This window comes from Saprospira grandis DSM 2844 (assembly GCF_000275825.1).
In the GTDB taxonomy this organism is placed as follows: Bacteria; Bacteroidota; Bacteroidia; order Chitinophagales; family Saprospiraceae; genus Saprospira; species Saprospira grandis_A.
In genome coordinates, this window is the sequence record NZ_JH719942.1 from 1,911,038 (window position 1) to 1,968,708 (window position 57,671).

Sequence of the window (57,671 nt, forward strand, 5' to 3'; positions counted from 1 at the left end):
AGAGCGCCATGTTGCGCCTCAATAATTTTGCGGACCTCCTCCAAATGGATTTCGTTAATATTGCTGAGCAAAAAGAGGCGGTGCCCCTTGGCCCGCAACTTTTGTAGCGTATTGATGCGCTGGGCGGGCAGCTCGAGCAGCATGGCGTTCCAGGCTATTTTAGCTTGAGCCTTATCTATGGGCCGCTCGGCCAATGCTACAAAGCGGGCCAAAAAATCATCGGCTGAAATTTGGCCTCTTTCAAAACGCTCAAAATGCGCCTCTTGGGCCAAAAGGCCAAAAATTCGGTTAAACTCGGCCTCGCTACCGGCCAAGCTTTTAAAACAAGCCATCGTTCGGGGAATATCAAGGTTGAGAATTACCCCGCCAAGGTCAAAAAGGATGTTTTTGGGAAAAAGCATAATATTTTGCATCATTTTTTAGGTCCTAAAAAAATTAGTTCTTACTTTTGTCTTCGCAAACTAATGAAAAAACCGAGGTTTGCGAAAAAATGGTCCTATAGCTCAGTCGGTTAGAGCAACTGACTCATAATCAGTGGGTCCTTGGTTCGAGCCCAAGTGGGACCACCCGCCTCAATGTCCTGCCGGATATTGAGGTTTTTTTGTTTTGGGAGCTAGGCAAAAAAAAGAGAAGCCCTAAGGCTTCTCTAGACAGACAAATGAGACAACAATTAAAAGACCTACACTAAAACGATAAGAACTTTTTCTATTGAATTGAAATAGAGCAAAGGTGTGTAAACCCTTTGTCCTATGACTAAAGTTGAGCGGTGAACTTCCCTTTTCCCGCTGTTTCAAAGGTAAAACAAAAAGGAGTAATTGTAAAATTTTTACAGCTTTTTGTTTATGTTTTTTAAAACAAATAGTTGGCAATAGCCGCTTCTATCAGCTAAAAGCTTATGAAAATCATTTGTATAGGGCGTAATTATGCCGAGCATGCCGCAGAGTTAAATAATGCTATACCCAAGCAGCCGCTTATTTTTATGAAGCCCAGTACGGCCTTATTGAAAGACGGCAAAGCCTTTTATTATCCTGAATTTAGCCAAGACATTCATTATGAGCTAGAGTTGGTGGTTAAGATTTGCCGAACGGGCAAATCGGTGGCGCCAAAATTTGCCCATAAATATTATGAGGAAGTGGGTTTGGGCATAGACCTAACGGCCAGAGATTTGCAGGGCAAATGCAAAGAAAATGGGCATCCTTGGGAAATCGCCAAGGCCTTTGATCATTCGGCTATTGTGGGGCGTTTTTTGCCCAAGGCCGAGGCCCAAGAAGCCGAGGGGCATTATTGTTTTGAGTTGCAGCAAAATGGCCAAAGCGTTCAGCAGGGCGATAGCCGCAATATGATTACAGATATAGACAATTTGATTGCTTATGTCTCTAAGTTTTTCAGTTTGCAAAAGGGAGACCTTATATTTACAGGAACGCCAGCTGGCGTGGGGCCCATTGCCCAAGGCCAAGAGTATAAAGGCTTTTTGAAGGGCCAAGAATTACTGAGCTGCGAAATTCGCTAAACTTTTATGAGGGCTTTGGCCCTCTTTAGGCAAGCCTTTTGGCTGTGGGCCTTGGCCCACAGTATCGGCTGAGGGATGGATAAGGGGGCGGCGCAGCCGCAGACCCAGCGGGCGCAGCCCGCGCAGGGCCGAGCAGACCTGCGAGCCCTGACACAGCCCGACCCAAGGCCGAAGGCCGCAGGGGCAGCCCCAAAACAAAGCAATTATGGCAAGAAAAAAACTAAATATCAATATTCGGGCATGGATAGACAAACTGCCCCCCAGCCTCCGCAACAAATATGTGGTGGCCGCTATTGTCTATGGCTTTTGGATGCTGCTTTTTGATCAGCACAGCATCATGAACCAGTATCGGCTCAATAAAACCTTGCAAGAACTGCAAACCAAAAAGGCCTATTTTGAGGATGAAATTGAAAAAGACAGCCGCAAAAGAGAAAACCTGAGCACCGATGACCGCCACCTCGAGCAATTTGCCCGAGAAGAACACCTGATGAAAAAAGATGATGAGGATATCTTTATCATTCAAAAGAAACCTTAGAGGGAAATTGGCAGGCTAAATATAATTTTCTAAATTTGAAGGTAATTGTAAGAGCGGAAAACCCGTTCTGTCTATCACTTGTTTTAAAACCCTTTTTTCATGTCGGTACTCGTTAATAAAGACTCTAAGATTGTCGTTCAAGGTTTTACCGGAAAGGAAGGCTCTTTCCACGGTCAACAGATGATTGAATATGGCACCAATGTGGTAGCCGGTGTAACTCCAGGTAAAGGAGGAACTAGCCATTTGGACCGCCCGGTTTTTAATACTGTAGAAGATGCAGTAAAAGAGACTGGCGCCGATGTTTCTATCATTTTTGTCCCCCCAGCTTTTGCTGCTGATGCCGTTTTGGAAGCTGCCGATGCTGGTGTAGACCTCATCGTTTGCATCACAGAGGGCATTCCCGTGCAAGACATGTTGAAGGTGAAGGCTTATGTTAATGATAAAGGCGTGCGCCTCATTGGCCCCAACTGCCCCGGTATTATTACCCCTGGCGGTGCCAAGGTAGGCATCATGCCCGGCTTTATCCACAACCCCGGCCGCATTGGTATCGTTTCTAAATCTGGTACCCTCACTTATGAGGCCGTAGACCAAGTAACTAAGGCCGGTTTGGGCCAATCTACTTGTATCGGTATTGGTGGTGACCCCGTTTTGGGCACGCCCATGATTGAGGCCGTACAGCTTCTTATGGCTGATCCCGACACCGACGCTATCGTTATGATTGGCGAAATCGGAGGCCAAATGGAGGTAGAAACTGCCCGCTGGATCAAAGCACATGGTACTAAACCCGTAGTGGGCTTTATCGCTGGTAAAACAGCGCCCAAAGGCCGCAAAATGGGCCATGCTGGTGCTATCGTTGGCGGTAAAGATGATACTGCAGAAGCCAAATACGCTATTCTTCGCGAATGTGGCGTAATCACTGTCGATACTCCCGCCCAAATTGGCGTAACTATCGTTAAAGCACTAGAAGCTGTTAAAGCTTAAGCAGCATACATAATGCTCAGACTGACTAAAGGGTCACTTCTTTCTATGAGGGGTGACTCTTTTTTTATGAAGCTTTTTTATTTGGGGCTGCCCCGCCCTGCGGGCGGGTCGGGCTGTTTCAGGGCTCGCTATTCGCTCGGCCCTTCGCTTTTTTCGCTTCGCTCAAAAAGCTCGGTCTGGCCTTCGGCCCCCCTTGTCCATCCCTCAGCCAGATTTAATCGCGCTGCTTTGGCCATGGTTTGCTATGAATTTTTGGCTAGGCCAGCTATTTTTTAAGGGCATAGCCTTCGCTATGGCCGAGGAAAATAGGGCCGACTAGCGGGAAATTGCTGCAAACTATAAAAGTGAGTGCGTTTAAATCTGGCTATTGCCTGCGGCGGCTTCGCCGCCTGCAAAAGGCAGAAGCAAACCAAAATATCAATCATATGAAACCCCTTTTTTCGGCTCTTACCCTTAGCCTATTTTTATTTTCCGCCTGCCAACCTCCAGCCCCCAAATCAATCAAAGCCTATTATTTTCCGATCAAAGCCCTCGAAGAACCCCAAGTCTATGAGTATGTAGATGACAGCACGGGCCAAGTAGATTATTGGCTCTATAATACGGTTTATGATAAAGCGGGCAACCAATTTTTGTTAGGGACCAACTACAACCAAAAAGGAGAACAACAACAGTTTTTCCGCAGCCAAATCCTAGCCGATGGGGCCATCCTCAAAGATTATCGCTTCTTCCAAACCGATAGCAGCGGAAAAAGCCATACGAGCTCGGCCAAAATTAAAGAGCCCGTTCTCTATCCTTTTAAGCCTACCCAAGAAGAGGGGCAGGTGTATCGCTTTTGGGTCAATTTTAGCATAGCCCCCGATACCGCAGTTATTTATGATATTGTTCGCAACAGAAGCTTGTCTAAAGAAGCCCTTACCTTTAGTTGGGAGGGCCAAGAACTGCCCGCCATCCAATTAGATGTAGAAGAGTTTTCAGAAACCAATGATTCGATCAATGGTGGCCACTGGAAAATACAAGGCCAACGCCAAGAAATTTATGCCCAAGGCTTAGGCTTGGTCTACATCAAAAGCATCTCTGATGCGGCCCGCCAACATAGCCGCCTAAAAAGACGGCTGAGTAGCGAGGAATTTCAGGCCCTTTTTCAAAATAAAAACCTTAAGGCCCAATAACTGTTTGTTTTAAAATCAGTTCACGATCAAAATTATAACTATGCGCCAAATGTCTGTCTATCGCCGTGCTCACTTTAATGCCGCCCACCGCCTACATAATCCCGCCTGGACCTCCGAGCAAAATGAAGAGGTTTTTGGCCTTTGCAATAATGAATATTATCATGGCCACAACTATGAACTAGAGGTGAAGGTAACTGGCCCTGTAGACCCCGAAACCGGCTATGTGATTGATCTCAAAATTCTCAATGATATCATTAAACATAAGATTGAGGCCAAATTTGACCACAAAAACCTCAACCTACAGGTAGAAGAGTTTAAAACCCTTAACCCTACGGCAGAAAATATCTGTTGGCTGATCTGGAAAATCCTCAAAGAACATCTAGATCCCAAATTTAAGATTGGGGTTCGCCTCTATGAAACGCCCCGCAATTATGTGGAGTATGAAGAGCAGGCCTAGGCAAAATCTAAATTCTAGCCAAAAGTTTTTATCTTGCTATAAGCTGTTTGAGAAGCCGCTTTTAGAGCAAGTATTTGTGCGACTTCTTTTCTCTATTCCCATCGCAGCTATCCCCCCCCTAGTATGCAGCCCCTTTAGGGCTGTTCCAGATTGAAGTTGCGCTCCTTGAGCAGGACAGCTTCTGGAGTAAATGTCGCCTACATGCTTGTACGAACTGCTTATATTTTTACTATTTGGCTTAGCCTTTTTGCGGCCCCTAAAATAAGTTGGGCCCAGCCCTCTTTTACCCAAAATGGCGCTAGCCAGTTGGTCTCCGAAAACTGCTACCGCCTCACCTCTGATGAGGTCAACCAAGAGGTGGGAAGCATTTGGTGCGAGTACCCTATCCGTATGGAAAATGCCCTAGAATTGCACTTTGCTGTTAATTTTGGCTGCAACCGCTATGCTGGTGAAGGCCTGGCCTTTGTCTTTCATCAAGATAAAACAGGCTTTGATGCCCTTGGCTGCGCAGGCAAAAGCCTAGGTTTTGGCAAAACAAAAGACTGTGAAGGCCTAGCCCCCTCTTTGGCCATTGAGCTAGATAGTAAATATAGCCCTGGCATTGGAGATATGTACTTGCCGCATTTGGCAGTGGTCCAAAATGGCCAACAAGAGTTTCCTATTGGCTCGGCCAAACGGCTGCGCAGCAACGGACAATCTGTGGTGGATTGTGAGTATCATGATGTCACCATCCGCTGGTCGCCCTCCAAACAATTGCTAGAGGTTCTCTTTGATGGGGAAATCCGCCTGAGCTTGCGCAAAGACCTGAGCCAGTTTTTTGGTATGGACCAAGACGTCTATTTCGGCTTTACGGCCAGCACGGGCAAAAAAACCAATATGCAGATGGTCTGCGTGCAGTCGGTCTCGGTTTCTGTAGATGAAGTTTTTGAGCAAAAACGATCTTTCCAAGAAGGAGTAGGCATTTATCCCAATCCCATCCAAGAGAAACTGACCATAGACCTCCAACTGCCCGAAGAGCAGTACATTCAGATGCAGCTTTTTGATGCAACAGGTAAGCTCATTTATGAAATTCCCACCCATTCTGTTCGACAAAATCAATATTACTTTAATCTGCCTGGTCTTCCTTCTGGGATCTATTATATTAGCGTGACCAATGGAGACCATCGGGTAAGCAAAAAAATTGTACATATAGCCACTATTCGGGCTTAAAATTATTTGGGGTTTATGGCGCTAATTAAAACCGTAAGAGGAAAGACACCCAGCTGGGGCAAAAATTGTTTTTTGGCCGAAAATGCCACGCTCACTGGCGATATTGAAATGGGCGACGACTGTAGTATCTGGTTTCAGGCTGTGCTCAGAGGAGATGTCAATAGCATTCGAATTGGCAATAAGGTGAATATTCAGGATGGGGCAGTGGTGCACTGTACCTACCAAAAAACAAAAACAACTATAGGCAATTCAGTTTCTATTGGACATCGGGCATTGGTGCATGGTTGTACGATTGGCAACAAGGTACTGGTGGGCATGGGCGCCATTATTATGGATAATGCCGTAGTGCCCGACAACTGCCTGATTGCTGCTGGGGCCCTGATTTTAGAAAATGCCCAATTAGAATCTAATGCAGTTTATGCGGGAGTGCCCGCCAAAAAAATAAAATCTCTTTCTCCAGAGCTCTTCAAAAATGAGATTGAGCGCATTGCCGAGGCCTATATGATGTATGCCTCCTGGTATGAAGAGGAAGATAAATAGAGAATAAAAGAAGGGCTCCATTGGCCCTTTTTTCTTGCCAACTGATAAAGAATAGCCCTCTTTTTTAGCCCTTAATGCCAAGAGCCGGCTATCGGCTGAGGGATGGAAAGTGGTGCGGCAAAGCCGCAGACCCAAGTTTTTGAGCGCAGCGAAAAAACTGCAGGGCCGAGCAGACTTGCGAGCCACGACAGAGCCCGACCCAAGGCCGAAGGCCGCAGGGGCAGCCCCAAAAAAATACAGAAGTTAATACAAATCATGATGAAATTATATATGCCCCTTTTGGGCCTGATGTTGTTGTTTTTGGCCAGCTGCGGCGGTCCAGAAGAATTGCCCAAAGAAGAACTAAACCTCTCTTTGGAGGATGCCGTTTTGCAGCAAATTTTTGATATTCGTGCCAAGAGAAATGCAGAAGGTAAGGCCAATACGGAGGCGCTAATTACCTATTTGGCGGTGGATAATTTGGACCACCGCTATGCGGCCGCTATGGCCCTAGCCTCGGTACAAGATAGTGCGGCTATTGACCATTTGGCCGATGCTCTTGGCGACCCTAGCGAGGAGCTGCGCATGGCGGCTGCTTTTGCTTTGGGCCAAACCGAAAATGCCAAGGCTGCCGATTATCTGGCCGAGGCGTTTCAGCAAGATAGTAGCCGAGTCGTTTTGGCCAGTATTCTAGAAGCAGTGGGCCGATCGGGAGATGTTAAGGACCTAAAAGACCTTTGTACCTCTAGACCTTATGCCCTGCAAGATTCGCTCTTGCTCAATGGCCTGGCGCTGGGCCTTTATCGCTTTGCTTTGCGGGGCATGGTGCAACCCGAAGGCAGCTCTCGAATGATTAACGATTATTTGGCCAATAGCCTGATGCCCAAAAAAGCCCGCTTTATTGCCGCCAATTATTTGGCCCGAGTGGCGGGCCTAGACCTGAGCCGATACGAGAACTTACTGATCAATAATGTGCAAGAAGAAAAGGACCCCGATATGCGGATGTTTTTGGTTTTGGCGCTGGCCAAGGCCAAGACGCCAGCCGCTTTTTCGGCCCTAAAAACTACTTTTAAAGAAGAGGAGGATTATCGGGTACGGGCCAATATTTTGAGAGGATTGCAGTATTTTCCCTATGACTCTAGCCGAAATCTGGCCTATGGCGCTTTGCGAGATACCAGCCGACAGGTCCAATTATTGGCCGCGCAGTTTTTTAGACAATATGGGGCCGAGGGCGATGCCTTTAATTACATCAAATGGGCCGATGAGCGAAGCGATAGCATAGATTGGGCGATTCGGGCCGAGCTCTATGGGGCTGCTTTGGCCAAATTGCCCGCCTACCGCCGCCCTTCTAAGCAGTTTATTAGTAATAAATTGGCCCAAATGGCCAAGGCCAGCCAAAATCCCTACGAACAACAATTGCTTTTGCAGGCCTTGGGCCGCTATGCGCTCAATCATCGGCTCTTGGGCCAAATGGCCTTTCCCGCCGACAGTCTAGAGGAGGTTTCGCCCATGGTGAAATCTGCTGCGGCCGAGGGACTCGTGAGCATTTGTGGCTTGCCCGATTTTGATTTAGTGCATGGGGGGGGCGGCAAAGAACGCGCCCGAACCGAACTTCATCAATTGCTCCGAAAATTGGTCCAAGATGGAGACCCCGGCGCCCTGGCCGTAGTGGCTACCGCTATTAGTACGCCTAGCCTCAAACTCAAAGAGGCTTTTCCCGATGCAAGTTTTCTCAAAACAGCCCAAAGCCAATTGCAACTGCCCCGAGACCTAGAAACGCATATGCTGCTGCAAAGGGCCATCAATTATATTGAAGGCAGCAATCGCCCCGAGCGGCCCTATGCTAAGCAGAAATTTCCCGAAATCGATTGGGCATTGATCAAGGCCCTACCCGAAAAACCCAAGGTGGAACTCAGCACTAGCCGAGGCAAAATTGTAATTGAAACCTACCTCAAGGAATGTCCCGCCACCGTCATCCAATTCATTCAGCTGGTCAAGGCAGGCTACTATGATGGCAAGGCATTTCACCGTCTAGTGCCCAATTTTGTGGCCCAAACAGGCTGCCCTAGAGGCGACGGTTGGGGCGGACTCAACTTCAATATCGTTTCAGAATTTAGCCAAAGAAGCTATAGCCAAGCCGGGGCCGTGGGCATGGCCTCGGCAGGTAAGGATACCGAATCGGCCCAGTTTTTCATTACACATAGTCCAGCTATTCATTTAGACGGAAAATATACCCTTTTTGGTCAGGTCATCGAAGGCCTAGAACAGTTGCATCAGCTAGAGCTGGGAGATCAAATTATTCGGGCCAAACTGCTGTAGGGGAGGGGCTGCCCACTCGCTTCGCTCGGGTCGGGCTGTGCCGGGCTCGCTGTTCGCTCGGCCCTTCGCTTTTTCGCTTTGCTCAAAAAACTCGGTCTGGCCTTCGGCCCCCCTCTCCATCCCTCAGCCTGCGGGCGCTTCGCGCCCTGCTCACCGCAAAATAACCCAGTTTTAACTAAAAGTTTCGTTATTCTCTTTTTACTTTATATTAACAGTATTTTAAGCTTCGGGTATAAAACAAAGCTTAATTAGGCACCGTTATTGGTGCGAGCTCTCCAGAAAAGTAATAATACAACTAACAATCCTTTAAGGATTGAGTGAATAAAAAAGCTGTTGCTTGGCATAGCTTTTGACGAAAAAAACGAAATCTAATCAAACAGATTTTAAAGGTTTTAATTGGGTGTTCTTATAGTGTGGGTCTCGCTTTCTGAAAAGGAAGCGGGACTTTTTTTATGCGCCGCAGGGAATAAAGCCTTATCTTTGCCCAAAAGAAATAACTATGGATACCCAAGTCGTTTTATCCGAAATACAAATGCGCCGTTTGGCCCTACATCGCCTAGGCAACAAAAGCCGAGATGAGGGCATGAAGGTCGCTAGCAAATTGCTGCCCCTGCCTCAGGCCGAACAAAAAGAACAGTTGCAAGACTTCTTTTTGAGCTCTTTCAAATTTGAAGAGTTTTATCAGTTTAATCATGCTAGTGAGCTAGAGATGAATGAAATCTTTAGCTACTGCAAAGCCATTTTTGCTCAAGCCAATGCCGAGACCTTTTATGAGCAATCGGTTTTGATGTTGCAGCAACTCTACAATTGCTCCAACCACCCCAAAATTAAGGGCGGAGAGTTCTATCTGGTCTATTTTGAAGACATTTTGGTCAATGACGAATTGGTGGAAGCCATTGGTATTTTCAAAACAGAAAATAAGGAGCAGTTTCTCAAGCTTCGGTTAGATGAGGAAGAAGACTGGACCTTTTACTTTGAGGAGGGGGTAGACCTCAAGAAAATGGATAAGGGCTGCTTGGTCTTTAATATAGAAGCCGAAAGTGGGTTTAGAGTAGCTTCTGTAGACCTCAAAAGCTCGGAGGCTAAATATTGGCGAGATGAGTTTTTGCAAATTACCCAACTCCAAGATGAGCTCTTTTATACACAGACCTATCTCAAGATGTGTAAGGACTTTGGCAAGCAACAATTTGAGGCTGAAGAAAAGCAGGAGCAAGTGGCTTTCCTCAATAAGTCTTTAGAATATTTTGAGACCCAAGATAGCTTTGATGCCGAGGAGTTTGTGGAGCAAATCTTTGAGGATAATGAAGAGAAGAAAGAGCAGTTTAATAGCTACAAACAGCAGTATCAAGAAAAGGTAGGCTTAGAGGATGTAGAGGAAGAACCTTTCTTTATTGCTACGCCTGCAGTAAAGAAGGCGGCCCGCTCTTTTAAGCGAGTGATTCAGCTCGATAGCCAAATGGAGATTAAGGTCCAATCGGCCCAAGCCCAAGAGGAGGGCCTCCTCCAAAAGGGCTTTGATGAAGAAAAAGGCATGTACTACTATAAGCTCTACTTTAATGAAGAGAAATAAGCCCAGGGCATAGCAAAGGGGCGGTTGATTAAAATCATCCGCCCCTTTTTGGTCTAGCAGGCGGCGAAGCCGCCGCAAAGGCGCGCAGCGCCTCGGCTGAGGGATGGACAGCAGTGGCCCAAAGGGCCAGACCCAGCCGCCGAAGGCGGCGCAGGGCCGAGCAGACTTGCGAGCTGCGAAACAGCCCGACCCGAGCCGATAATTCATGAGGGTTTTAACCCTCATTTTGTATCGCTTCGCAAAGCGATACCGCTTTGCGCTGGCTTTCAAGCCGGCGGAAGGGGCAGCCCCAAAATACAACCTACTTAATCCAGCTCAAACTGCTGATCGATTTCGGGAAAATGCTCTTTAAAGAAATAGACCCATTTCATTTTTTCGTTGCGGTCAGTTGTGGCAAAGATGAGTGCTTGGCAGCTTTCCGAGACATTATAGGCGCAGCGATCTTCTGATTCGCCAGCCTTTAGGGCCAACAAATAATGCTCAATGGCCTGCTCAAAATTTTCTTGGTAGTAGGCGCAGGCGCCCAGTCCCGTTTGGCATTGCGCCTGATAGCTGGGATACTGTTCTTGAATTTGCCAATAGGCCTGTTTGGCCTCCTCTAGCGCGCCTTTGACCATCAGTTGGGCGGCTAGGTTGAGTAGTTGGCTGAGGTCACTTTCTTGGGCATCTGGAGAGAGCAACTGCTGAAAGCGCTGCATCATGGCTTGGGCCTCTTCTGGGCTGAGGCCATCCTCGGCCATGCGGCCATAGAGCTGCATGCTGCCATCTTCCTGAACCGCAATGATGAGTTTGGGTTCTGTACTTTGGCCCAAGGGCAGATTTTCCATTTTGAGATAATCGGCAGCCCCCTTGAGGTAATGCGTCAGGCGGGCCAATTCGACAATAGCCATACCGAGGTCCTCGGCCTCTGAATCATCGGCGATATAGGCAGATAGCTCGGCCTTCATTTCGGCCAAAACCTCTTGTATATATTCATTCTCTTCAATTTCGGGAAGCTGCACCAACTGCCCAATAAATCGCTGAAGGCGGTCAATGGCCCCAATCAGGGGGGGCTCTACGACTACGGGTTCATCATCGCTATAGAGCAAAATCTCAAAGGCATCTTGGCCGGCAGCAAGTGCGGCATAGTAGTTCTTCTGCTCTGCCAGCTGGTCAAATTTTTTTATTTGGGTATAGAATTTTTCCATAACAGTTATTTTGTGGGCTAAATTAAGGCTTTTCCTTGAAAGGCTGTTAAATCTATAAAATTATGCTGACAACTTTAGACTGGGGCGTCATTATTGGCTTTTTGCTCCTCATTATTGCCCTGGGGCTTTCTTATGGGCGGCAATCGGGCAAGAGCCTAGAGGCTTTTTTCTTGGGCAACAGAAAGCTGCCTTGGTGGCTGGCGGGTTTGTCTATGGTGGCCACTACTTTTGCCGCGGATACGCCCTTGGCGGTGGCCGAATTGGTGGGCCAAAATGGGGTGTCGGGCAACTGGCTTTGGTGGAACTTTTTGGCGGGCGGTATGCTCACGACCTTCTTTTTTGCCCCCCTTTGGCAACGCTCTGGGGTCTTGACGGAGGTGGAGTTTGTTGAGCTCCGCTATAGCGGTCCCGCTGCCCGCTTTTTACGTGGCTTCAAAGCTATCTATCTGGGCTTATTTCTCAATATTATCATCTTGGCTTGGGTCAATTTGGCGATGAGTTCTCTTTTGCAAGGCATTTTTGGTCTGACGGAAGGTATGGCCTTTCTTTATACCCTAGGCTTACTGCTTTTGGGAGCAGTTTATTCGGCTGTGGCGGGCCTCTTGGGCGTGGCTGTAACTGATGCCCTACAGTTTGTAGTGGCCATTTTGGGCTGTATTATTTTGGCCTATGTGGTTTTGGATCAGCCTGAAATTGGCGGCCTAGAAGGCTTAACTACTCAACTAAAGGCGGTGGATCCCGCCCTGCTCGATTTCTTTCCCTCTACCCAAAAAGAGGGCTCTGGTCTCTATTTTGGCATTAGTTCTTTTATCGCCTATTTGGGCATTTTGTGGTGGGCCAGTTGGTACCCCGGCGCCGAGCCAGGTGGGGGCGGCTATACCGCCCAACGGATGATGAGCACGGGCAGCGAAAAGGCCGCTCAATCGGCTAGCTTGCTCTTTCAGATGGCCCATTATTGCTTGCGGCCTTGGCCTTGGATTTTGGTGGGCTTGGCGGCTATTTTGCTCTATGCTTTGCCGCCCCAATTGCCAGAGGGGGATCTAAAAAATCAGTATAATCAGTTTGTAGAAGCGGGCTGGACCGCCCAAGAAGTGCTGGATGAAAAGGCAGATCTGAGCACAAAATCTCCTGAATTATTGGCCCAATTGCCTGCTTTTCGCCAGGCACTAACCGCTGCTGCTGCCGAAAATCCCAAGCTGGCCTCTGCTATAGATTATCAACTTTCTTATCGCCAAGGCTATGTAATGGCTATGCGCGACTTCTTGCCGCCGGGCCTTTTGGGGCTGTTGCTCGTGGCCTTTTTAGCGGCTTATTTGAGCACGGTCTCTACGCAGTTGAATTGGGGCGCCGGTTATTTGGTGCATGATTTTTATAAGCGCTTTTTGCAGCCTCAACAGACGGAGGGACACTACGTTTGGATCTCTCGTTTGCTCAATATTCTCTTGGCCTTGGCGGCCGCAGGCGTCAGTCTCTTTATTGAGCAAATCTCTGGCGCTTGGGCCTTTATTTTACAAGCTGGAGCGGGCTTGGGCTTGCTCCTCATTCTCCGTTGGTATTGGTGGCGCATCAATGCTTGGGCCGAACTGACGGCCATGATTGCCCCCGCCTTGATTAGCATCCCCTTTTTCTATTATGAGGTCCCCTTTGAGGAGGCCTTGCCCACAACGGTCCTATTTACTACTATAAGTTGGTTGCTGGTCATGATTTTTACCCCGGCTACCGACCCAAAAGTGCTTCAAGCTTTTTACCAGAAAGTACGCCCTCTAGGCGATTGGTCGGGCTTGGGCATAAAGACGAATAACCGCCCCTTACTCTCTTTATTGGGCCAATGGTTGGCGGCTATTGTCCTGACCTACAGCCTGCTTTTTGCGGTGGGCAAATTACTGTTTTTGGCCTATACCGAGGCGGCAATTTTTGGCGGAACGGCCCTTTTGGCCCTACTTGTCCTTTATCTTTTACAAAGAAAGAAGTAGGGGAGGGGCCTCCGCTGCGGCTTCGCCTTGCGGCGGTTACTCCCTTCGGTCGTCGAACTGCGGCCTAAAGGCCTTGTTGTCGCTTCAGGGCTCGCAGGTCTGCTCGGCCCTTCGCTTCGGTGCTACGCACCTTCGGTTACTCCCTTTGGTCGTTGAACTGCGCCCTAAAGGGCTTGTTCTGGTCTGCGGCTTCGCCGCCCCCTTTCGCATCGCTAGGCCAGTCGCTTCGCTCCTTCTATATGGGCCTGTAGGTTAAAACCTACAGCCAAGCAACAGTTGGTATTGCTCCGCAATAATATATCTATGAGGGTTAAAACCCTCATCAATTTAACTTTTAGGGCCTCTAAAACCGCAAATTGGCCCTTTTATATAGCCAGTTAGGTTTCAGACATAGCTAGTTATGTTTTTTAGCTAGCCAGTTAGGTTTCAGACATAGCCAGTTATGTTTTTTAGCTAGTCAGTTAGGTCTCAGACATAGCTAGTTATATTTTTTAGCTAGTCAGTTAGGTCTCAGACATAGCTAGTTATGTTTTTTAGCTAGCCAGTTAGGTTCCAGACATAGCTGGTTATGTTTTTTAGCTAGTCAGTTATGTTCCAGACATAGTCAGTTATGTTTTTTACATAACTTTTGCCCTTTTTGATTTTGTTACGTTATTTTCGTTTTTAACAACTTCCTAACAATTGGGGCCAAAATCAGGGACTGTTGAGGGTTTTGTGTATTAGAATAAAATTTTGCTCTTTAGCTTGTTAGGATTTGGCCAATAGTCGCCTAGGGACAAGCCCCTAGGCTAACCAATGGAGTCAGCCCTAAAGGGCCTCAACTACTGATGTATAAGGCCTTGCTAAGTCATTTTAGCAGAGAAGTAGCTTATCCAAAGGCCCTCTTTAGAGGGCTGTCTAAAAAAGCTAGCCTAGGGGCTTGTCCCTAGGCAGCAAAAGGGGGAGCATAAAATTTTAAACAGTCTCGAGCAGACTCTCTTAGCCCTATTTAACTAGCCAAGCTATAAAAATCTACTACAAATCACTGCAGTGGGAACTAATACGCCAAGAGCAGCCTTCTAGCTCTCCGAACAGAATAAATTAACCCTCATTTATAGGCTGTAGAGCTTAAGTATTAGGGATGAGGAGGATAAGAAGCATTAGAATGACAAATGCTTGAGTAAGAGATTCAGCAAAGAATAAATAAACATGAAAAACGAAAAAGAACAGTTTACCCACTTTGTGTGGATGGGATATTATCATGAAGCATTAGCTCTGGCCAAAAACTGGAGTCTAGAAAAGATGATGATCGCCATAGTTGAGCATATGGAAGAAGATGAAATGAATAAATCAGATATAATCTACTATGGTTACTTTGTTCATTTGTTAATTTCTTGGCCTGTAGAGAAACATCTAGCGGTACATGAGGCCGTGAGTTACTTACTTTATGATGAGATGAATACGATTATTGAAGGGACTAAAATGATGGCCATTCATCATTTAAGAGAGGCTTTGGCCCTTGCGCCTGGCAAAGAAGAAAATAAATTGCGTTTAAAAAAACTCTTAGCTAATGTTACTTGAAATCCTAGAAGAGATACGGCTCAAAAAAATGCTTAAGCTTATTGAAGAAGGCCAATTTGCTGAGGTTTGGGCGACCTTAGATGAGCCCGAAGAATGGCAAGGTTGGGAAGTATGGGAAGAAGGAGAAGGAGCAAAACTAAGCAGCCGTATAGCTTATGCCTCTTTTTTTGACTTAAAACTGTTGGCTTATGGCTTTTATGCTTATTGTTTATGGAAACCAGAGCTGAAAGCTAAAGTATATCAGGCGCATGTTCTTTGTAGTTATTTGTTATTGGGAGGGTTGAGTCCTATTTCGGGTACGATAGATTTATGTGAATACCACTTAAAAGAGGCCTTGAAGCTAGATCCTGAGGATGAAGATGGTGACTTAAAAGATATGTTGAAGAGAGTAGAGGCTGATAAATATTAGCTTTTGCTGTAGGCTTCTTCTAGATGTAGCAATACATCCAAAAGTTATGGGCCGATGGTTAAAACCTTCGGCTCATTGTTTTTCTACGGTTTTGCAGGCGGCGAAGCCAGTTCATTTCATGAGGGTTTTAACCCTCATTCATAGATCATTGCGAAGCAATACCGCTCTTGCTGTAGGTTTCAACCTACAGTAAAAAGGAGCGAAGCGACGCGGCTGAGGGGCTGTAGCAGGGCCGCCGCAGGCGGCAGACCAAAGCGCTGAAAGCGCTGCAGGGCCGAGCGAACAGCGAGCTGCGAAATGGCCCGACCCGAGCGAAGCGAGTGGGCAGCCCCTAATCATCCAAGGCTTCTACTTCTTCATCTCGGAAGCTGGCGGGAATCTGCTGATGCTGCACAAAATTGCACCATTTACAGTCTTTTTTCTGGCAGCCCTCGGCAAATTCATGCCGCTTAATTTTGGCGTAGACCTCCTGCACCAATTCGCCCATATTGGCCAGATCCTCTGCATGGATGTCCATTTCTTTTTCGGGAAAATGCCCCGCTTCATTGGGACTGATATAGTCAATTTCGGCAGAAATGGCCCGCCCCTCGATCTGTCGAGAGCTCTCCAAAAGTAGGGCGTAAAAGACCAGCTGCCGGTAGTAATTGCCGCCCAAAGGGTTGCGTTTATGCGGCTTTCTGAAGCGCTTCTCTTCTAGCTTGCCCGTTTTGTAATCAACGATATGCCAAAGGCTGCTGCCCTTTTCTACCTGCACCAATTTATCGATGTTTCCAGTTAGGGGCACGCCCTTGTATTGGGTGCCATAAAAGGACTGCTCTAGTAAGATTTTTTTGTCCAACTCCTGCCCAAAACGCTCTTGTCGCTGCTCATAATAGCGCTTAAGATATTTGAGGCCCAAATCGAGGGCTTCCTCATAGGCTCTTTGGCTAAATAGCAAGCGTTTCATCTCCAAACGCTCTTCAAAAAGAGAGACAAAAGCGGGCAAAGAAGGCAGCCGCAACCGCGCATTGTTTTGCCCCTGCCGCAAAAGTTCTTCTAGGGCCTCATGCACCGCCTGCCCATAAAGCGCCTCTACGCTTTGGCTGCTCGGCAGGCGCAACACCCGCTGAAAATAAAAGCTCAAAGGGCAGTTGAGGTAGGCATTTAGGGCCGTTACACTCAAACGGAAGTCTTCTAGTTGGGCCGCAATTGTGGCCGGATCGACCAAAAGTTCTTGGGGTAAACGCTCGGGTAAATACTGCAAAAACTGATGTCGATATTGCTGAAGAGTAGAAGCGGGCAGCTGTACTTGCTGCTCTTCTAGCTCCGCATCAATCATCAAATCATCGACAAAAGAGAGGCGTTTACAAGATTTCCCTTGGCTGTCATTAGCATGGTAGGAGATCCGCAAATAGGCCCTAGAACGAGTCATGGCCACATAAAATAAGCGGCGGCTGGCCTCTTCTTGGTCCAAAACCGCATGGGCCTGCGATAAGTTATCGGGTAATTTGAACTTCTTGATGCTTCGGCGGCTATTGGGGCCCCAAGTTCCATCCAAACAATGCAGCATAAAGACATACTGAAACTCTAGGCCCTTAGAGGCGTGAGCGGTCAGTAATTGCACCCCATCTTCGGCATAGCGGCTATGCGTCATGGGCAAGCGCAGCTGATTGTCTTTCATGCGCTGGATCAGCTCCAAAAGGCCCCATAAATTAAGCTCCTCTTTTCGCTCTGACTCCCTGCGGACAAAGTCGAAAAAGGTATTGAGCAAACCCAAATACCAATCTTTTTCTGCGGCTTCACTGGCGTACTGCAATAGGCCCGATCGGTTAAATAAAAGCTCCATCAATCGACTGAGCGGCTCATTGACCGACCAATCTGTGGCCTCATCAAAAAACTCGACCAAAGCCCTGATTTTTTCGGGGGCAATGAGCCGCAGTTCTGTCAAATCAGGAGCCATCTGCAGCAGGTCCCGCCAAGCTAAGGGCTCTTTTTCCTTGGCCAAATAACGGCGGCGGTTTTCCCGCACCATATAGTTGACCAACTTGCGTCGGTCGCTGGCCAAAATGGGAATAAACTGAAAGTGCAAGAGCTCATAAAGGTATTCTTCTCCCGAATAAGGTTGCTCAAATTCTAAAGCCAAATACTCCAACAGCAGCAAGAAGTTCTTAATCAAACTCTCTTCTAAGATATTGATTTGCCGCTTGGTTTGATAGGGAATTTCAGCCTGCTCCAATAAACGGATCAGGTCCTGAGACTGCCGGTGACGAGCGTAGATAATGGCTACCTCCGCCAGGTTTTGCTTTTCGGCTTGTAGCTGCTTAATCTTTTCGACAATCGCAACTTCTTCCTCAAAAGCCGTGGGGTATTGTTGTAGTTCTAGCTCTATTTCTTCGCCCTGCTTAAAGGGGCGGCGCGCCCTGAGTTTTTTGTCCAGCTCCAAAGCCTCCAACAAAGAAATAATGCGCAATTCATTATGGTCGATCAGGGCTTTGGAGGCATCCAAAATCTCTTGACTCGAGCGGTAGTTATCTTGCAACATGACCAAGCTCAGGCCATTTTGATAGCGCTCAAAAAAGTCGATCAGGTTTTTTACCCGAGCTCCCTGAAACTCAAAAATAGATTGGTCGTCATCACCCACAATAAAGATATTGGGCTGCTCCCAAAAGCCAATGAGCTGCATCAAAATCTGGTTTTGCGCTCCATTGGTATCCTGAAATTCATCGACCAAGATATAGAGATATTGTTCTTGATAGCGCAACAGCAACTCCTCCTGTTCGGGGTCCAAAAAGGCCCGCAACACCCAAAGAATCATATCGGCATAGTCATAACAACTGGCCTCTTCCATCAAAAACTCATATTCCTCAAAGAGGGCCGCGGCAGACAATAGCCGTTGCATCCGCTCTTTTTCTTCCTGGTAGGCCTTGAGTTTGAGATCGCCCTTTTTATAGTTGCTACCATTTCGCTGATAGCGATACTTTTTATCCTCCTTGATATAATCGAGATAATCCTCAATTTTTTCTTGGACCAGCTCGAGGGTCCAGCCCTCTGTTTTCATCAACTGAAACAGCCGCAGCAATTGGCCCTCATAGCGATAAGGTTGGCGGCGAGAGCGACGCAAAGGATGATCGGGCTCCAAACCATCTAGCAATTGACGAGCAAAATCAATCTGCTCTAGTTCTGTGGCCAATTGCCAGTTTTTCTGCCCAAAGTTATCGGGATTTTCAAGGATGACCTTATTGCAAAAAGAATGAAAGGTATAAATATGAATGCGGTAGGCCTCTGGACCAATAAATTCCAATAATCGCTGACGCATGGCCTGCACGCCAGCATCCGTAAAGGTCAAACAAAGAATGTTGTAGGGTCGGCTATCGGTCTGCAAAAGGATTTGCCCAATCCGCGCCGCCAAAATATGCGTTTTGCCCGTCCCTGGCCCAGCAATCGTCATTACGGGCCCTTCAATCTGCTCCACGGCCGCCCGCTGCGAATCATTGAGCTGCTTCATAATTTTTTCAAAGCGACGATGATAAAGCGACTGCCGATAAGATAATTTGGGGGCCATAAGCAAGGTTAAAAGCGATCAAAAAACAGCTCTAAAGATAAGGCTTTTTAATCAGGCTGGGCCATCTGAAAGATAAATCTCTCTTTCTTATTATTTTTTTGGGGCTGCCCCGCCCTGCGGGCGGGTCGGGCTGTTTCAGGGCTCGCAGGTTTGCTCGGCCCTTCGCTTTTTTCGCTGCGCTCAAAAAGCTCGGTCTGGCCTTCGGCCACCCTTGTCCATCCCTCAGCCTGCGGCGGCTTCGCCGCCTGCAAAACCGTAGAAAAGAATATTTTCTTACTGTTCTGTTTTTAGCTGCTGCTCAAAGGCCCAAAAGCCATCATTCAATCCCAATAAACCCAAGCTTTCATTTTGATACAGGAGATTTTATATTCTTTGGTATCATGATAAATACAGCTTGTTTGCCAGGCTAAAGGCTGTTGCGGGGCTTTGGTTGTGTAGCTTTGAAAAGCGTAACTACTACAATAAGGAGACTTTAGCAGCTCTGTTCTAAGTCCTGTTCGATGCCGCCTGCTGTAAGAAATTACATGACCATTTTGGTCAGTACGAACTCGCCATCGCTCTAAGTCGGTAATTGTGGTGTCTTTGGCCGAATAAGAGGGAGCCTCTAGATGAGCAGAATCTTTAACGGCTTCTACAACTACCCAAAAGCCATCCTTAGGTACTTCTATTCGGTAATCTTGAAGGTCGCATTTTTGCCAAGCATTTTTTTGTTCGGGAATAAAGTCAATAGGAGGACTGATTGCTTGGCCTGGAACGCTATCTTGATGACTATAAATCCAAAGTCTAAAAGCATTTTCCCAACCTCTTTTATTGATTACATCAAAGGCAATTTCTGCTAGATAACCTGTCTTTTGCTCTCTATTTTCAAAATATCGGGCATTCCGCTGCCTAAGATAACGAGTGTTATCTGAGCTAAATTTATTAAAAAAGTAAGCTTTTATTTTTACCGTTTTTCCTTGAGGGCGGATGCGTTTCTTCTTTGCTTTTTTGGCCTTGACGGTAATCCCTTCTAATTGATGAGCTTGGGGGCTTAACCAAATGGTATCTGTATGCAGCTGAGCTAAGATAATGGCTGCATTGGGGTAGTTAAGGCTACGGACAAAAAGGCTATCTTGTTGAAATTCTGCTGCAATAGTTAGTTGGCCCAAACTATCTGTACTCCAATGCTGACTATGATCCTTTAAGCTAAGGCTAGTGTAGGGAATGGGGGTTTGGCTTTCCTCATCAAATAGAAAGTAGGAGCTAGTTTGGGCGTGAAGAGAAAAAGAGAACAGGAGGAAAAAAAGTAGTCTCATCTTTAGTGACAATTGTTTAGGTGTAAATAAAGGCAAAGCTAAAAGAATACTTTTTTTAGCCATAAAATTTTGGGGCCGAAGCAAAACGGCTAGCCTGAAAACCAAAGGATGAGCGGCCTAGCGATGCGGCGGGGTGGCCGTCAGGCCAGACCGAGTTTTTGAGCGCAGCGAAAAAACGAAGGGCCGAGCGAGCAGCGAGCCCCAAAGCGTAGCGCCGCAGCTTTGCTGCGGAGGCCCCAAAAAAAAGCCCCATTCTTGACGAGCAAGAACAGGGCAGTACAGCGGCTTATGAAAAATTAGATCGTTTCTTCGGGGCCATGGCCTTTGAAGACTACATAAAGGTAGCCTAGGGCCGGTAAGATAAAGAGTGAGCCGAGCATCAGGGCCCAACCGAGCACGGCCAAGGTGGCATCGGGGGCGCGGCTATCGTAGAGGTCTAGGCTGCCTCCATTGCTGAGCATAATGGCGTGCGGATAATGTACAAGCAACCAAGCGCCAAGAATGAGGACCGTTTGGGCGCCAGCCATTAGGCGAGCGAGGACCACCTTTCCTTGGCGGATCGTTTTAAACAGAAAGGGGAGGAGGATGCTGGCCAAAGCAACTGCAACAATACTGAGCGGGCTACTAATCAACTCATTAAAGAGAGGGAGACCATCGACATAGGCCGCAACAAAAACGACCACACCAATAGCTACAGAAGCCAACAGCCACTTCCAAGCCTTAGCAATAAAAAACTCCTTGACCTCGGGGTCTTCATTTTCGCCAATGAGGTAAACGGCGGCTAGAAAAGCGAAAAGCGCTGTAGCGAGAAAGCCCACACTGATCGAGAAGAAATTGAACCAAGGCGCAATATATCCGGTATAGAAATCGGTGGCATTGGGGTCAATTTTGCCTAGGCTCATTGCGCCAAAAGTAATGCCGATAAAGAGCGTAGACACCAGGCTTCCCCAGACAAACACCCGTTGATACATCAACTGGCTTTTTTCGTCCTTGATGGCATCATAATGTTTAAAGGCGTAGGCTGTTCCTCGGAAAATAATGCCCAGCAGCAGAATAAAAACGGGGATATGCAGGGCGGTAGAAACCACCTTAAAGATAGCGGGAAAGCCCATAAAGCTAATCACTACAGCAATCACCAGCCACATATGGTTGGCCTCCCAGATGGGGCCAATGGCCCGGCCGATTACTTTTTCGGCCTTGGGCGTAGTAGATAAAAGCTGAATCACGCCGGCGCCAAAATCGGCTCCGCCCAAGAGGGCATAGAGGAGCAAAGAAAGGAGCAGGAAGCTCAGCACGACAATATACATAAACATAAAATCGGTCTTTTGGAGGAGCTATAATTCTTCTATAACTTCTGTTTTGGTATTTGCTTTATTTTGGCTGAGGTCAATTTCCTCATCCATACTATCGTAGTTTTGGGCTAGCGTTTGGACCTGTCGTTTCATGAGCCAGCTCACCAAAACGGCCAAAAGCGTATAGACAACAACCACCGTATAGAAAGAATATTGAATCCCTGGCATAGGAGTAACGGCCTCTTTGGTCCGCATAATTCCGTTGATAATCCAGGGTTGGCGGCCCACCTCGGTGACGGTCCAGCCCGCTTCTACGGCCAACATTCCTAGGGGGGTGCTAAGCGCCACCAGCCAAAGGAAATTTTTGTGTCCCAGCCATCGGGGGCGGAACTTTTGGGCAAAAAAGTAGAGAAAAGCGACCATCATCAGGAAGGTCCCTGCGCCCACCATAATTTGGAAAGCGAAGTGAGTAACGGCCACAGGGGGGCGTTCATCCTCTGGAATTTGGTCAAGTCCCATCACCTCTTGCTTAAAGTCGCCATGGGCCAAAAAGCTCAATAGGCCGGGGATCTTGATGCCATAATGTACCTCGCCAGTTTCCTCATTAGGAATACCGCCAATCAATAGGCCGGCATATTCCTCGGTATGGAAGTGGGCCTCCATAGCGGCCAATTTGGCGGGTTGGCGGACGGCCACATCCTTGGCCGAAATATCCCCACTAATGGGTTGTAGAAAAGCGGCAATTCCACCTACCAGCAGTGCAATGCGCATGGCTTGTTGGTGAAAGCGGTTGGCGGGTTTACGGATCAGCAAAAAGGCGTGCACCCCTGCTACAGCAAAGCCCGTAGCCGTAAATGCGGCTAAAATCATGTGTAGGGCTTGGGTAAACCAGGCGGGATTAAACATAGCCGCAATGGGGTCAATGTTGCTATAGGTATTGGTTAAGGGATCATAATCGAAACCCGTGGGGCTATTCATCCAGGCATTGGCCGCAACGACCAAAATACCAGAAGCCACCCCAGAAATACCGACCACAAGGCCAGAGCTCCAGTGAATCCATTTGGGGATTTTTCCCCAACCATAAAGAAAAAGGCCAAGAGCAATCGCCTCAATAAAAAAGGCGGTTCCCTCTAAAGAAAAGGGCATTCCGAAGATAGGGCCGGCATGCTCCATAAATTCGGGCCAGAGTAGGCCCAACTCAAATGATAAAACGGTGCCCGAAACCGCACCGGTGGCAAAAAAGATCGCCACCCCTTTAGACCAAGCTTTACTGAGGTCCTTATACACAGCATCTCCAGTTTTAATATAACGCCAGTGCGCAATAGCCATCAGGAAAGGCATGGCCATACCCACACAGGCAAAGATGATATGAAACCCCAAAGAAAAAGCCATCTGTAAACGGGCTGCAAGTAGGTCTCCCATAATGATATATACTTTTAGTTGGTGTAATTATGAAGTAGTATTTTCTTGTCTCAAAAGAAGAGCTTTTAAGGCTGTTCCGTTGTGATAATCAACACAAAGGAGGGGCTTTGGCTCTTTAATAAATTGTAAAAAAGTTATACAAAAGAGGACTCCCATATTATTAAACCGCCTAATCATTAATAAAGCTGGTCCGCTAAAGCCTAGCTGGCCGTTATTTATTCTGTTTGCGATTTTTAGCCCTAAAAATATTCTGTTTGGGCTTTTCAATCCTAATTTTCTTCTGTAGGCCTACTATTGTATAGAAAAACAAGCAGTTAGAGCAGGCGAATAGGGGCTTTATTTTTTTGTTTTTATGATAAAGGCCTATCTTTGCGCTGATTTTAGAGTTTTACTTATACCATTTCATTATTGTCCAAGAATAAAATTATGGCACAAAATACTGGATACATCAAGCAGATCATTGGACCTGTAGTCGATGTAAGCTTTTCAGCCAAAGAGGCTAAACTTCCCGAAATTCTTAGCGCCCTTGAGGTGACTCGCCCCAATGGAGATAAAATTGTTCTCGAATGTCAAAAGCACCTTGGTCAAGAGAGTGTCCGTACGATTGCTATGGACAGTACGGAGGGCCTTACTCGTGGCATGCCTGTCGTTGATACTGGCAGTATGATCACGATGCCTGTTGGTGACGAAATTAAAGGTCGTTTGTTTAATGTAGTAGGGGAGCCTATCGATGGTTTGGGTGAATTGCCCAATGCCGAGCGTCGCCCTATCCACAATAAGCCTCCTCGTTATGAGGACTTGAGTACTTCTCAAGAGATCCTTTACACAGGTATCAAAGTTATCGACTTGATCGCACCTTACCTCAAAGGGGGTAAAATTGGTCTTTTTGGTGGTGCTGGTGTAGGTAAAACCGTACTGATTCAGGAGCTGATTAACAACATCGCCAAGAAGCATAAAGGACTCTCCGTTTTTGCTGGTGTTGGTGAGCGTACTCGTGAAGGAAATGACCTTATGCGCGAGATGATCGAAGCCAATATCGTTCGCTATGGCGAAAAGTTTGAGCATTCTATGGAAGAAGGCGGTTGGGACCTCAGCGCAGTGAAGCATGACGAGCTCATCGAGTCTCAAGCTACCTTTATCTTCGGTCAGATGAACGAACCTCCCGGTGCCCGTGCCCGTGTAGCTCTTTCTGGTCTTACCGTTGCCGAGTACTTCCGCGATGGTGATCCCAATGAAGCTAAAGGTCGTGATATCCTCTTCTTTATCGATAACATTTTCCGCTTTACGCAAGCCGGTGCCGAGGTATCAGCCCTTTTGGGACGTATGCCTTCAGCGGTAGGTTATCAGCCTACTCTTGCTACCGAGATGGGTTTGATGCAAGAGCGTATTACTTCAACTAAACGTGGTTCAATTACTTCTGTACAGGCCGTTTACGTACCTGCGGATGACTTGACTGACCCCGCTCCCGCAACTACTTTTGCTCACTTGGATGCCACCACGGTACTTAGCCGTAAATTGGCCTCTTTGGGTATCTATCCCGCGGTAGATCCTTTGGATTCAACCTCTAAGATTTTGTCTCCCGATATCGTAGGCGATGAGCACTACACTTGCGCCCAACGGGTAATCAACATTCTTCAGCGCTACAAAGAATTGCAAGATATCATTGCAATCTTGGGTATGGAAGAATTGTCTGAAGAAGATAAATTGGTCGTACACCGCGCCCGCCGTGTACAACGCTTCTTGTCTCAGCCTTTCCACGTAGCCGAGCAGTTTACAGGCCTCAAAGGGGTACTTGTAGACATCAAGGATACCATCAAAGGATTCAATATGATCATTGATGGAGAAGTAGACAAATATCCCGAAGCTGCCTTTAACCTTGTAGGTAGCATCGAGCAAGCTATGGAGAAAGGTGAAAAACTCCTCAGCGAAGCTTAATCTAATAGATAAATAGATCTTAGCCGTGGCTATTCCGGCCGCGGCTAATTTTTTTAGGCCATCATACAAGATATTATTATGGAACTCATTGTATTGACGCCAGATAAGAAAGTTTTTGAAGGCAAAATCAGCAGCATTACGGTGCCTGGTGTAGATGGAGAATTTGAGGTGCTAGAAAATCACGCCGCTATTGTGGCCTCTTTGCAGGCTGGCGATGTGAGCTTTTTGGCCCAAGAAGGTGGTAAGCAAGAACTCGCTATCCAAAGCGGATTTATCGAGGTGCTCGATAATAAGGTTTCTCTGCTCGTTCAAGAGTAGACCGCCTTTCCACGCTCCCATAAGAGACGCTTCTTTTTGATAAGGAGCGTCTCTTTTTTTTGGGGCTGCCCCGCCCTGCGGGCGGGTCGGGCTGTGTCGCAGCTCGCAGGTCTGCTCGGCCCTGCGCCGCCAAAGGCGGCTGGGTCTGGCGCTTCGCGCCACTGCTGTCCATCCCTCAGCCTGCGGCGGCTTCGCCGCCTGCTAGCTGTGGCTGCTGGTTTCAACCTGCAGCCAATTTAGGAACAGCAGAGCGAGCTCTTAACCAACCCATTGGCCTGCAGCTTAAAAGCCGCAGGACCTGAAAACCTAATACCTCCTTTCCATAAATAAAGCAGGGGCTTTTAAGCCGCTGCGGCAAGAAAGACCAAGGCCCAACAAAAATGGCTGCGGCCTTTAGGCTGCAGATAGCGGCGAAGCCGCCATGGCCGAAGGTTGAAGCCATCGGCCCATATCATTTATAGCAAACAAGGGCTTTAGCCCGCCAGTTTGCTCAGTCTACAACCATGGGCTTCAGCCCATGGCCCAAAACGACCCAACCACCGAAGAATAAAGCCAAAAGAAAAAAGACAGTTGAGCGGCCTAGCGATGCGGCGGGGTGGCCGTCAGGCCAGACCGAGTTTTTGAGCGCAGCGAAAAAACGAAGGGCCGAGCAGACCTGCGAGCCCTGAAGCGTAGCGCCGCAGCTTTGCTGCGGAGGCCCCAAAAAAACAGTTTAGTCAGCAAAATAAAAAGCCGTATTTTAGGGCAACCCTTTTTCCAGCCCCCATACCGCAAAATATCAATCACTTATATGCCCTTAGTTCGTTTTCTACTACTATTAGGCTGTTTGGGCTGTTTGCTGCCTTTTGGGCAGGCCCAAAATACAGGCTCCAAAGCAAGAGCCCTTGAATATGTTGAAAAAGCCAAAAGCCTTTATGCCGAAGCCCAATATGAGGCCTCGGTACAAGAGTTTCAGTTTGCCGCCGCTATTTATCGCCGCCTCAAAGATGTGGAGGGCTATGGCCGTTGCTACAATGGGGTGGGCAATAATTATATAGAATTGACCCGCTACCAAGAGGCCGACAATGAGTTTAAGCGGGCTTTGGCCCTCTTTGATGATTTTGGTCGATCGGATAGTAGTTTGCAGGTGGATAGCCTCATCATTGCCGATGGTTATGAGGGCCTGGGCCGCTACCGCATGAATGCTGAAGTAGACTTTTGGAAGGCCCTAGCTTGGCAGCAAAAAGCCTTAGCCCTTCGATTGAAATGGAATGCGCCCAGAGAAGAACTGGCCAAAAGCTACTACTTTATTGGTCGCTGTTATGGCCAACTAAATAAGCAGGCGCAGGACAGCAGCAGCTTGCTCGACCCCCTGAGCATGGAGGCCGATTATCTGGACCAAGCGCTCAATTCTCTGGCCAAAGAGACCTATCTGACCGCAGATATTTATGAGGCCCTAGGCGAACATTATTATTATCGCAAACAAGATTATCCCAAAGGCTTTGATTACCACCAAAAGGCCTTGGCCGTTCGGCAAAAGCTGTTTGGCGAAAAACACCCCAAAATTGCCTCCTCCTATTTGCAGTTGGCGGTCTATTATCGGTTGACCAACCGCTTTGAGGAAGAAGAAGCAGCCCTAGAAAAAGCCCTGAAGATTCAGCTCCAAACCCTGAATAAGGTCCATAAAGATATTGGCCGCAGCTATTACCTCTTGGGGCAGCGCAATTTTTATAGTGGCGACTATGATCAGGCGCTCAACTATTATGAGCGCAGTTTGCGCATTTATTTAGAATTATTGGGTAAGAAATCCGTAGAAGTGGCCCAGCTCTACAAAGCCATTGCCAAGGCCCAAAGAGGTTTGGGCAATAGTCGAGAGGAATATATCCATCTGAAAAAATCATTGGGCTTAGAACGGCAAATTTATGGTCCAGAACACCCCAATTTAGGCCATATTTATATAGAACTAGGGGAGTACTTTAAGGCCAAATCTAAACCCGATTCCCTGCTCTTTTATTACCAAAAAGCAGCTAAGCTTTGGGAGCAACAGCTTAATGAAAATGACTATCGTCTGGCCCAAGCCTATGACCGCCTAGCCGAAGCCTACCGCTTTATTCGAGATGCCAAACAAGAGTATTACTACCTCAATGAGGCCCTAAAAAAGAAGATTAGCATCCGTGATGGAGGGGCCGCTAATTATGCCAAAAGCGGCTTTGGCCAAGAGCAAGAGGTGGCCCTACTCTTTGATGCCTCCGAGGAGAAAGGAGATGATGAGGTCATTGGGGCAAGCCTCTTTGATAGTTACCTCAATTTGGCCTCTTTCTATGAGCGCAAAAGAGATTATAAACTGGCCCTGATTTATGTGCAAAATGCCCTGACGGCCGTCTGTAAAGAGCTGCCAGAAGATAAGGTAGATATTTATCAGAATCCCGATTTAGGCTGCCTGATGCACAATATCGACTGGCTGCCCGCCCTGGCCCAAAAAGGCCATCTGCTGCTAGAATTGCATCGGGCCAATAAGGCCCCAAAAGAGATTCAAGCCGCCGAATCTACCTATGCCCTGGCCCTGAACCTGGTGGATAGCCTCCGCATCAATTTCTCTTCCGATGGCTCTAAACAACAACTGACCAAACGCTCGATTTCGGTCTATGAAGGCGCTATTGAGGTGGCCCATCTGCGCTATCAAGAAAGCAAAAACCCTAGCTACCTCTATCAGGCTTTCGAGATTATGGAACGCAGCAAAAGCTTTGTTCTTTTGCAAGCCCTGCAAGGGGTGGCCGCCCGCTCTTTTAGCGATTTGCCCGCCGAACTACTGACCCAAGAAGAAAGCCTGAGAAGAAAACTCGCCTATTATTCGGATTATCGACACCGAAATATGAGCCGAGCCGAGGAGTTTGATGAGGCTTACTTCCAAAGCCGAAAATCCTACGATTCTTTGGTCCAATATATTGAGCAGAATTACCCTAAGTATTATCAACTCAAATATGAGAGCCCAACGGTGAGTTTGCCCGAATTGCAAAAAGAGATTCTTGGGGCCAAAGATCTCCTTTTAGAGTATTTTATTGGCGATCGCTATCTCTATGTTTTCAAAATTACGAAGGACTTCCCCAGCTTTTATCAATTGCCACTGCCTCAGGATTTTGACCAAAATCTCCAAGATCTTCGCCATGCCCTAACCGATTACCAAATGATTGGGAAGGACCACAAAAAGGCTTATGAAAATTATGTGCTCTCGGCTCATGCTTTCTATAAAAGCTATGTGATGCCTTTTATTCAAGGGAGTAGCGAGCAATTGGATCGACTTATTGTGATTCCCGATGGGGCGCTTAGCTATATTCCCTTTGAGGTTTTGCTCGAAGAGCCCGCCAATTTGAATAAGGTGGACTATAAGAGTTTGGCTTACCTCATCCGCCGCTATCAATTGAATTATTCTTATTCGGCCAGCCTGCTGGTTCAAAATATCCAAGCCAAACGCCTAGAAAATAATCGCAAATGCCTCGGCTTCGCTCCGGCTTACCCCCTAGGCGATCCCCTGATTGGGGAACATACAGAATTGCCCTGGGCCGAGGAAGAACTCAAGGCGATTCAGTCTTATTTTAGTGGCAAGTACTTTATGAAACAAGAGGCCGATAAGGAAAATTTTTATGAGCAGGCTTCTAATTATGGCCTGATCCATTTGGCCATGCATGGGGTGGTCGATATTCGCCACCCGCATAAATCGCTCTTGCTTTTTGCTCGAGATTCTGGAGAAGTAGACAATTTAGATGCTGGCCGCCTGTATGCTTATGAGATTCACAACCTAGACCTCAAAGCGGATTTGGTGGTGCTTTCGGCCTGCGAAACGGGCTTTGGCAAGGTGGTCCGCGGCGAGGGGGTGCTCAGTCTGGCCCGTGCCTTTATGTATGCGGGCGTGCCCTCGGTGGTGACCACTCTCTGGAAGGTGAACGATTATACGAGCGCCGCCCTGATGGCCCGCTTTTATGAAAATTTGGCCAATGGAATGAGCAAACCCGCCGCCCTGCAAAAGGCTAAATTGGACTATCTCAATCAGTCCGATCACATTTCTGGACACCCCGCTTTTTGGGGCTCTTTTATCAGCATTGGCAATCCCGCTCCCCTAGATTACGGTTGGTCCTGGTCCAGCATTCTGTTGCTCCTCCTCGGCCTGAGCCTGGCCCTTGGCGCTACGGGATTCCTCCTCTATCGCCGCCAGCAAAAAAAGCCCATCGCTTGGCTCTCTAGCCTGCTTGGGCGCTGGCAAAAAAGGCGCAGCTAAGCAACAAAATCTAAGACCTCTTCCCGCTTTGGAGGAGGTTTTTTTATTTCTGAGGATGCTGTTTTGGGGCTGCCCACTCGCTTCGCTCGGGTCGGGCCATTTCGCAGCTCGCTGTTCGCTCGGCCCTGCAGGCTTTTTCGCTTCGCTACAAAAGCCTTTGGTCTGCCGCCTGCGGCGGCCCTGCTACAGCCCCTCAGCCTGCGGGCCTTCGGCCCTTTTTACTGTAGGTTGAAACCTACAGCAAGAGTGGTATTGCTTCGCAATGATTGATGAATGAGGGTTGAAACCCTCATGAACTGAACTAGCTTGGCGCCTGCAAAACAGTAGAAGAAGAAATCCTTAGTCTAAAAGACTAAGGGCCCCCAACTATCTACTTTTCTAGGAAAAGAGAGATAAAAACCTATGATTTTTTCTTGTCCATCCATCGCCTTTTCCATTAAAAAGTGAAGACTATAGCCTACTTCCCCCAAGGCATAGGTTGGATGCTGCTTAAAATAGGATAAGTAGTACTGGTTTAAATTAGGTTTAGGTAGTCCAGCAGGAAGAGAGGAGGAGCGCTCAAAAGCGGGGCCTAGTTCGCTTCTTGTTGCTTGTCCAAAATTTAGGTAGTAAAGAAAAAAAGCATTGATATCCAAGCTAGATACATCCTCTTGTAAAAAGCAACGGTTGAGCTGACGGATAAGAGGGAGACTGCTATAATCATAAAATAATTGTTGTTCTTCATCCTGAAGACTTAAGGACCGATAACAAAAATAGCCATTAGACAATGTTTCTCGCTGCAGAGGAGCACTAAGCTCATTTTTCCATTTATCAGGCTGTTCATAATAATGAAGAGCAAAAACATTATAAGGTAATAGGAGGTAGTCTGCCTCCTGCCCAACAACTAGCAAGTAGATATTAAGTGGATTAGCATCTCCCGTACCTATATTAACCGCATAAGTCTGGAGTGGATAAAAGGCTATGGAATCAAAGACTCTGCTTGTATTCAGTGGAAATAAGCTATCGCTAAAATGGGCCTCAATAATAGCTGCTGAAGACGTTTGACCAAGATGAAAGTCCTTCAGATAATCTTGATTCGAGGGCAGCCCAATATTAAATTGATCTATTAACTCAACTGAATGAGTAGGAGGAGCTTGACAGCCTAAAAGAAGAGTGATTAAGAGTAGGGGGGTAAAGCTGTTAATTCCCAATGGTTTGGCTGTTTTTTATCTCTTTGATATCTTTGTATATAAATTCCTTTAATGTTCCATCTGTTTGATATGACTCGTCATTCATGTCAAATAAAATCATTTTTTCATCAAATTCATCTTCAGAATAATGGCATTGCCCGTGAAGTATTTGAAGTAATTCTCGCATATAAATATCATAGGTCCAATTTTTAGCAGTACTTCTATTTGAACCAGGCTGCATAATGGTTTCAGGGATATGTCCTGGAGTGGCCCTAGAAACAGTTTGGCCTGCATTGCCTTGGTTGCCTGGATGGAAACGAAATTTGGGATGCCCACTCTCGTGTTCTATAATGTAAGCCAAAGCTTCATGAGCATAGTTGAAGCCAGCTCTGTCACGAAAAAAACCTACTTTATTAAAGTCTATAACGGCTTCAAAATCTTCAGTTGCAGCAAGTCCAACTTCTCGACCAGTCCAGTCGGAAAAATCATTCCAACCTGCACTTTCCATTCCTGCTTGCATATACTCGGATGATCCATACCAATTTCCTGTGTAAGGGTCTTCATCAGGTGATAAATACATCATCATCATAAAACTATCATTAGTCGTATATTCAGGCCTGCTAATAAACTCTTCTTTAGTCATTATTTCCTCTGTAATAACGTACTCTGCCTTCAAGTTGACATTCATCTCTTTATAATGTTGATTAACTAAATCCATCGTTTTATCTAAAAAGGAAATGAATGCAGGGTCTTTCCACTCGTATCTTGTCCGTGTAGCATTTTTTATAACAACATTTAATATTATAGTTCCCCCATTACCTATATCATCAACCTTTGGAAGAATTTTTTGCTGTATTAAATGTCGTTCTAATGAGGCTTCTAAAGGTTTATCTTCTTTCCATGAAAAAGAGATTGGCGCATTGCTTAATCCCAAAGAGGTATTATTAACTCCATCACTATAAAACTCCCAAATGCCATTTCCTTGACTACTAAGTTTTATAGGTGGAAAATAATCCAAGCCAGGAATGCCAAAAAGTGCATTACGTGCAGAAGCAAGTATATGTACAGGACCATTGCTTCCTATCTCTAATTCATCTAAAAATGCTTTGTCAAAAGAAAGCCCATCAAGCTGAGGGGTGAATTTATAACTGTTAGATAGTTGTTGTCCTTTATCTAGTATTAAGTCGCTTTCAAAAATAGTTGCACCTAATATATTATACTGATTAGGGCTGTCTGTCTGTCTGTCTGTCTGTCTGTGGTCTTGCATGGACATTTAGTTATCGCTTAAAGAATAGCCAAATATAAAAATAGATAATTTAAATTTTAGCACTAAAACACTTATTTAGTTTTTTTTGGGGCTAATGTTTAGCCATAAGAGGGCATTGTGTAGATTGAAGCGCCTAGACCTCTCACCCTATTGGGCCGAAGCAAAACGGCTAGCCTGAAAACCAAAGGATGAGCGGCCTAGCGATGTGGAGGGGTGGCCGAAGGCCAGACCAAGGCGGCGCAGCCGCCGCAGGGCCGAGCGAACAGCGAGCCCCGCAACGTAGCGCCGACGAGCGCAGCGAGGCGGAGGCCCCCAAAAAGCACTTAAAATCCAATCAGTTCATCGGTTAGTTTTTCTCTGCTCCAGCTATTGAGGTTGATACTAATGCCGAAGCGAGCCCAAAAGTTATTTTTATCCTTCATATAATTGCGGAGGCGTTCATTGGAGTAAAAAGAGTAGGAAATTTGGGCCAGTCCATCGCCAATATCGAGCAGCAGACCGAGATCGTAAAAAATGGCATCGGCGGGGCTGTCTAGTTGGAGAGAGGGGGCGGTGTTTTCAAAATATCCCAGATCAAAATAGGGCTGTAGGCGAAAATAGGGCAGGCGGAAAGGTAGTCGAATGGGCAAATCGGCTCGGAGATTTATGGCGCCAATAAAGCTATTGCTGCGGCCATCGCCAATGGCTTGGGCGTTGGCAATGGGTAATTTAAAGCCCCCTTCTTTGATTAAAACCTGCTGTTCGGAAAAACCCGATTGGATATTTCGGCCCAAAACATAGTTGTCATAATGGTAGTCATGGGCATTTCGGCTGAGCAAATGCAGGGGGTAAGCGCCAAAATCTCGATCGCTATGAAAGGGGAAGCCACCAAAGAAAAAGCGGAGACCGACCTTTTTGCCTACGGCATAATACCAGTCTTTTTGTCCCTCTAGACTGAGTTTGAGGTACTGCTCTTGGCCTTGATCGTATTGGGCAAACTCTAGGGCCAATTTATAATTTGCTGGGGCCAAAGGGTGGCGGTTTTCCCAGCGATAATAGAGGCGGTGGACCGATCTAAAGCTAGCCGTTTTGCCCAAATAGCTAATGTTATTCAGGCTGTCGCGCTCAAAGTTTTCCTCCTCTTCTCGAATCAATAGGTTTTCTAGGCCAATATATTGCCGCCTAAATTGGCGGCCTGCCTTGGGGCGCAGGGCTAGCTCCGCCGCCAAGCGCCAACGCTGATATTGCAATTTATAGTTGTAGCGCTCACGGCTAAAATAGCTGTAGCGCTTATAGCCCAAACTAATTTGATAATCCTTGATTTTGCCCTTTTGCAAGCCTTTGTGAAAGGTAAATTGGCCCTGCCCCAAGAGCTGCTCGGAGCTCGTCCCAACCAAAGGATAAAGTTGATAGCGCCAATTTTTGGGAAAAATCGGATTGCTGTAAACTCCCAAGCCTAGCAGCAGGCCATCATGGGCATTATAGCCAATAATGGGGGCCACCGAAGGCGCCTGATTGGTGAAATCTGGACTAGGGTAGAGCAGGTTAATGCGCTTCCGTTTGGAGCGAGCAAAATACCGCTGTTGGTTGGCTCTGTTGTAATCGGGCAAATAGGCAAAAGGGTCTATTTCTAGGCTATGCGCATGGGCCAATTTGGGGATGCGGAAGCTTTTTGTTTCTCCCGCCGCCAAGGGGGGCAACTTAAAGGCCTGCAAGAGCTCGCCTTCCTCATTCATATAGGCCAAAAAGATGGGGGGAGCGGCTTGGCCCTTATTCTGAATTTGGACCAATAGGCTGTCGCTGCCCAAATTACTCAGTTTTGCTAGGGCCAAATCTACTCGCTTTTTATCTTGTAGCAGCTCCTGAAAACACCAGCCTAAATCTTGGCCGCTGCCCTGCTCAAACTCCCTTTGCAGTTCTTGGGGACCAAGATGTTTGAACTGCCATTTTTCATAAATCGCTTGCAGAATGCTATCCATTTTGGGCTGGCCCAAATGCTGTTCTAGATAAGAGAGAATGAGGCTAGGTTTGGCATAGGCGGCCAAATAATAATTAAAGTTGCTCAGGCTATCAGAGGGCAGGGCGCTAGATTGCTCCTCATTGCGCTGGGCCTGCAGCAGATAGGCCAAATAGGCTTGGCGCAAGGGCTGGCCGCCATATTCTTGCTGCATATAACGGCTCTCGATATAAGAATTAAAGCCCTCATCTATCCAAGGATGTTTGCGCTCATTGCTGGCCAAAATTCCATACCACCAATTATGACCAATTTCATGGGCCAAAAGGAGGTCCAAATATTTTTTACTGCTAGTGGGGTTGATGATCGTAATCATAGGGTATTCCATGCCGCCACCCGCGCCTAAGGGACCTTGGACCGCCGTAATTTGGGGATAGGGATACTCGCCCATCACTTTAGAATAATAGCGTGTCGATTTTTCCATAAAGTCGGGCGCCAACTGCCAGATATAAGCTTCTTCGGCCTCAAAAAAGGCCCAAAGAGGCAGCTTTCGGCCAGTGGCTAGGGGCATCTCTTTTTTCAGGACATAAAAGTCTTTGTTCAAAAAGAGGGCAAAGTCTTGTACGTTTTTAGCCTGATAATGCAATTGCTTAAAGCTGCTATCTGAAGGAAGGCTAGGGGGGGGATCTACCGAAAGCCCAATCAGGTCCATTTTTGCGCAGGCTTTGGCCCAATCAGCCAGGCGTTTTTGCTCGGCTGCTGTTTGTAGCTGGCCAGTGGCGGCCACCCAATAATTGGCAGGCAGCTCTATATATATATCGTAATCGCCAAATTCTCCATAAAACTCGCCTTGGTCCAAATAGGGCATAGGATGCCAGCCCTCTGCATCATAAACGGCTACTTTGGGATACCACTGACAAAGCTGATAATATTGTTTTTGATGGCCCAAACGAGAAAAACTAGCCGGTACTTTTAAGTGAAAAGGGCTTTCAATTAGCAAACTGTCGCCTGGGGCAAGGGGGCTACTCAGCTCCAGCCGCAGCATTTCTTGGCCCCCCAAAGGAAAACTGCTGCTAAGGCTTTGGCTAGGGCTGCTAAAGTCTAGACTATCTATTCCCCCACGGGCCGAATCTGCCGCAAACTGAAAACTCAGGTCGCCATTTTCCGCCAATTGATGGGCAAAGGGACTGCCGTTGTTGCGGTAGGCATTGGGCCAAAGATGTATCCATATTTCAGTTAGACTATCTGCCGACTGGTTCTGATAGCTCATTTTCCAATGACCCGATAAACTATGCTGGGCCTCATTGAGCCGAAAGTGAATCTCATAACGGCTCTGCTGCTGAAAGTAGTCGCTGCTTTGCCCCCAAACAGACAAAAAGCCAGAACAGAAAAAGAGCAAAAGTGCTAGAATTGATTTCATATTAGGAAGTATGTTTTTTGCCAATATTTTCTATTGGTTTATTTGGATTAGGTTTTGTGAGGTTAATTTTTTTTTAGATTTATGTATTCTAATTATTTAATCTAAACATTTGTCAATTATGAAGAATCTTATTTTTAATTTATTTAGTCTTTTTGTGACTTTCGCTTTATTGGCTTCCTGCCAACAAGCAGAGGTAGAAATGGCCCAAGAAACCCTTAAGTCAGTAGATAGCTACCAAACGCTAGCGCAAGCTCAGCCCCTAGAAGAAGGAATTGAGCTGCCCAAGGGCACCCAATGGAAATATACGGATGCTAGCCAAACTTCGGTAGAGTTTGTTTTGCCTCAAGGTTATAGCTTTTTGTTACAGGACAAAGAGACAAAGGCGGTAAGCTTGGCTCCTACTGGCGGCTACTCTTGTACCTGTTCTGCTTCTGGGAGTTGTACTGTTATATTTAATAATAGTGCTGGTTATGGCTGTCTAAGTGGAACATGTACGGGAAAATGTACAGGCCAGAAAACAAAAGGATTGAAGTCAAATCTAGAAATTTTGGGAGTGCTTTACACTGCTCAGGATGATATTAGTTATGAAACTGCGGCCAAGGCTTCTTTGTCTGCTGCGGGCATCGAGGCTTTTACCCAATTGCCTGAGCTCCAAAAACTCATTCAAGAGCATTATGATTTTGTGTACGGTGGAGGCGATTTGCCTGATTTTCCCAAGGGAGAAGATTTAGTTCAATTATCAGAAGAGGATTACGTTTTAGCGCAAAGTTATTTTTATGGACAGGCCTTTCAGTTGCTGATCCCCTATAGCCCCGATTTTTCTTTCTTTTTTCCTGATGTGAAGCTTACTGCTCCTGGCGATGCTCCAAAATCTTGTAGCTGTACCTCAGGTGAAGGTAAGGGCTGTGCACTAAAGAAAGTGGGTAGATGGACTTATGTAGCCTATTACTGCACGGGCTGCACTACTTGTACCATGAATGATTAAGTTGTTTTGGGGCCTCCCGCCTTCGGCGGGCGCTACGCTTTAGGGCTCGCAGGTCTGCTCGGCCCTTCGCCAGCAAGCTGGCTCGGTCTGGCGCTACGCGCCACCCTGTCGCATCGCTAGGCCAGGCGCTGCGCGCCTCTGCTGCATCGGTTACTCCCTTCGGTCGTAGAACGGCGCCCTAAAGGGCTTGTTGTGGCCTGCGGCCCCAAAAAAATAGGGAGATAAAATTTTTTAGATTAAAAAGTTACGCCCCCGCTGCCATTGGCAGCGGGGGCGTTTTTATTGATCTTCTGCTTTATTTAGTGCAGATTCAATTTGGGCTTGAGGTCTTCATGCGCATAAAACTCATTGATAATGCGAACCACCTCTTGGGGATCATCGGTAATGGGCATCAGATCCAAATCTTTGGGGCTTACATTATGCTCTTGTTCTAGCATCACGTTTTTGATCCAATCCTTTAGGCCGGTCCAGAACTCAGAACCTACCAAAATGATGGGAACAGGAGAGCTCTTTTGGGTTTGGACCAAAGTAAGGACCTCAAAGAGTTCGTCCATGGTACCAAAACCACCAGGCAGCACCACTAAGGCTTGGGCATACTTTACAAACATCACTTTGCGGATGAAGAAGTACTTGAAGTTAAAAATCTTGTCGTTGTCAATATAGTCGTTATGGCCTTGCTCAAAAGGAAGGTCAATATTAAGCCCTACAGAAGGACCTCCCGCTTGCTTGGCGCCCAAGTTGGCCGCCTCCATAATACCAGGGCCACCACCTGTAATAATACCATAGCCCTCATCGACCATCAATTTGGCAATTTCGGTAGCTAGTTTATAGTAGGGGTTGTCGGGCTTGGTACGGGCCGAGCCAAAAATAGATACGCAGGGACCAATATCATTGAGGCGCTCGTAGCCATCTACAAATTCTGCAATTACCTTGAACATGGTCCAAGAGTTTTCTGCCTTAATTTTAGACCACTGTCTGGGGTTGTTTTTAGAATGCTTTTCTTTTTCGGTCATAGTTAAAATATTTTAAGTTGGGCCCTAGGCACAAAAAAATGCCATCTTTTTAAATAAAAAGAAGGGCCATCAATAATAGTCGTTCTGGCTTTTTGCAAGGCAAAAGCTCAGCAATTTATCAAAATAAAACTGAAAAAGGGAAGATAAAACTGTATTTTAGGCGGCTTGACGGCCTTTTTTTGGACCAAAAAAACAAAAAGCATGAAAAAGATAGCTGTTTTTACATCAGGAGGCGATTCGCCAGGAATGAATGCTTGCATTCGCGCAGTGGTGCGGGCCGCTATTTATAATCAGGTAGAGGTGCTCGGTATCCGTAGAGGCTATGCGGGAATGATTTTGGGAGATTTTATCCCCTTGGACCGAGAAGGGGTGCAGGGCATCATCAATAGAGGTGGGACCATTTTGGGCTCTGCCCGCTCTGCCGAATTCATGACGCCTGAAGGTCGCCAAAAAGCCTTTGAACAATTGCAAGCAGCTGGAGTAGGTGGGGTAGTCGTCATTGGAGGCGATGGTTCTTTTAAGGGGGCTACGGTCTTTATGGAAGAACATCCCGAAATTCCCTTTGTGGGCATTCCAGGTACCATAGACAACGACCTATATGGAACAGATTATACCCTGGGCTATGATACGGCCATCAATACGGCCCTAGAAGCCATTGATAAAATCCGTGATACCGCCGAGGCCTACAACCGCTTATTTTTTGTAGAAGTTATGGGCCGAGATGCAGGTTTTATTGCCTTGCGTTCGGGAATTGCTGGTGGGGCCGAGGCCATTTTGGTCCCTGAAGTAGAAACAGACATCCCTTTGCTGATTCAGCAAATAGGGGAGTACCATGAGAAGCACAAACACTCCTGTATTATTGTAGTGGCCGAGGGCGATGATGCTGGCGGCGCCTTTGAATTGGCCAAGCAAGTTCGGGATAAGGTCCCTTATGAAGAAAGCCGAGTGACGGTTTTGGGCCATATTCAGCGAGGAGGAACCCCTAGTTGTGCCGACCGTGTGCTGGCTGCCCAAATGGGCATTGGCGCGGTAGAAGCCCTATTGGCCAATAAAAAAGGAGTTATGATTGGGGTACAGCACAAACAAGTTGTAGAAGTCCCCTTTGAGCAATCTACCAAACACAATATTGGAATTAGCCCTAGCCTGAAAAAAGTAGCCCATATTCTTTCGGCTATTTAGGCCTAGCTATAGCCGCAGAGGCGCGCAGCGCCTGGCCACAACAAGCCCTTTAGGGCGCCGTTCGATGACCAAAGGGAGTAACCGATGCGGCAGTAGAGGCGCGCAGCGCCTGGCCACAACAAGCCCTTTAGGGCGCCGTTCGATGACCAAAGGGAGTAACCGATGCGGCAGTAGAGGCGCGCAGCGCCTGGCCTAGCGATGCGACAGGGTGGCGCGCAGCGCCAGACCGAGCCAGCTTGCTGGCGAAGGGCCGAGCAGACCTGCGAGCCCTAAAGCGTAGCGCCCGCCGAAGGCGGGAGGCCCCAAAAAGAAAAAAAGCTAAAAATAAGCGGGTCAATGAAATATGCTTATCTTTGTGGGCTGAATACGAAAGATACAGCAGTTGGTCTAGAAAACTTGGGCCGACAGACTTCAGACGAACTTAATTATTATAGAAGATATGGAAAATTTGGTAGCCATTATAGGGCGGCCCAATGTAGGAAAATCGACCTTTTTTAACCGAATGTTGGGGATGCGTCAGGCCATTGTAGATGATGTGAGCGGCGTAACCCGTGACCGACAATATGGCTCGACAGAATGGAACGGCAAGCGCTTTCATTTGGTAGATACCGGTGGATTTATTGGCGATGGAGAAGATGTATTTGCTGCGGCGATCCGTAAGCAGGTGCGCATGGCCATTGAAGAAGCGCAGGTGGTCGTATTTATGGTAGATGTAGAAACGGGAATTACCGACCTGGATGCGCAGGTGGGCCGTTTGCTCAAGGAGATCAGCAAACCTGTTTTGTTGGCCGTAAATAAAGTAGATAACAACGAACGCCAGCTCATGATTCATGAGTTTTGGGCCATGGGATTTGATAATCTTTATCCCATTAGCTCAACTTCTGGGAGTGGAACTGGCGACCTATTGGATGCTTTGACGGATATTATTCCGGGTATTCCCGAAGAAGATAACCGCCTTCCGCATATTGCCATTGTGGGCCGACCCAATGCGGGAAAGTCTTCTTTTGTCAATCTCCTTTTGGATGAAGAGCGCTCTATTGTTACGGATATTGCTGGAACTACCCGCGATAGCGTGCATGCGCATTACAATAAATTTGGACAAGAATTTATCTTGGTCGATACCGCCGGTTTACGCCGTAAGCGCTCAGTAAAAGAGGACCTCGAGTTTTACTCGGTCTTGAGAGCTATCCGCTCTTTGGAATCTGCCGATATTTGTGTATTGATGTTGGACGCCAGCAAGGGAATTGAGGCCCAAGACCTTAATATCTTCCGCCTAGCCATCAAGAATAACAAAGGGATTGTCATCTTTGTCAATAAATGGGATTTGGTCGAGAAAAGCACCAACACGCTCAAGGAATATGAGGACCACATCCGCGAGCGCATTGCGCCTTTTAGCGATGTGCCCATCGTCTTTATCTCTGTTTTGGAGAAGCAGCGGGTGCTCAAAGCCATTGATGTGGCCATTGAGGTACATGAAAACCGCAGCAAACGGATCACCACTTCTAAATTGAATACCTTTTTGGAAGAAACCTTGGCCGCTTATCATCCCCCCGCTTATCGGGGCCGCATGATCTCGATCAAGTATATGGTCCAATTGCCCACGGCTTATCCCTCTTTTGTATTTTTCTGTAATCACCCTAAGCATGTTTCAGAATCTTACAAAAAGTATTTGGAGAACAGCCTGCGGGCCCGCTTCGATTTTACCGGAGTACCGCTTAAGCTCTACTTTAGAGATAAGTAAATAGCAAATAGAAAAAGGCCAGTAGTTCGCACTATTGGCCTTTTTTGTTAATCAGAATCGCCGTGTCAAAGAAAACAAAAATCATCTTGGGGGTAGACCCCGGCTCTATTTTGCTGGGCTATGCCTTCTTAAAAGCAACTGGCCAAAAGGTCGAGCTGCTGAGTATGGGCGTTTTGGATATGCGCAAGATGGAGCGCCAAGCCCAAAAGATGAGTTTCATTTATAGCGAGCTAGATCGCCTGATTCAATATTATGAACCCTCTACAGGCGCTTTAGAAGACCCTTTTTATGGCAAAAACGCCCAGTCGATGCTCAAGTTAGGGCGGGCGCAGGGGGCGGTGATGGCCGTTATGGGCAATCATGGCCTAACTGTAGCAGAATACAGCCCCAGAAGCATCAAAAAAGCCGTAACGGGCAAGGGCGCCGCCAGCAAGGAGCAAGTAGCGGCCATGCTGCCCCATCTGGTTAAAGGCGATTTTCATCACGATTTCTTAGATGCTACCGATGCCGTGGGCGTGGCCTATTGCCATCATTTGCAGGGCAGCTCGGCCAGCCCAGACGGCAAACGCTACAAGGGCTGGGGCGATTTCCTCAATAATAATCCCAAACGCAAGGGCTAATGGGCAACCGCATCTTTGCGCTGCTCAAACAGATTTGGGCCAATAAAGGACTGCGCATTTTGCTGCAAGTCCTTTTGTTTATCAGCCTAGCCTACTTGCTCAAGCAGCAGTGGCAGCGGGCGGCAGCAGAGCTGCCGCCCCTCTCTTGGCAACGCTTTCAGGCAGAGTTTTCCTTTTTTTATTTTTCTTTGGCCCTCTTGCTTTTGCCTCTCAACTGGGCCTTGGAGGCCCAAAAATGGCGGGTTTTGCTGGCCGTACCTATGGCTTTTTCTAGGGCCATAAAAGCTATTTTTATGGGCCTGGCCTTGGGGGTGTTTACCCCCAACCGAATAGGCGAACATGCGGGCCGATTGCTCTATTTACCCAAGGAACTTCGAGCCCAAAGTTTGTCCTCTAGTGCTTTTGGTAGCCTGGCCCAATGGATCGTTTTGGTGGCGGCTGGCCTGCTGGCTTTTGCCTATCGAGAAATGGCCCAATTGCCTATTCCCGCTTGGTTTTTGGCCCAAAAGTATTGGCTGTATGGGGTTTTGCCTCCGCTTTTGCTGCTTTTGTTGGGCCTCTATTTTTTTGGGCCGCAGTGGTGTTCGCGCTGGACCTTTTTGCAAAAGTACGCCTTCCTAAAACTCAATTTGCCCAAACGCAATTTGACCGCCGTTTTGGGCCTTTCGCTGCTCCGCTATAGCTGCTATATTCTCCAAAATGTGGCTTTGCTCTACGCTTTTGGCGCCCGCCCCCCTTTTTTACTGGCCGTTACAGCCGTGCAATTGGTCTTTTTGGCCCAAACGGCTCTGCCCATTCCCGCCTCGGCGGCTTTGTTGGCTCGAGCCTCGCTTTCGCTCTATTTTTTGGCCCCCATCGCCGCCGATCACATCCTTTGGGCCAGTTTTACGCTCTGGCTAATCAATATTTTTCTACCTACTCTCATAGCTAGCCTACTAGGCTTTTTTTACCTAAATGCTAAGAAAAGGAAGACCTAGCTGTTGTTTTGGGGGCCTCCGCTGCGGCTTCGCCTTGCGGCGCTACGCTTTGGGGCTCGCAGGTCTGCTCGGCCCTGCGTCGCCTTCGGCTCCTTGGTCTGGCCTTCGGCCACCCCGCCGCATCGCTAGGCCGCTCCTCCCTTCGGTCGTCGAATTTTGGGCCAGCACTTTAGGGAAAACGATAGCGAAGGGCCAAGCCCAAGCTAGAGGAAGCTGGCCGGCAGCTCCAGCCCTCTTCCCTGAATAGGGGGCGCCCTAGGCGCTTTTGGACCAAATACTCAAAACCATCATAAGCAAATAGAAAACCGCCCTGCAACAAAATAGATTTGCCGTAGCCACGGCGGCCCTCTTCTTGGCCCGGATAACGGTCGGCTGTGGCCAAAAGAGCAGCCCCAGCCCCCATATATAAAAGGTCTAGGCCTGTATTGATGAGGTAGATGTTCTGGACCTTTCGCTGTTTCTTTCGAGCATCGGCCAAGCTGAGCCCAGGCTCAGCGGGCTTCATCAAAAGGACCGAGCCGCCAATAATGGCCAAGTTGATTCCGCCCCAAATCATATTCATTTCATGAAAGGCCCGCTCTTCTTCTCCCTGGCTTAGCCCATAGCCAACCGCTCCTACGCCTAAGGAAGCCAAGGACCAGCCCCCCAATAAGTACATGCCTTTTTTTTGCTCTGCAGCAGAGGCCCGAGCATAATCATAGGGCCTTTTGTCTTGCCCCCAAGAAGATAAACTGCTGCCCAAGAAGAGGCAGATTAGGATCATTGTTCTCATCGTTTTTCTTTTCTAAACGATGAATAGGACCAAAAAGATTTTTGAAAACAAAGAGGAGAAAAGCATAACTTAAGGCAGCGGCCCGGTATTTATTTATAACCCCAATAGCCTATTCTCCTTGAAATAGCCCGATTTAAAGTTTTCTAAAAGAGACAGCCCTTTTTAATAAAAATCGTATTATTATATAGTGTAGGCCAATTCAGGAAACAATCTCATTATCAATCATATGAACCAATATCAGACGCTACTCCATAAACTAGATGCGTTTATTCGAAAATACTATCTCAATAACTTGATCCGAGGCAGCTTGCATAGCTTGGCCCTAGTTTCAGTTATTTGGGTGACCTTTGTGCTTTTAGAGCATTATGTATTTACGTCTTCGGTCTCCTCTATGGCTTTCCGCAAAAGCTTGTTTTATAGCTTTGTGGCCTTGGCGGGCCTAGGACTTAGCTATTGGGTCATTTGGCCTTTGCTGCAATATTTCCGTTTGGGTAAGGTGATTTCTCATGAGAAAGCCGCCCAGATTGTGGGCCAGCACTTTAGCAATGTGCAAGACAAGTTGCTCAATGTGTTACAGCTCAACCAACAGGCGAAGGCAGAAAATAGCGCTTTGTTGCTAGCCGCCATCAACCAAAAAACAGTAGAATTGGCCCCCGTGCCTTTTCAAAAGGCGATTGATTTGCGCAAAAATCGCAAGTATTTGCGTTTTGTGCTGCCCCCTTTGTTTATCTTCTTTGGGCTGTTGGTCTTTTCTAATATTGTACAGAATAGTACGGGCCGCATCCTCTCTAATAATCAAGAGTTTGAGCGCCAAGCACTCTTTGGTTTTGTTCCCCGCAATTTGGACCAAAAACTACTGCAATATGAAGACTTTGAACTTATTGTAGATATTGAAGAAAAAGGCGCTCTGCCCGCAGAGGTCTTTATTGAGGTGGATAATTATCAGTTTAAGATGGAGAAACTGAACCCCACCCAATTTCGCTATACCTTCCCCAAGGTCCAAGAAGATCTTAATTTCCGCTTTCAAGCCAATGGCTTTAGCTCTAAGAGCTATAGCATGAACGTTTTGGAAAAACCCAATTTGCTGAATTTCCAAACCGCCCTAGATTTTCCTGCCTATACGGGCCGAAAAGATGAAACCCTAGACAATGTAGGCGACCTAGTGGTCCCAGCAGGCACTAAAGTAGAATGGTTGTTTGCCGCCAACTTTACCGATGAGCTAGGCGTTCGCTTTGCTGGAGAAGAACGCCAAGAAGCCGAACGCTCTGGCCGCCAAAACTTTAGTTTCAAACGCCAACTACAAGCCGATGGTAGCTATAAAATTTACCTCTCTAATGCTAAATTGCCTATGGGCGATTCTCTAAATTATAGTATTACCGTTATTCCCGATCTCTACCCCCAAATTGAGATGGAAAAGTTTGCCGATAGCACCGATAGCAAATTGATGTATTTTGCTGGCTCGGCCTCTGATGATTATGGCCTAAATAGCCTCGCTTTTCATTATACGATTGAGCGAGATGGAAAAATCTTGCGCCAAGAAAGAGACCCCCTGCCCATCCGCAGCAATAAGCAAACAACTTATCGCTATACCCTTAATTTGCGTAATATGGGCCTAGAACCCGGCGATAAACTTAGCTACTATTTCCAAGTTTGGGATAATGATGGCGTGCAAGGGAGCAAGTCTTCTAAAACCAGCAGAATGGTTTACCAAATGGCTACCGTAGAAGAAATGAAGGCCCAAGAAGAAAAAAATGATCAAGCCATAAAATCTGATTTGGAAGAAGCCCTAGCCGAAATAGAAAAACTCAAAAGAGAAATTAAAAAGGCTAAGGAAAATGTATTGCAGAAAAATGAGCTCAATTGGCAAGACCGCCGAGAAATTGAAAAGCTCATCCAACAGCAAAAAGAAACACAGGAGAAAATCCAAAATGCCGAGCAGAATTTCCAAGAAAATAAAGAGCAGCAAGAACAGTATCAACAAGCCGATGAAGAATTGCTCAAAAAACAGGAAATGATCGAAGAGCTTTTTGAAGAGGTGATGTCTGATGAGATGAAAGAACTCTTTGAAAAGATGGAAGAGATGCTAGACAAAATGGATAAAAATGAGGTCCTCGAACAACTCGAAAATATGGAGATGAACGAGGAGGAAGTAAAAGACGAATTGGACCGCATGCTTAGCCTCTTCAAGAAAATGGAGCTGGAAAAAGAAATGATAGACGCCAAAGAAGAACTCGAACAATTGGCCGAAGAACAAGAAGAATTGGCCAAGGAAACCGAGCAAAAAGAAGGTGAACAACAATCTGCCGAAGAGCAAAAAGAACTAGAGGAAAAGCAAGAAGAAATCAACGAGAAGTTCGAAGAGATTCAGGACAAAATGGATAAGGCCAAAGAGAAAAACGAAGAACTCGATCAGCCAATGGAAATGGAGAATGAAGACCTCAAGGAACAGAAAAAAGAAGCCCAAGAAAATCTTCAAAATTCTTCGGACCAACTTAAAAAGAAGCAGAATAAACAGGCGGCTAAGTCCCAGAAAAGCGCAGCCAAAAAAATGAAGGAAATGGCCAAAGAAATGGGCGAAATGATGGGCGAAGGCCAAATGAAACAAATGGAGCAAGATGTAAAAGCGATGCGCCAATTGCTAGAAAATTTAGTCGACCTCTCTTTTGACCAAGAAGCCCTAATCGATGAGGTACAGGCCACCCTGCCCAATACGCCCAAATATGTCAAGCTGGTCCAAAAACAATATAAAATCAAAGACGATTTTAAACAGGTGGAGGATAGCTTGCAAGCCCTAGCCAAAAGAGTTTACCAACTCGAAAGCTTTATTACCGAAAAGGTCAATGATACCAAAAAGACCCTGAATAAAGGCATCGACCTGCTGGAGGAACGCCAAAAACGCCCCGCTATGGTCCAACAACAATATAGTATGACCTATATCAATGACCTAGCCCTGATGCTTAGCGAATCGATGAACCAAATGCAACAGCAAATGGCTAGCGAAATGGCCGGTGAACAAATGTGCGAAAAACCCGGCAGCCAAGGTAAACCCGGTAGCCAAGGCCAAGGAAAGGGCGAAGATGGTAGCCAACCCAATATGGGCGGTATGAAGGAGATGCAGAAAGGCCTGCAAGAACAACTCAAAAAGCTAGAGCAAATGATGAAAAATGGCCAGTCGCCCTCTAGTAAACAGTTTGCAGAAATGGCCGCCAAACAAGCCGCTATCCGCAAAGCTATGGAGAAAATGAAACGCGAACTCCAAGAAAAAGGCAAGGGCGGCGGAAAAGAACTGCAAGATATTATTGACCAAATGGATAAGGTGGAAACTGACCTAGTCAATAAACGCCTACCCTCTGATATCAATAAACGCCAACAAGATATCCTCAGCCGTATGCTCGAACATGAAAAGGCCCAAAGAGAAAGAGAATACGACGACCAAAGACGAGCCGAACGACCCAATGAAGAATTACCCAAAAATATGCCCCCCGCAATGGAGGAATACCTCAAAGAAAGAGAGGGGCAAGTGGAACTCTTCCGGACCGTTTCGCCTAACCTCAAACCCTATTACAAGAAAAGAGTAGAAGGCTATTTTAGAGCCCTCAGATAAATGTAGTTAGTGGATAGAATTCTCCCCAAGGAGCCCCGCAATCGCAGGGCTCCTTTTTTTGTCCAACTAACCGCATCTAGAATTTTGGGCGAAGCCCAAAATGGCCTAGGGGCCTGTAAGGGGGGCCGAAGGCCAGACCAAGGAGCGAAGCGACGCAGGGCCGAGCAGACCTGCGAGCCCTGCAAGGGCCCGGCCGCCAAAGGCGGCAGGCCCCCAAAAAAAAGGTTACAAAAACTAGATTAACTTTAAATGAGGATTAGGTTTATTTCAGATGAAGTGAAGCTTAATTAGTTGTTAAGCAAAATATTATTTTGATGAAATTGAGTAGCTAAAGATAATAGGCAATTAACGAGCAGTTAAAGAGAAAAGACTTCCTTTGTAGGCAAATAGTCCCCCCAAGTATCAAATCGACTTTTCTCAACTCCAAATTTTACCTAATGAAACATCTTCGCATTCTCTCTTTCTTGCTGCTGCTGAGCAGCCTGATTTTTACGGCCTGCAAAAAAGAGGAAAACAATTCGGGCATCTCGGGCAGCCTAATCGATAGCAATGGCGATGCCCTAGCAGGCGTGAGCGTGACGGTTTATGACCTAGATGGGGCAGAGGTCGCAACGACTAGCTCCGCCGCCGATGGCCGCTATTCTATTGAAGGAACAAGCAACGGAAGTATCGAGTTTATGAAGCTGGCTTACCGTACTGTCGAGCAAAGTTTGAATGGCGAAGAGGAGCAAGTTATTAACGCTTCTTTGCAAGATGATGCCTTTGTCTCTAGCTATTTTACGACCGCCAATAATCTAGTCGATAGCAGCGCAGGCATTTTCCAAAGCAACTCAGTTTTGCCCGCTAGCAGCCTCAGTTTTGGTACGCAAGCCGTACTAAATGATAACTGGTTTGTCTCTACAAACTTCAAAGGAGCCCTAGATCCCAATAGCACGGCCTGGTACGATGGCTGGTCTTTTTATAGCCGAATTGTGGCCGGAAATACAACTTCTGCCGCCCTGCCCACAGCTCGCCCGAGCCGCACAATTAGCGATAGCCTAATGCAAAATGCCGCCGATTCGGTCTATTGGAGCAAGGATACAATTTATGTTTTGGAGGGCTTCGTTTTTGTCAGTAGCGGCCAAACGCTCTTCATCGAAGAAGGGACCATTGTCCAAGGAAAGGCTGGCTCTGGCGCCGATGCTTCTGCCCTGATTGTGGCCTCAGGCGGCAAGTTGATGGCTGAAGGAACCGCCAGCGAACCTATCATTTTTACCTTTGAAGGCGACCAAGGCGGAACCGCCGCTACCGAACGTGGCCGCTGGGGCGGACTCATCGTTCTCGGTAAGGCTAGCCTCAATTCTACGCCCGGCCAAACCCAAATTGAAGGGATTCCTAGCTCGGAAAGCCGTGGCCTTTATGGCGGAACCCTAGACAATGATAATTCTGGCGTGATTCGCTATGTTTCTATCCGCCATGGTGGCTCAAATATTGGCGCCGATAACGAAATTAACGGCCTTACACTTGGAGGGCTAGGCTCCGGAACAACTATCGAATATGTCGAGGTGATCGGCAATAAGGACGATGGTATCGAGTGGTTTGGCGGCACCGTAGATGCCAAATATCTCATCTCCGCTTTCTGCGCCGATGATGCCCTAGATTATGATGAGGGCTACCGTGGCCGCAATCAGTTTGTGATCGTTCACCAAAATGAAAATCCCAATGATGATGCCGACCGTGGCGGCGAACATGATGGCGGTACCAACCCCGAAACCGCTACGCCCTACGCCACGCCCACTTTCGCCAACGCCACTTTTGTGGGCAATCCCAACAGCCGCGCCATTACTTTTCGAGACAATGCCGGCGGCCAATATTATAACTCTATTTTTAGCGGCTTTGACCGAGGCATCGATATCGAGGACCTGATCGGCCAAGAGCAAGATAGCTACAAACAATGGCAAGATGGCAACCTCAAAATCGAGGGCTGTATCTTCCACAATATCAATGCGAGCAACATCTTCCGCACATCCAATTAAGTCAGTTTTGTATAGGCTCAGCGTCTTTTAGGCGCTGGGCTTTTTTTATGATGTTTTGGGGCCTCCGCAGCAAGCTGCGGCGCTACGTTCCAGGGCTCGCAGGTCTGCTCGGCCCTGCGGCCTAACGGCCTTGGTCTGCGGCTTCGCCGCCCCCTTTCACATCGCTAGGCCAAATGGAAGCTCTGCGCTTTGCGCCCTGCCCCCGGCAAGATATCCTTTCCGCTTTTTTCAATATGTATGGATTATGAAACAATTTTCACTACTTATTTTTCTGCTTTTCATTAGCCTGAGCCTAAGTCAGGCACAAGAAAAAACCGCTATGGCCAGCATTAGCGGCAAGGTCCTAGAGGCCAGCTCTGCCTATCCCGTGATTGGGGCCATGGTCTTTCTGCCCGAGCTCAATATTGGCGTGGTCACTAATTTTGAAGGAGAGTACCGCCTGCCCAATTTGCCCGCAGGCAGCTATAAGTTGCAATGCTCTTATTTGGGCTTTAGTACGCAAACCGTAGAAAATATTAGCTTAGCCCAGGGCCAAAGTTTCCAATTAGATTTCTCTCTGCAAGAAGAAGCCTTGGCCCAAGATGAAGTGGTGATCGAGGCCAAGCAAATCCGAAATACAGCCAATGCCTTGCTCACCATAAAAAGACAGTCTTCTCAGGTTTTGGATGGGGTCTCGGCTGCAGAAATTAAAAAAACTGGAGATAATGATGCCGCCGCCGCTATGCGCCGAATTACAGGCGTTACGGTAGAAGGAGGTAAGTATGTTTATGTGCGTGGACTAAGCGATCGCTATAGCAAAACGACACTAAATGGGGCCGAAATCCCCAGCCTAGACCCTAACCGCAATTCGGTCCAAATGGACCTTTTTCCCGCTAACCTCATTGATAATATTCTGGTCTATAAATCATTTAGCCCTAATCTTTATGGCGACTTTACTGGGGGCTATATCGATATTGAGACCAAGGATTTTCCAGAACGCTTTAGTATCAACGCCAGCTTGTCCACTTCTTACAATACGGTTTCTAGCTTCAATCCCAATTTGAATAGCTATGCGGGAAGCAGCACAGACCTGCTTGGCTTTGATGATGGCCTTCGCCAATTACCATCTAGCATCCCCCATATCGAAGAGGGCCAATTGCCCGAGTTTGAACCCAACAGCTCCGCCAATTTTAATGCAGCAGATGCACAGCAGATCGCCGCCGCTAGCCGCAGCTTTGCCAATAATTGGAAGCAGTCGGGCCGTAGCCGCTTCCTCAATAGCCGAGCGTCTTTTTCTATTGGTAATCAAAAAAAGTTGTTTGGCAAACCCCTAGGCTTTATTGCCTCAATCAGTTATAGCCAGCAGGCTAGCGGCTATACCAATGGAAATTATGGAATTTATGAGCTAGGCGGCAATAGCCAAAGCACCAACCGCCTGACTTCTCAGCTTCAATTGGAGGAGCAGCTGGGCCAAGATGAAACCCTTTGGGGAGCCATGCTAGGCGCTAGCTACAAACTGAATAAAAATAATCAGCTTCGCCTAACCGTTTTGCGTAACCAAAGCGCAACTTCTACCACCCGCTATGCCGAAGGGACCAAGTTTAGAGATGATCCCGATGATGTTTTTATTAGCCAATCTTGGCGGTTTTTAGAGCGCAGTTTAGGCAGCTACCAATTGGGCGGAAAACATTTTATCCCCAAATGGAAAAACCTAGAGATCAAATGGCAGAGCGCCTATTCGCTTTCTGCCCAAGATGAACCCGATCTGCGCTATTTTACTTATCGCTATCGGCCCGATCAAGACCGCTATTTTCTGAAGTTGAGTAGCGATAATAGCCCCAGCCGCTTTTATCGAGAAATGAATGAAAACACTTGGTCCAACCGACTTGATTTTAGTTTGCCTTACAAACAATGGAATGGCCTTTCGGCCAAGCTGATGGCCGGCGCCAGCTATAATAGAAAAGCTAGAACCTTTAGAGAAAATCGCATTGTCTTTCAGCAATCGGGGATTGTGGCCTTTAATGGCAATTTGACAGATTATTTTGCCGAGGACCAATTGCTCCAATATGATGCAGGCGAAAACCAATGGGCCAATAATGGCCAAGGCCTGTATGCCGATTCTGATATTGATCTACAAAATAGCTATGATGCCCAACAAGATGTTTTGGGCCTCTACCTCATGACGGAATTGCCCCTAACGAAGAAGTTGCGCTTGATCACGGGCCTAAGAATGGAACAAACTAGCCTGAGCATGCTTTCTCTAGATCCCGCTTTACAAGCTATTGATTCTTTGCATTTGGACCAATCTTCTCCTTTGCTCGAAAATTTGGACCTCTTGCCTGCGCTTAGCCTAAACTATGAGTTGAACGATAAAATGAAGTTGCGCTTTGCCTATTCTAGAACCTTGGCCCGGCCTAGTTTTAGGGAGTTGGCGCCCTACACCAACTTTGATGTAGATGGGGGCTATCTTTTGGCGGGCAACCCTAACTTGCAGCGCAGCCTCGCCGATAACATGGATCTGCGCTATGAGTTTTACCCCAGCTTTGCCGAATTGATTTCGCTTACGGGCTTTTTTAAGCAGTTTTACAATCCTATCGAGCGCACTTTTAATCCCACCGCCCCCAACTCAGAGATTACTTTCCGTAATGTAGAAGAGGCCCAAATTATAGGGCTAGAGCTAGAGCTGCGCAAAAACTTAGGCTTTATTGCTGCTTCGCTCAAGGACTTTAGCTTGGCGGCCAATTTTTCCTATATCTACTCGGCCACTAAAATTGATCCTTTAGAGTTAGCCGAGATTCGGGCTACTGTGGCCGATGCTAAGGATAGCCGCCCCATGTTTGGCCAATCGCCTTATTCGGCCAACTTCCTTTTGGCCTATAAAAATGATTATGGCACAACGGCTAATCTCGTTTTTAATGTTATTGGTCCCCGCATTTCCTTAATTGTTCGTGGAGGCACCCCCAATGTATATGAGCAGCCTGTTCCCCTTTTGGGTTTCAATTTGGCGCAAGAGCTAGGCAAGGGCTTCCGTCTGAGCTTGCGGGCAAACAATCTTTTGGGCAGCCGCTACCAAGAATCTTTGGAGTATAAAGGCCAAGAATACTTTATTCAGCGCTATGATTTGGGCCGAAGCTTTTCTTTGGGCGTCAATTATCGCTTTAATCGAGCCGCCGAATAGGGGAGTCTGTTTGAAATTTTGTGTTTCTCCTTTTTGCTGCCTAGGGACAAGCCCCTAGGCTAGCTTTTTTAGACAGCCCTCTAAAGAGGGCCTTTGGATGAGGTCCTTCTCGGCAAGAACTACTTAGCCAGTCCGTCTATATCAATCTTTGAGGCCCTTTAGGGCTGACTCCATTGGATTAGCCTAGGGGCTTGTCCCTAGGCGACTATTGGCCAAATCCTGCTTTGAAGCACTAAGCTAAAGGCCCAAATTTTATTCTAATACACAAAATCCCGAACAGTCCCCTAGCCAGCTAGCAGCCAGACCTACTCAGCTAGCAGCCAGACCTACTCAGCTAGCAGCCAGACCTACTCAGCTAGCAGCCAGACCTACTCAGCTAGCAGCCAGACCTACTCAGCTAGCAGCCAGACCTACTCAGCTAGCAGCCAGACCTAGCCAGCTAGCAACCAGACCTAACTTTTGTCTTTTTTGATTTTGTTACATTATTTCTATTTTTAACAATTCACTAATAATTGGTCCTAAAATCCCTGTTTTTGCAGCCTAAAGGCCGCAGCCAATCCGGTTGGGCCCTGATCTTTCTCGCCGCAGGAGCTTAAAAGCCCCTGCTTCTGAGATAGAAGGCAAGGGCTTAGTTTTTTCAGGACCTGCGTGCAGGCCCAGATAGCAGGCGGCGAAGCCGCCGCAAAGGAGCGAAGCGACTGGCCTAGCGATGTGGAGGGGTGGCCGCAGGCCAGACCGAGGCGGCAAAGCCGCCGCAGGGCCGAGCGAACAGCGAGCCCCGCAACGTAGCGCCGCAAGGCGAAGCCGCAGCGGAGGCCCCAAACCCTTATCCTTTTTGGATAGAAAAGCTCATTCCTGCTTTAGGGATAAAGAGGTTTTTGCCTTTAGCTTCAAAGGCGGCTTTTGCTTCTTTATGGTCAATAGTAATAAAGCCGAAAGTGTCGAAATGGATGCCGACAATTGTGTTACACTCAATAAAATCGGAGGCAATGATGGCATGTTCGTAGCTCATCGTAAAATTGTCGCCGATAGGGAGCAGGGCAAAATCGAGTTTGGGATAGAGCATAGGGATCAGCTTCATATCCATAGTTAGGGCCGTATCTCCGGCAAAGTAGAAAGTGCCATCATTGGAGCTAATGACAAAGCCCATGGGGTTGCCTGCATAGCTGCCATCGGGCAGGGCAGAAGAGTGAACGGCGGTGGTGCAATGGACCGTAAACTCGCCAAAATTCCATTTTCCGCCAATATTCATGGGGTGTGTATTTTCGATCCCTTGTTTTTGCAGCCATTCGGCCACCTCATAAATAGCGACCACCTTAGCGCCGCTGCGCTGGGCAATACTCACGGCATCGCTAACATGGTCGGCATGTCCGTGCGAGAGCAAAATATAGTCGGGATTAAGGTCATCTGCAGAAATGCTAGCTTCTTGGGCTAGGGGGTTGGGCGTAATAAAGGGGTCAAAAAGGAGTTTTTTGCCGCCTAATTCTACCATAAAAGCAGAGTGGCCGTAGTAGGTAATTTTCATAAGGCAAGAAAAATTTCTGAGGTAAAAGGAATAGAAGAATTGGGTTTAGGGCTTGGGTATAGAGCTAATTTAAGCTTTTCCCTATTTTTCCCTAGTTTTTTTTAGAACTTTGGCCATTGGGCGTTGTTCCCTTTGCAATTAGCTTACTAGAAAGAGGTTCAGGGATTGGGCTTCTCCTTATATATATAATAAATGATTGTAGTAATTTCGGGGACCAACCGCCCCAACAGCAAAACCAGAATTGTCGCAGAGGCCGCCTTTGCTCATTTTCAAGAGAAAGCGGAAGAAGAAGTACGCTTTTTTAGCCTAGAAGATTTGCCCGATGATATCTTGCATATAGATATGTATGACCCCGAGCAGCAATCTTTGGCTTTGCGGGCCATACAAGAGCAGTATTTGATTGCGCCCAAGAAGTTATTTATCGTTTCTCCGGAGTACAACGGCAGTTATCCGGGCGTACTGAAATTATTTTTAGATGCTTGTTCGATTTATGCCTATAAAGAAAGCTTTCAGGGCGGCAAGAAAGCGGCCCTAGTGGGTGTAGCTGCGGGACGAGCGGGGAACCTGCGAGGCATGGAGCATTTGACGGGCGTATTAAACTATCTGCAAATTACGGTCATGCCCCAACAGCTGCCTATATCTGGCATCGGGGGGCAGCTGGAGGAGTCTGGACAACTCTTAGCCGCTAGCCAAAACGCCCTAGAGGAGCAGGTAGAGCGTTTCTTGGCCTTTTAAGGAAGTCTTTTGCTAGAAAAGCATTAACTTGGGGGAAATAAATCTCCAATTCTATGCGTGGTATTCAATATCTCAATAATAGCAGAGGCCAAAGAGTAAAGGCCATTGTAGACCTCAATAAGTACGGAAAAGAGTTTGCCGCCTTCGTGAAAAGTTTAGAAGCGGCAGAAAGTAGCAATAGTAATAACTCTGGTATGAGCAGCCCCTTTGGCAGCAATCCCGTAGCGGGCGATAATATTGCCTATATGGGCAGCTCGACGAGCAAACAGCTTAAGGTAAATGCCCTGATTGCCAAAGCCCAAAGTTTTTATGGTACACCCTACCGCACGGGCGGTACTACCGCTAGTGGTATGGATTGCTCGGGCCTGACACAGACCGTTTTTAAGACGATTGGCGTGCAAATTCCTAGGGTGTCTAGAGATCAAGCTCGTACAGGACAGGCCGTAAAGTTTGACCAAGCCCGGGCTGGCGATCTCATCTTTTTTTCTACCGGTACGCCCAATCGCATCAATCATGTGGGGGTGGTTTCGGCTAATGTCAATGGAGAAGTGAAGTTTATTCACGCCTCTTCTAGCCGTGGCGTGATGGAGGCTTCTATGAATAATAATTATTGGCGGAAAGTCTATATGGGCTTGCGCAGAGTACTATAAAGTAAGCAAAATCAGCAAAACGATTTTCGAATCTGTTCTCCTGCAAGCAAGCTCTGGGCTCAGAGCTTGCTTGTTCAATTTTTATCCTATGCGTTTATATCTCCTCTTTTTTATAGGCCTTTTTCTGCTCAGCACGGCCTGCCATCGCCCGCCAGGAAAACTCAAACAAGAACGTCCCGAATCGGTGGCCTTGCATTTTATGCACGCCTTCTTAGATGGCGATTTTGAGAAGGCCGAGCAGCTGTCTACTCCAGAATCTAAAGAAATCTTGGCCTTTTTTGAGCAAACCCTAAATGCCGTGACCGAAAGCGAACGCAAGGCCATGAAGGCCGAGGCTGCCGCCAATAAAAAACGAATCAAAACCGCCGAATGCGAACTGCTATCTAGCCAAGAAGCGCTCTGCTCTTTTTGTTGCGACCAAGACGGAAAACCCCTGTCAGGTAGCAAAATGCAGTTGCTCCGACAAGAAGATAATAGCTGGAAGGTGGTCCTCGAACTGCCCCAAGCCCCCGATTTCTAAATCTTTTCCCCTCTCGATTATAATTATGAATATTAGACTGCTTCATCGCAACGAAATTGACCTGCCTCGCTGGAATGGCTGCGTACACTATGCCCCCAATAGCCTGATTTATGGCTATGCCTGGTATCTCGATAATGTAGCCGATAATTGGTGGGGACTGGTAGAGGATGATTACCAATCGGTCTTTCCGCTGCCTTGGAACGATAAACTCTTTGGCATCAAACGCCTTTATCAACCGCCGCTCTGCCAACAGCTGGGCCTATTTACCGTAAATGGTTTCTCGGAGGCCCGAATCAAGGCCTTCCTGCAGGCTATCCCCAAAGAGTTTAAACATAGCCAACTGGCCTTTAATGACAGCATGAGCGCTATCCAACGCCTAGCCGATTATAAGGTCCAAGAACGACCCAATTATTTGCTGCCCCTCAATCAACCTTACGAAAAACTCTATGAGAACTATAGCAGCAACCATAAGCGAAATATCAAAAAAGGCGAAAAAGCCAGCCTTTTTGCCACTAGCTCCATCAAACCCGAGGACTTTGTGGCCCAATTAGAACAGGAGATGCTCCGAAAAGGAGAGCAGTTTCCACAGGCTACTTATCATGCGGCGCTCCGCATTATTTATAATGCCCTGCACCGTGGCCAAGGCTTCTTTATGCTCTGCCTCAATGAACAAAAGGAGGTCTGCGCAGCCGTTTTTTGGCTGCTCAATGGCGCCCGATATATCAATTTGCTCAATTATACCACTCCCGCAGGTAAAGAGGTTGGCGCTATGCCTTACCTGATGGACCTCTTTATTCAGGGCCAGGCCAATAAGCCCATGTTCATTGACTTTGAGGGCTCTAGCATCCCCGGAATTGCCCGCTTTTATGAGGGCTTTGGGGCCGAAAATATGCCCTTTTATCAATGGACCGAAAACCGCCTCCCTTGGTGGATCCGCTGGAAGGGCTAGACGCTTTGGGGCCTCCGCAGCAAAGCTGCGGCGCTACGTTTCAGGGCTCGCTGTTCGCTCGGCCCTGCGCGGGCTGCGCCCGCTGGGTCTGCGGCTGCGCCGCCCCCTTGCACATCGCTAGGCCAGTCGCTGCGCTCCTTTGCGGCGGCTTCGCCGCCTGTAGGACGCCATGGACCAAAGTTCTTCCTGCATTCTTTTTGCTATGGCCCTAAAAATTATATTTTTGTGAGCGCCTCTCCCTTAGCCGGATTGGCCTTTCTTTCCTAAGATAATTCATCTACTTTATGCAACAATATATTAAGGATTTTGCACAGCTCGTAGGCCATGAGGTCAGTATCAAAGGTTGGGTGACCAAAATCCGCAAAAGTAAAACGGCTTGCTTTGCCGACTTTAGAGATGGTTCTGGCTTTACCCAAGCCGTTTTTGCCCTAGAAAGCCTAGGCGAAGAACAATTTGAGTTGGCCAAAACGCTAACTCTAGAAAGTTCACTGGCCATTACCGGCCAGCTCATCCGCAATGAAAAGAGCCTGGGCGGCTATGAACTTCAAGTAAATAGCTTCGAGATTTACCATAATGCAGAAGGCTACCCCATTACAAAGTCTGATGAGGAAATGGGCGTAAAGTTTTTGAGCGATAAACGCCACCTTTGGCTCCGCAGCCGCCGCCAATGGGCCATTATGCGCTTGCGCAACCAGCTGATTATGAGCATTCACAATTTCTTCCAATCAGAGGATTTTGTGCAAATGGATGCGCCTTTGCTCACGGGCAGCGCCTGTGAAGGCACTACCGACCTTTTTGAGACCGACTTTTTTGGCCAACCCGCCTATTTGTCTCAATCGGGCCAGCTTTATGGAGAGGCTATGGCCATGGCCATGGGCAAGATTTATACTTTTGGTCCTACCTTCCGTGCAGAAAAATCAAATACGCCCCGCCACTTATCTGAGTTTTGGATGATTGAGCCCGAAATGGCCTTTTATACCAATGAGGATAATATGAACTTGATCGAGCGCTTTATTAAGTCGGTCATTGGCGAGGTCCTTTACCGCTGTAAAGATGAACTAGAGGTCTTGGGCAGAGATACCAGCAGCCTCGAAAAAGTAGTGGACGAAACCTTCCCTAGAGTAGCTTATAGCGATGCCGTGAAAATTTTGCGTGGAGAGCTAGAGATCAATGGTAAGAATGCCATCAAATTGCAGGAAGAAGATTTGGCCCAAGTCACTGCCCGCCTAACTGAAATTCAGGCGGAGATTGCAGAAAGAGAGAAAGCCATTGCTGCGGGCATGAAAAAAGGTGCGCGTAGATTTAATGAAGGAAAAATTTTGGCCCTCAGAGGAGAAGCCAAAGAATTGGAAGAAAAACAGCGTCATATTCCAGACTGGATCGAGTCGGCCAAAAACTTTGAAGATGGCGAAGACTTTGGTAACTCGGATGAAACCGTATTGACCAGAGTATTCTCTACGCCTGTGATGGTCTATAATTGGCCCGCTAAGATTAAATCTTTCTATATGAAAGAAGTAGATGGCGATCCTTCTTTGGTGAAGGGGGTAGACCTTTTGGCTCCTGATGGTTATGGCGAAATTGTGGGAGGTTCTGAGCGGGAAACCAGCCTAGAGGTATTGGTCCGCAAAATTGCCGAACACAACTTAGATCAAGACGACTTTGAGTGGTATTTGGACCTTCGTCGTTTTGGTTCGGTGCCTCATGCAGGTTTTGGTTTGGGCCTAGAGCGTTTGGTGCGTTGGGTTTGTGGCCTCAACCACGTTAGAGAGACCTTGCCCTTTCAGCGTCGTTATGGACAAATTAAGCCCTAAGGCTAATCGCATAATAAAAAGAGCGCCTAGTTTCTGTATAGAGACTAGGCGCTTTTTTATGCGTTTAGCAGGCGGCGAAGCCGCCGCAAAGGCGCGCAGCGCCTCGGCTGAGGGATGGGCAGCAGTGGCGCGAAGCGCCAGACCCAGCCGCCGCAGGCGGCGCAGGGCCGAGCGAA

The 57,671-nt window shown here is 47.3% G+C and carries 40 protein-coding genes and 1 tRNA gene (1 of these 41 cut by a window edge); 29 read left to right on the forward strand and 12 right to left on the reverse strand.

Annotation, left to right across the window (positions count from 1 at the left end):
- Nucleotides 1-416, reverse strand: the 5' portion of a protein-coding gene (locus tag SAPGRDRAFT_RS08725) for an HAD family hydrolase (protein ID WP_253271295.1). It extends 235 nt beyond the left edge of the window; only the first 416 of its 651 coding nucleotides appear in the window; its start codon is at nucleotides 414-416; the stop codon falls past the left edge of the window.
- A 76-nt stretch (nucleotides 417-492) separates the two neighbouring features.
- On the opposite strand from SAPGRDRAFT_RS08725, the gene SAPGRDRAFT_RS08730 reads away from it, so the two are divergent.
- The 10 genes from SAPGRDRAFT_RS08730 to SAPGRDRAFT_RS08780 all read left to right on the forward strand — a co-directional run bounded on the left by SAPGRDRAFT_RS08730 (nucleotide 493) and on the right by SAPGRDRAFT_RS08780 (nucleotide 10,269).
- A tRNA-Ile gene (locus SAPGRDRAFT_RS08730) sits at nucleotides 493-566 on the forward strand.
- Between the two features lie 329 nt (nucleotides 567-895).
- Nucleotides 896-1,510 (forward strand): fumarylacetoacetate hydrolase family protein, encoded by a 615-nt coding sequence (locus SAPGRDRAFT_RS08735; protein WP_002658774.1) that lies wholly within the window; start codon nucleotides 896-898, stop codon nucleotides 1,508-1,510.
- Between the two features lie 205 nt (nucleotides 1,511-1,715).
- Nucleotides 1,716-2,045, forward strand: coding sequence for an FtsB family cell division protein (locus SAPGRDRAFT_RS08740; protein WP_002658775.1), 330 nt, complete (start codon nucleotides 1,716-1,718; stop codon nucleotides 2,043-2,045).
- 99 nt (nucleotides 2,046-2,144) lie between these two features.
- The gene (sucD, locus tag SAPGRDRAFT_RS08745; protein ID WP_002658776.1) at nucleotides 2,145-3,026 is read left to right on the forward strand and encodes a succinate--CoA ligase subunit alpha; all 882 of its coding nucleotides are present in this window, start codon (nucleotides 2,145-2,147) and stop codon (nucleotides 3,024-3,026) included.
- Nucleotides 3,027-3,451: 425 nt separating this feature from the next.
- Complete coding sequence (locus tag SAPGRDRAFT_RS08755) at nucleotides 3,452-4,195, forward strand: hypothetical protein (RefSeq protein WP_002658778.1); 744 nt, start codon at nucleotides 3,452-3,454, stop codon at nucleotides 4,193-4,195.
- Between the two features lie 40 nt (nucleotides 4,196-4,235).
- Nucleotides 4,236-4,652 (forward strand): 6-pyruvoyl trahydropterin synthase family protein, encoded by a 417-nt coding sequence (locus SAPGRDRAFT_RS08760; protein ID WP_002658780.1) that lies wholly within the window; start codon nucleotides 4,236-4,238, stop codon nucleotides 4,650-4,652.
- Nucleotides 4,653-4,853: 201 nt separating this feature from the next.
- On the forward strand, nucleotides 4,854-5,861 hold the full coding sequence (locus tag SAPGRDRAFT_RS08765) for a lectin-like domain-containing protein (protein ID WP_002658781.1): 1,008 nt from the start codon (nucleotides 4,854-4,856) through the stop codon (nucleotides 5,859-5,861).
- A 15-nt stretch (nucleotides 5,862-5,876) separates the two neighbouring features.
- Nucleotides 5,877-6,401, forward strand: a complete 525-nt coding sequence (locus tag SAPGRDRAFT_RS08770; protein WP_002658783.1) for a gamma carbonic anhydrase family protein — start codon at nucleotides 5,877-5,879, stop codon at nucleotides 6,399-6,401.
- 255 nt (nucleotides 6,402-6,656) lie between these two features.
- Nucleotides 6,657-8,699 (forward strand): peptidylprolyl isomerase, encoded by a 2,043-nt coding sequence (locus tag SAPGRDRAFT_RS19850; protein WP_051018616.1) that lies wholly within the window; start codon nucleotides 6,657-6,659, stop codon nucleotides 8,697-8,699.
- A 499-nt stretch (nucleotides 8,700-9,198) separates the two neighbouring features.
- The gene (locus SAPGRDRAFT_RS08780) at nucleotides 9,199-10,269 is read left to right on the forward strand and encodes a nucleoid-associated protein (protein ID WP_002658787.1); all 1,071 of its coding nucleotides are present in this window, start codon (nucleotides 9,199-9,201) and stop codon (nucleotides 10,267-10,269) included.
- 305 nt (nucleotides 10,270-10,574) lie between these two features.
- Here SAPGRDRAFT_RS08780 and SAPGRDRAFT_RS08785 read toward each other — a convergent pair whose 3' ends face one another.
- Nucleotides 10,575-11,456: a hypothetical protein gene (locus tag SAPGRDRAFT_RS08785; protein WP_002658789.1), complete on the reverse strand. Its 882-nt coding sequence runs from the start codon at nucleotides 11,454-11,456 to the stop codon at nucleotides 10,575-10,577.
- Between the two features lie 62 nt (nucleotides 11,457-11,518).
- Here SAPGRDRAFT_RS08785 and SAPGRDRAFT_RS08790 point away from each other — a divergent pair, with 62 nt between their 5' ends.
- From SAPGRDRAFT_RS08790 to SAPGRDRAFT_RS08800, 3 genes are all read left to right on the forward strand, one after another.
- Nucleotides 11,519-13,429 (forward strand): sodium:solute symporter family protein, encoded by a 1,911-nt coding sequence (locus SAPGRDRAFT_RS08790; protein ID WP_002658791.1) that lies wholly within the window; start codon nucleotides 11,519-11,521, stop codon nucleotides 13,427-13,429.
- A gap of 1,281 nt (nucleotides 13,430-14,710) precedes the next feature.
- A complete protein-coding gene (locus tag SAPGRDRAFT_RS08795; protein ID WP_253271296.1) occupies nucleotides 14,711-14,989 on the forward strand; it encodes a hypothetical protein in 279 nt (92 codons plus the stop codon).
- The gene (locus tag SAPGRDRAFT_RS08800; RefSeq protein ID WP_002658794.1) at nucleotides 14,979-15,398 is read left to right on the forward strand and encodes a hypothetical protein; all 420 of its coding nucleotides are present in this window, start codon (nucleotides 14,979-14,981) and stop codon (nucleotides 15,396-15,398) included. The genes SAPGRDRAFT_RS08795 and SAPGRDRAFT_RS08800 overlap by 11 nt, the downstream gene beginning before the upstream one ends.
- 331 nt (nucleotides 15,399-15,729) lie before the next feature.
- Here the strand turns inward: SAPGRDRAFT_RS08800 and SAPGRDRAFT_RS08805 are convergent, their stop codons facing one another.
- From SAPGRDRAFT_RS08805 to SAPGRDRAFT_RS08830, 4 genes are all read right to left on the reverse strand, one after another.
- Entirely contained in the window at nucleotides 15,730-18,939 is a 3,210-nt protein-coding gene (locus SAPGRDRAFT_RS08805; RefSeq protein ID WP_002658796.1) for an ATP-dependent helicase, read from the reverse strand.
- Nucleotides 18,940-19,259: 320 nt separating this feature from the next.
- Nucleotides 19,260-20,234, reverse strand: a complete 975-nt coding sequence (locus tag SAPGRDRAFT_RS08815) for a hypothetical protein (RefSeq protein WP_002658800.1) — start codon at nucleotides 20,232-20,234, stop codon at nucleotides 19,260-19,262.
- A 296-nt stretch (nucleotides 20,235-20,530) separates the two neighbouring features.
- Nucleotides 20,531-21,547 carry a cytochrome d ubiquinol oxidase subunit II gene (locus SAPGRDRAFT_RS08825; RefSeq protein WP_002658804.1) on the reverse strand — a complete coding sequence of 339 codons (1,017 nt, stop codon included), beginning with the start codon at nucleotides 21,545-21,547 and terminating at the stop codon, nucleotides 20,531-20,533.
- A gap of 21 nt (nucleotides 21,548-21,568) precedes the next feature.
- Nucleotides 21,569-22,948: a cytochrome ubiquinol oxidase subunit I gene (locus tag SAPGRDRAFT_RS08830; RefSeq protein ID WP_002658806.1), complete on the reverse strand. Its 1,380-nt coding sequence runs from the start codon at nucleotides 22,946-22,948 to the stop codon at nucleotides 21,569-21,571.
- Between the two features lie 426 nt (nucleotides 22,949-23,374).
- Between SAPGRDRAFT_RS08830 and atpD the strand changes: the two genes are divergently transcribed.
- The 3 genes from atpD to SAPGRDRAFT_RS08855 all read left to right on the forward strand — a co-directional run bounded on the left by atpD (nucleotide 23,375) and on the right by SAPGRDRAFT_RS08855 (nucleotide 29,453).
- The gene (gene atpD, locus SAPGRDRAFT_RS08835; RefSeq protein WP_002658808.1) at nucleotides 23,375-24,883 is read left to right on the forward strand and encodes a F0F1 ATP synthase subunit beta; all 1,509 of its coding nucleotides are present in this window, start codon (nucleotides 23,375-23,377) and stop codon (nucleotides 24,881-24,883) included.
- A gap of 78 nt (nucleotides 24,884-24,961) precedes the next feature.
- Nucleotides 24,962-25,201, forward strand: a complete 240-nt coding sequence (atpC, locus tag SAPGRDRAFT_RS08840; RefSeq protein ID WP_002658810.1) for an ATP synthase F1 subunit epsilon — start codon at nucleotides 24,962-24,964, stop codon at nucleotides 25,199-25,201.
- A 790-nt stretch (nucleotides 25,202-25,991) separates the two neighbouring features.
- Nucleotides 25,992-29,453 carry a CHAT domain-containing protein gene (locus tag SAPGRDRAFT_RS08855; RefSeq protein WP_002658811.1) on the forward strand — a complete coding sequence of 1,154 codons (3,462 nt, stop codon included), beginning with the start codon at nucleotides 25,992-25,994 and terminating at the stop codon, nucleotides 29,451-29,453.
- A gap of 344 nt (nucleotides 29,454-29,797) precedes the next feature.
- Here SAPGRDRAFT_RS08855 and SAPGRDRAFT_RS08860 read toward each other — a convergent pair whose 3' ends face one another.
- From SAPGRDRAFT_RS08860 to SAPGRDRAFT_RS08870, 3 genes are all read right to left on the reverse strand, one after another.
- Nucleotides 29,798-30,643 carry a hypothetical protein gene (locus SAPGRDRAFT_RS08860; protein ID WP_002658813.1) on the reverse strand — a complete coding sequence of 282 codons (846 nt, stop codon included), beginning with the start codon at nucleotides 30,641-30,643 and terminating at the stop codon, nucleotides 29,798-29,800.
- The gene (locus SAPGRDRAFT_RS08865) at nucleotides 30,633-31,889 is read right to left on the reverse strand and encodes a hypothetical protein (RefSeq protein WP_002658815.1); all 1,257 of its coding nucleotides are present in this window, start codon (nucleotides 31,887-31,889) and stop codon (nucleotides 30,633-30,635) included. Before SAPGRDRAFT_RS08865 ends, SAPGRDRAFT_RS08860 begins: the two co-directional genes overlap by 11 nt.
- Nucleotides 31,890-32,212: 323 nt before the next feature.
- The gene (locus tag SAPGRDRAFT_RS08870) at nucleotides 32,213-35,242 is read right to left on the reverse strand and encodes a M1 family metallopeptidase (RefSeq protein WP_002658817.1); all 3,030 of its coding nucleotides are present in this window, start codon (nucleotides 35,240-35,242) and stop codon (nucleotides 32,213-32,215) included.
- 118 nt (nucleotides 35,243-35,360) lie between these two features.
- On the opposite strand from SAPGRDRAFT_RS08870, the gene SAPGRDRAFT_RS08875 reads away from it, so the two are divergent.
- Nucleotides 35,361-36,227 (forward strand): hypothetical protein, encoded by an 867-nt coding sequence (locus SAPGRDRAFT_RS08875; RefSeq protein WP_002658819.1) that lies wholly within the window; start codon nucleotides 35,361-35,363, stop codon nucleotides 36,225-36,227.
- A gap of 299 nt (nucleotides 36,228-36,526) precedes the next feature.
- Here SAPGRDRAFT_RS08875 and SAPGRDRAFT_RS08880 read toward each other — a convergent pair whose 3' ends face one another.
- Nucleotides 36,527-37,240: a TIGR00730 family Rossman fold protein gene (locus SAPGRDRAFT_RS08880; protein ID WP_002658821.1), complete on the reverse strand. Its 714-nt coding sequence runs from the start codon at nucleotides 37,238-37,240 to the stop codon at nucleotides 36,527-36,529.
- A 201-nt stretch (nucleotides 37,241-37,441) separates the two neighbouring features.
- Between SAPGRDRAFT_RS08880 and pfkA the strand changes: the two genes are divergently transcribed.
- From pfkA to SAPGRDRAFT_RS08900, 4 genes are all read left to right on the forward strand, one after another.
- Nucleotides 37,442-38,419, forward strand: coding sequence for a 6-phosphofructokinase (gene pfkA, locus SAPGRDRAFT_RS08885; RefSeq protein WP_002658824.1), 978 nt, complete (start codon nucleotides 37,442-37,444; stop codon nucleotides 38,417-38,419).
- Nucleotides 38,420-38,858: 439 nt separating this feature from the next.
- Complete coding sequence (gene der / locus SAPGRDRAFT_RS08890; protein WP_002658827.1) at nucleotides 38,859-40,160, forward strand: ribosome biogenesis GTPase Der; 1,302 nt, start codon at nucleotides 38,859-38,861, stop codon at nucleotides 40,158-40,160.
- A 62-nt stretch (nucleotides 40,161-40,222) separates the two neighbouring features.
- Nucleotides 40,223-40,780 (forward strand): crossover junction endodeoxyribonuclease RuvC, encoded by a 558-nt coding sequence (ruvC, locus tag SAPGRDRAFT_RS08895; protein WP_051018655.1) that lies wholly within the window; start codon nucleotides 40,223-40,225, stop codon nucleotides 40,778-40,780.
- Nucleotides 40,780-41,757 (forward strand): lysylphosphatidylglycerol synthase domain-containing protein, encoded by a 978-nt coding sequence (locus SAPGRDRAFT_RS08900; protein WP_002658831.1) that lies wholly within the window; start codon nucleotides 40,780-40,782, stop codon nucleotides 41,755-41,757. Before ruvC ends, SAPGRDRAFT_RS08900 begins: the two co-directional genes overlap by 1 nt.
- Before the next feature lie 169 nt (nucleotides 41,758-41,926).
- Here the strand turns inward: SAPGRDRAFT_RS08900 and SAPGRDRAFT_RS19855 are convergent, their stop codons facing one another.
- Nucleotides 41,927-42,529 (reverse strand): DUF6992 family protein, encoded by a 603-nt coding sequence (locus SAPGRDRAFT_RS19855; protein WP_156001880.1) that lies wholly within the window; start codon nucleotides 42,527-42,529, stop codon nucleotides 41,927-41,929.
- Between the two features lie 226 nt (nucleotides 42,530-42,755).
- Between SAPGRDRAFT_RS19855 and SAPGRDRAFT_RS08910 the strand changes: the two genes are divergently transcribed.
- The 3 genes from SAPGRDRAFT_RS08910 to SAPGRDRAFT_RS08925 all read left to right on the forward strand — a co-directional run bounded on the left by SAPGRDRAFT_RS08910 (nucleotide 42,756) and on the right by SAPGRDRAFT_RS08925 (nucleotide 51,305).
- Nucleotides 42,756-46,133 (forward strand): DUF4175 family protein, encoded by a 3,378-nt coding sequence (locus SAPGRDRAFT_RS08910; protein WP_002658834.1) that lies wholly within the window; start codon nucleotides 42,756-42,758, stop codon nucleotides 46,131-46,133.
- A 437-nt stretch (nucleotides 46,134-46,570) separates the two neighbouring features.
- Nucleotides 46,571-48,148 (forward strand): carboxypeptidase-like regulatory domain-containing protein, encoded by a 1,578-nt coding sequence (locus tag SAPGRDRAFT_RS08920; protein WP_002658836.1) that lies wholly within the window; start codon nucleotides 46,571-46,573, stop codon nucleotides 48,146-48,148.
- A 244-nt stretch (nucleotides 48,149-48,392) separates the two neighbouring features.
- On the forward strand, nucleotides 48,393-51,305 hold the full coding sequence (locus SAPGRDRAFT_RS08925; RefSeq protein ID WP_002658838.1) for a TonB-dependent receptor: 2,913 nt from the start codon (nucleotides 48,393-48,395) through the stop codon (nucleotides 51,303-51,305).
- A gap of 826 nt (nucleotides 51,306-52,131) precedes the next feature.
- On the opposite strand, the gene SAPGRDRAFT_RS08930 is transcribed toward SAPGRDRAFT_RS08925, so the two are convergent.
- Complete coding sequence (locus tag SAPGRDRAFT_RS08930) at nucleotides 52,132-52,830, reverse strand: metal-dependent hydrolase (protein ID WP_002658839.1); 699 nt, start codon at nucleotides 52,828-52,830, stop codon at nucleotides 52,132-52,134.
- Nucleotides 52,831-53,022: 192 nt separating this feature from the next.
- Between SAPGRDRAFT_RS08930 and SAPGRDRAFT_RS08935 the strand changes: the two genes are divergently transcribed.
- The 5 genes from SAPGRDRAFT_RS08935 (at nucleotide 53,023) to SAPGRDRAFT_RS08955 (ending at nucleotide 57,495) form a co-directional block, all read left to right on the forward strand.
- On the forward strand, nucleotides 53,023-53,565 hold the full coding sequence (locus tag SAPGRDRAFT_RS08935; protein ID WP_002658840.1) for an NADPH-dependent FMN reductase: 543 nt from the start codon (nucleotides 53,023-53,025) through the stop codon (nucleotides 53,563-53,565).
- Between the two features lie 53 nt (nucleotides 53,566-53,618).
- Nucleotides 53,619-54,215 carry a C40 family peptidase gene (locus tag SAPGRDRAFT_RS08940; protein ID WP_002658842.1) on the forward strand — a complete coding sequence of 199 codons (597 nt, stop codon included), beginning with the start codon at nucleotides 53,619-53,621 and terminating at the stop codon, nucleotides 54,213-54,215.
- 88 nt (nucleotides 54,216-54,303) lie between these two features.
- A complete protein-coding gene (locus SAPGRDRAFT_RS08945) occupies nucleotides 54,304-54,735 on the forward strand; it encodes a DUF4878 domain-containing protein (protein ID WP_002658844.1) in 432 nt (143 codons plus the stop codon).
- A 25-nt stretch (nucleotides 54,736-54,760) separates the two neighbouring features.
- Nucleotides 54,761-55,684, forward strand: coding sequence for a hypothetical protein (locus tag SAPGRDRAFT_RS08950; RefSeq protein ID WP_002658845.1), 924 nt, complete (start codon nucleotides 54,761-54,763; stop codon nucleotides 55,682-55,684).
- A gap of 284 nt (nucleotides 55,685-55,968) precedes the next feature.
- A complete protein-coding gene (locus tag SAPGRDRAFT_RS08955; RefSeq protein WP_002658847.1) occupies nucleotides 55,969-57,495 on the forward strand; it encodes an asparagine--tRNA ligase in 1,527 nt (508 codons plus the stop codon).
- The last annotated feature ends 176 nt before the right edge of the window (nucleotides 57,496-57,671 follow it).

What these genes read in the sequence shown, in the direction of transcription:
- SAPGRDRAFT_RS08815 (WP_002658800.1), bottom strand. Translation starts at nt 20,234, where the DNA reads ATGAGACTACTTTTTTTCCTCCTGTTCTCTTTTTCTCTTCACGCCCAA.
- SAPGRDRAFT_RS08830 (WP_002658806.1), bottom strand. Translation starts at nt 22,948, where the DNA reads ATGGGAGACCTACTTGCAGCCCGTTTACAGATGGCTTTTTCTTTGGGG.
- SAPGRDRAFT_RS08955 (WP_002658847.1), top strand. Translation starts at nt 55,969, where the DNA reads ATGCAACAATATATTAAGGATTTTGCACAGCTCGTAGGCCATGAGGTC.
- SAPGRDRAFT_RS08855 (WP_002658811.1), top strand. Translation starts at nt 25,992, where the DNA reads ATGCCCTTAGTTCGTTTTCTACTACTATTAGGCTGTTTGGGCTGTTTG.
- SAPGRDRAFT_RS19850 (WP_051018616.1), top strand. Translation starts at nt 6,657, where the DNA reads ATGATGAAATTATATATGCCCCTTTTGGGCCTGATGTTGTTGTTTTTG.
- SAPGRDRAFT_RS08765 (WP_002658781.1), top strand. Translation starts at nt 4,854, where the DNA reads ATGCTTGTACGAACTGCTTATATTTTTACTATTTGGCTTAGCCTTTTT.
- SAPGRDRAFT_RS08795 (WP_253271296.1), top strand. Translation starts at nt 14,711, where the DNA reads ATGATGATCGCCATAGTTGAGCATATGGAAGAAGATGAAATGAATAAA.
- SAPGRDRAFT_RS08760 (WP_002658780.1), top strand. Translation starts at nt 4,236, where the DNA reads ATGCGCCAAATGTCTGTCTATCGCCGTGCTCACTTTAATGCCGCCCAC.
- SAPGRDRAFT_RS08930 (WP_002658839.1), bottom strand. Translation starts at nt 52,830, where the DNA reads ATGAAAATTACCTACTACGGCCACTCTGCTTTTATGGTAGAATTAGGC.
- SAPGRDRAFT_RS08940 (WP_002658842.1), top strand. Translation starts at nt 53,619, where the DNA reads ATGCGTGGTATTCAATATCTCAATAATAGCAGAGGCCAAAGAGTAAAG.
- SAPGRDRAFT_RS08735 (WP_002658774.1), top strand. Translation starts at nt 896, where the DNA reads ATGAAAATCATTTGTATAGGGCGTAATTATGCCGAGCATGCCGCAGAG.
- SAPGRDRAFT_RS08785 (WP_002658789.1), bottom strand. Translation starts at nt 11,456, where the DNA reads ATGGAAAAATTCTATACCCAAATAAAAAAATTTGACCAGCTGGCAGAG.
- SAPGRDRAFT_RS19855 (WP_156001880.1), bottom strand. Translation starts at nt 42,529, where the DNA reads ATGAGAACAATGATCCTAATCTGCCTCTTCTTGGGCAGCAGTTTATCT.
- atpC (WP_002658810.1), top strand. Translation starts at nt 24,962, where the DNA reads ATGGAACTCATTGTATTGACGCCAGATAAGAAAGTTTTTGAAGGCAAA.
- SAPGRDRAFT_RS08805 (WP_002658796.1), bottom strand. Translation starts at nt 18,939, where the DNA reads ATGGCCCCCAAATTATCTTATCGGCAGTCGCTTTATCATCGTCGCTTT.
- sucD (WP_002658776.1), top strand. Translation starts at nt 2,145, where the DNA reads ATGTCGGTACTCGTTAATAAAGACTCTAAGATTGTCGTTCAAGGTTTT.
- SAPGRDRAFT_RS08740 (WP_002658775.1), top strand. Translation starts at nt 1,716, where the DNA reads ATGGCAAGAAAAAAACTAAATATCAATATTCGGGCATGGATAGACAAA.
- atpD (WP_002658808.1), top strand. Translation starts at nt 23,375, where the DNA reads ATGGCACAAAATACTGGATACATCAAGCAGATCATTGGACCTGTAGTC.
- SAPGRDRAFT_RS08790 (WP_002658791.1), top strand. Translation starts at nt 11,519, where the DNA reads ATGCTGACAACTTTAGACTGGGGCGTCATTATTGGCTTTTTGCTCCTC.
- SAPGRDRAFT_RS08865 (WP_002658815.1), bottom strand. Translation starts at nt 31,889, where the DNA reads ATGCAAGACCACAGACAGACAGACAGACAGACAGACAGCCCTAATCAG.
- SAPGRDRAFT_RS08780 (WP_002658787.1), top strand. Translation starts at nt 9,199, where the DNA reads ATGGATACCCAAGTCGTTTTATCCGAAATACAAATGCGCCGTTTGGCC.
- SAPGRDRAFT_RS08935 (WP_002658840.1), top strand. Translation starts at nt 53,023, where the DNA reads ATGATTGTAGTAATTTCGGGGACCAACCGCCCCAACAGCAAAACCAGA.
- SAPGRDRAFT_RS08875 (WP_002658819.1), top strand. Translation starts at nt 35,361, where the DNA reads ATGAAGAATCTTATTTTTAATTTATTTAGTCTTTTTGTGACTTTCGCT.
- SAPGRDRAFT_RS08880 (WP_002658821.1), bottom strand. Translation starts at nt 37,240, where the DNA reads ATGACCGAAAAAGAAAAGCATTCTAAAAACAACCCCAGACAGTGGTCT.
- SAPGRDRAFT_RS08755 (WP_002658778.1), top strand. Translation starts at nt 3,452, where the DNA reads ATGAAACCCCTTTTTTCGGCTCTTACCCTTAGCCTATTTTTATTTTCC.
- SAPGRDRAFT_RS08910 (WP_002658834.1), top strand. Translation starts at nt 42,756, where the DNA reads ATGAACCAATATCAGACGCTACTCCATAAACTAGATGCGTTTATTCGA.
- SAPGRDRAFT_RS08870 (WP_002658817.1), bottom strand. Translation starts at nt 35,242, where the DNA reads ATGAAATCAATTCTAGCACTTTTGCTCTTTTTCTGTTCTGGCTTTTTG.
- SAPGRDRAFT_RS08825 (WP_002658804.1), bottom strand. Translation starts at nt 21,547, where the DNA reads ATGTTTATGTATATTGTCGTGCTGAGCTTCCTGCTCCTTTCTTTGCTC.
- pfkA (WP_002658824.1), top strand. Translation starts at nt 37,442, where the DNA reads ATGAAAAAGATAGCTGTTTTTACATCAGGAGGCGATTCGCCAGGAATG.
- der (WP_002658827.1), top strand. Translation starts at nt 38,859, where the DNA reads ATGGAAAATTTGGTAGCCATTATAGGGCGGCCCAATGTAGGAAAATCG.
- SAPGRDRAFT_RS08900 (WP_002658831.1), top strand. Translation starts at nt 40,780, where the DNA reads ATGGGCAACCGCATCTTTGCGCTGCTCAAACAGATTTGGGCCAATAAA.
- SAPGRDRAFT_RS08925 (WP_002658838.1), top strand. Translation starts at nt 48,393, where the DNA reads ATGAAACAATTTTCACTACTTATTTTTCTGCTTTTCATTAGCCTGAGC.
- SAPGRDRAFT_RS08800 (WP_002658794.1), top strand. Translation starts at nt 14,979, where the DNA reads ATGTTACTTGAAATCCTAGAAGAGATACGGCTCAAAAAAATGCTTAAG.
- SAPGRDRAFT_RS08945 (WP_002658844.1), top strand. Translation starts at nt 54,304, where the DNA reads ATGCGTTTATATCTCCTCTTTTTTATAGGCCTTTTTCTGCTCAGCACG.
- SAPGRDRAFT_RS08920 (WP_002658836.1), top strand. Translation starts at nt 46,571, where the DNA reads ATGAAACATCTTCGCATTCTCTCTTTCTTGCTGCTGCTGAGCAGCCTG.
- SAPGRDRAFT_RS08770 (WP_002658783.1), top strand. Translation starts at nt 5,877, where the DNA reads ATGGCGCTAATTAAAACCGTAAGAGGAAAGACACCCAGCTGGGGCAAA.
- SAPGRDRAFT_RS08950 (WP_002658845.1), top strand. Translation starts at nt 54,761, where the DNA reads ATGAATATTAGACTGCTTCATCGCAACGAAATTGACCTGCCTCGCTGG.